The 56198-nt window shown below is 48.6% G+C and carries 60 protein-coding genes (2 of these 60 only partly in view); 16 read left to right on the forward strand and 44 right to left on the reverse strand.

Annotated elements, in window-relative coordinates; genetic code table 11:
* Together mshB and moeZ are read right to left on the reverse strand one after the other, a co-directional pair.
* On the reverse strand, positions 1–402 hold the beginning of the coding sequence (mshB, locus tag AC8GFK_RS05265; protein WP_506625790.1) for an N-acetyl-1-D-myo-inositol-2-amino-2-deoxy-alpha-D-glucopyranoside deacetylase. Its footprint begins 471 nt before the window's first position; the window shows 402 of its 873 coding nt (coding positions 1–402); it begins with the start codon at positions 400–402; its stop codon lies beyond the left edge, outside the window.
* Positions 402–1583: an adenylyltransferase/sulfurtransferase MoeZ gene (gene moeZ / locus AC8GFK_RS05270; protein ID WP_506624941.1), complete on the reverse strand. Its 1182-nt coding sequence runs from the start codon at positions 1581–1583 to the stop codon at positions 402–404. The genes mshB and moeZ overlap by 1 nt, the downstream gene beginning before the upstream one ends.
* 46 nt (positions 1584–1629) lie before the next feature.
* Here moeZ and AC8GFK_RS05275 point away from each other — a divergent pair, with 46 nt between their 5' ends.
* From AC8GFK_RS05275 to AC8GFK_RS05285, 3 genes are read left to right on the forward strand one after another with little or no spacing between them, the layout of a single operon-like run.
* Positions 1630–2274, forward strand: a complete 645-nt coding sequence (locus AC8GFK_RS05275) for a TetR/AcrR family transcriptional regulator (protein ID WP_095674193.1) — start codon at positions 1630–1632, stop codon at positions 2272–2274.
* Positions 2275–2290: 16 nt separating this feature from the next.
* Positions 2291–2542, forward strand: a complete 252-nt coding sequence (locus tag AC8GFK_RS05280; RefSeq protein WP_095673839.1) for a DUF3107 domain-containing protein — start codon at positions 2291–2293, stop codon at positions 2540–2542.
* Positions 2543–3904 (forward strand): DEAD/DEAH box helicase, encoded by a 1362-nt coding sequence (locus tag AC8GFK_RS05285; protein ID WP_506624942.1) that lies wholly within the window; start codon positions 2543–2545, stop codon positions 3902–3904. It begins immediately after the preceding gene.
* Between the two features lie 23 nt (positions 3905–3927).
* Here the strand turns inward: AC8GFK_RS05285 and AC8GFK_RS05290 are convergent, their stop codons facing one another.
* Genes AC8GFK_RS05290 through AC8GFK_RS05300 form a run of 3 tightly spaced genes read right to left on the reverse strand, consistent with a single transcriptional unit; the run spans position 3928 to position 6289 of the window.
* On the reverse strand, positions 3928–4539 hold the full coding sequence (locus AC8GFK_RS05290) for a MarC family protein (RefSeq protein ID WP_506624943.1): 612 nt from the start codon (positions 4537–4539) through the stop codon (positions 3928–3930).
* Entirely contained in the window at positions 4536–5381 is an 846-nt protein-coding gene (locus AC8GFK_RS05295) for a PHP domain-containing protein (protein WP_506624944.1), read from the reverse strand. Before AC8GFK_RS05295 ends, AC8GFK_RS05290 begins: the two co-directional genes overlap by 4 nt.
* Positions 5378–6289 (reverse strand): DMT family transporter, encoded by a 912-nt coding sequence (locus AC8GFK_RS05300; RefSeq protein ID WP_506624945.1) that lies wholly within the window; start codon positions 6287–6289, stop codon positions 5378–5380. The genes AC8GFK_RS05295 and AC8GFK_RS05300 overlap by 4 nt, the downstream gene beginning before the upstream one ends.
* Before the next feature lie 41 nt (positions 6290–6330).
* Here AC8GFK_RS05300 and AC8GFK_RS05305 point away from each other — a divergent pair, with 41 nt between their 5' ends.
* Positions 6331–7644, forward strand: a complete 1314-nt coding sequence (locus tag AC8GFK_RS05305; RefSeq protein WP_506624946.1) for a magnesium transporter MgtE N-terminal domain-containing protein — start codon at positions 6331–6333, stop codon at positions 7642–7644.
* Between the two features lie 2 nt (positions 7645–7646).
* Positions 7647–8141 carry a DUF1003 domain-containing protein gene (locus tag AC8GFK_RS05310; RefSeq protein ID WP_095673845.1) on the forward strand — a complete coding sequence of 165 codons (495 nt, stop codon included), beginning with the start codon at positions 7647–7649 and terminating at the stop codon, positions 8139–8141.
* On the opposite strand, the gene AC8GFK_RS05315 is transcribed toward AC8GFK_RS05310, so the two are convergent.
* From AC8GFK_RS05315 to AC8GFK_RS05355, 9 genes are all read right to left on the reverse strand, one after another.
* Complete coding sequence (locus tag AC8GFK_RS05315) at positions 8112–9230, reverse strand: Mrp/NBP35 family ATP-binding protein (protein WP_506624947.1); 1119 nt, start codon at positions 9228–9230, stop codon at positions 8112–8114. The genes AC8GFK_RS05310 and AC8GFK_RS05315 overlap by 30 nt on opposite strands.
* A complete protein-coding gene (locus AC8GFK_RS05320) occupies positions 9227–9532 on the reverse strand; it encodes a sec-independent translocase (protein WP_506624948.1) in 306 nt (101 codons plus the stop codon). Before AC8GFK_RS05320 ends, AC8GFK_RS05315 begins: the two co-directional genes overlap by 4 nt.
* Before the next feature lie 20 nt (positions 9533–9552).
* The gene (locus tag AC8GFK_RS05325) at positions 9553–10671 is read right to left on the reverse strand and encodes a S1C family serine protease (protein WP_506624949.1); all 1119 of its coding nucleotides are present in this window, start codon (positions 10669–10671) and stop codon (positions 9553–9555) included.
* A gap of 13 nt (positions 10672–10684) precedes the next feature.
* On the reverse strand, positions 10685–11311 hold the full coding sequence (locus AC8GFK_RS05330) for an O-methyltransferase (RefSeq protein ID WP_506624950.1): 627 nt from the start codon (positions 11309–11311) through the stop codon (positions 10685–10687).
* Positions 11308–12579 carry a leucyl aminopeptidase family protein gene (locus tag AC8GFK_RS05335; RefSeq protein ID WP_506624951.1) on the reverse strand — a complete coding sequence of 424 codons (1272 nt, stop codon included), beginning with the start codon at positions 12577–12579 and terminating at the stop codon, positions 11308–11310. Before AC8GFK_RS05335 ends, AC8GFK_RS05330 begins: the two co-directional genes overlap by 4 nt.
* A gap of 225 nt (positions 12580–12804) precedes the next feature.
* Entirely contained in the window at positions 12805–12984 is a 180-nt protein-coding gene (locus AC8GFK_RS05340) for a DUF3117 domain-containing protein (protein WP_020045748.1), read from the reverse strand.
* 112 nt (positions 12985–13096) lie between these two features.
* Positions 13097–13297: a sigma factor-like helix-turn-helix DNA-binding protein gene (locus AC8GFK_RS05345; protein ID WP_190276993.1), complete on the reverse strand. Its 201-nt coding sequence runs from the start codon at positions 13295–13297 to the stop codon at positions 13097–13099.
* A 52-nt stretch (positions 13298–13349) separates the two neighbouring features.
* Positions 13350–13799, reverse strand: coding sequence for an SRPBCC family protein (locus AC8GFK_RS05350; RefSeq protein ID WP_506624952.1), 450 nt, complete (start codon positions 13797–13799; stop codon positions 13350–13352).
* Positions 13789–14325, reverse strand: a complete 537-nt coding sequence (locus AC8GFK_RS05355; RefSeq protein ID WP_506624953.1) for an LOG family protein — start codon at positions 14323–14325, stop codon at positions 13789–13791. The genes AC8GFK_RS05350 and AC8GFK_RS05355 overlap by 11 nt, the downstream gene beginning before the upstream one ends.
* A gap of 30 nt (positions 14326–14355) precedes the next feature.
* On the opposite strand from AC8GFK_RS05355, the gene dapD reads away from it, so the two are divergent.
* A complete protein-coding gene (gene dapD, locus AC8GFK_RS05360) occupies positions 14356–15273 on the forward strand; it encodes a 2,3,4,5-tetrahydropyridine-2,6-dicarboxylate N-succinyltransferase (protein ID WP_506624954.1) in 918 nt (305 codons plus the stop codon).
* A 3-nt stretch (positions 15274–15276) separates the two neighbouring features.
* On the opposite strand, the gene AC8GFK_RS05365 is transcribed toward dapD, so the two are convergent.
* From AC8GFK_RS05365 to AC8GFK_RS05380, 4 genes are read right to left on the reverse strand one after another with little or no spacing between them, the layout of a single operon-like run.
* On the reverse strand, positions 15277–16464 hold the full coding sequence (locus AC8GFK_RS05365; protein WP_506624955.1) for a SpoIID/LytB domain-containing protein: 1188 nt from the start codon (positions 16462–16464) through the stop codon (positions 15277–15279).
* Positions 16457–17263 (reverse strand): ABC transporter ATP-binding protein, encoded by an 807-nt coding sequence (locus tag AC8GFK_RS05370; RefSeq protein WP_506624956.1) that lies wholly within the window; start codon positions 17261–17263, stop codon positions 16457–16459. Before AC8GFK_RS05370 ends, AC8GFK_RS05365 begins: the two co-directional genes overlap by 8 nt.
* A complete protein-coding gene (locus AC8GFK_RS05375; protein WP_506624957.1) occupies positions 17241–18068 on the reverse strand; it encodes an ABC transporter permease in 828 nt (275 codons plus the stop codon). Before AC8GFK_RS05375 ends, AC8GFK_RS05370 begins: the two co-directional genes overlap by 23 nt.
* 30 nt (positions 18069–18098) lie before the next feature.
* Complete coding sequence (locus tag AC8GFK_RS05380; protein WP_506624958.1) at positions 18099–19097, reverse strand: glycosyltransferase family 2 protein; 999 nt, start codon at positions 19095–19097, stop codon at positions 18099–18101.
* A gap of 36 nt (positions 19098–19133) precedes the next feature.
* On the opposite strand from AC8GFK_RS05380, the gene AC8GFK_RS05385 reads away from it, so the two are divergent.
* Together AC8GFK_RS05385 and AC8GFK_RS05390 are read left to right on the forward strand one after the other, a co-directional pair.
* Positions 19134–20246, forward strand: a complete 1113-nt coding sequence (locus AC8GFK_RS05385; RefSeq protein WP_506624959.1) for an LCP family protein — start codon at positions 19134–19136, stop codon at positions 20244–20246.
* A 47-nt stretch (positions 20247–20293) separates the two neighbouring features.
* Positions 20294–21604, forward strand: a complete 1311-nt coding sequence (locus tag AC8GFK_RS05390; protein WP_506624960.1) for a UDP-glucose dehydrogenase family protein — start codon at positions 20294–20296, stop codon at positions 21602–21604.
* Here AC8GFK_RS05390 and purE read toward each other — a convergent pair.
* From purE to AC8GFK_RS05405, 3 genes are read right to left on the reverse strand one after another with little or no spacing between them, the layout of a single operon-like run.
* A complete protein-coding gene (purE, locus tag AC8GFK_RS05395) occupies positions 21601–22116 on the reverse strand; it encodes a 5-(carboxyamino)imidazole ribonucleotide mutase (RefSeq protein WP_506624961.1) in 516 nt (171 codons plus the stop codon). The genes AC8GFK_RS05390 and purE overlap by 4 nt on opposite strands.
* On the reverse strand, positions 22109–23221 hold the full coding sequence (locus AC8GFK_RS05400) for a 5-(carboxyamino)imidazole ribonucleotide synthase (protein ID WP_506624962.1): 1113 nt from the start codon (positions 23219–23221) through the stop codon (positions 22109–22111). Before AC8GFK_RS05400 ends, purE begins: the two co-directional genes overlap by 8 nt.
* Before the next feature lie 4 nt (positions 23222–23225).
* The gene (locus AC8GFK_RS05405) at positions 23226–23993 is read right to left on the reverse strand and encodes a biotin--[acetyl-CoA-carboxylase] ligase (protein ID WP_506624963.1); all 768 of its coding nucleotides are present in this window, start codon (positions 23991–23993) and stop codon (positions 23226–23228) included.
* 12 nt (positions 23994–24005) lie between these two features.
* Between AC8GFK_RS05405 and AC8GFK_RS05410 the strand changes: the two genes are divergently transcribed.
* From AC8GFK_RS05410 to AC8GFK_RS05435, 6 genes are read left to right on the forward strand one after another with little or no spacing between them, the layout of a single operon-like run.
* Positions 24006–25583, forward strand: coding sequence for an acyl-CoA carboxylase subunit beta (locus AC8GFK_RS05410; RefSeq protein ID WP_506624964.1), 1578 nt, complete (start codon positions 24006–24008; stop codon positions 25581–25583).
* A gap of 2 nt (positions 25584–25585) precedes the next feature.
* The gene (locus AC8GFK_RS05415) at positions 25586–25768 is read left to right on the forward strand and encodes an acyl-CoA carboxylase subunit epsilon (RefSeq protein ID WP_095673862.1); all 183 of its coding nucleotides are present in this window, start codon (positions 25586–25588) and stop codon (positions 25766–25768) included.
* Positions 25769–26371, forward strand: a complete 603-nt coding sequence (locus AC8GFK_RS05420; RefSeq protein ID WP_506624965.1) for a Maf family protein — start codon at positions 25769–25771, stop codon at positions 26369–26371.
* Positions 26368–28086 (forward strand): acetyl/propionyl/methylcrotonyl-CoA carboxylase subunit alpha, encoded by a 1719-nt coding sequence (locus AC8GFK_RS05425; protein ID WP_506624966.1) that lies wholly within the window; start codon positions 26368–26370, stop codon positions 28084–28086. Before AC8GFK_RS05420 ends, AC8GFK_RS05425 begins: the two co-directional genes overlap by 4 nt.
* The gene (locus AC8GFK_RS05430) at positions 28083–28913 is read left to right on the forward strand and encodes a purine-nucleoside phosphorylase (RefSeq protein ID WP_095673865.1); all 831 of its coding nucleotides are present in this window, start codon (positions 28083–28085) and stop codon (positions 28911–28913) included. The genes AC8GFK_RS05425 and AC8GFK_RS05430 overlap by 4 nt, the downstream gene beginning before the upstream one ends.
* 18 nt (positions 28914–28931) lie before the next feature.
* Positions 28932–30551, forward strand: coding sequence for a phospho-sugar mutase (locus AC8GFK_RS05435; protein ID WP_506624967.1), 1620 nt, complete (start codon positions 28932–28934; stop codon positions 30549–30551).
* On the opposite strand, the gene deoC is transcribed toward AC8GFK_RS05435, so the two are convergent.
* From deoC to AC8GFK_RS05490, 11 genes are all read right to left on the reverse strand, one after another.
* On the reverse strand, positions 30548–31234 hold the full coding sequence (gene deoC, locus AC8GFK_RS05440; RefSeq protein WP_506624968.1) for a deoxyribose-phosphate aldolase: 687 nt from the start codon (positions 31232–31234) through the stop codon (positions 30548–30550). The two genes, AC8GFK_RS05435 and deoC, sit on opposite strands and share 4 nt — an antisense overlap.
* Before the next feature lie 3 nt (positions 31235–31237).
* The gene (locus AC8GFK_RS05445; protein WP_506624969.1) at positions 31238–32332 is read right to left on the reverse strand and encodes an adenosine deaminase; all 1095 of its coding nucleotides are present in this window, start codon (positions 32330–32332) and stop codon (positions 31238–31240) included.
* Entirely contained in the window at positions 32329–33618 is a 1290-nt protein-coding gene (locus tag AC8GFK_RS05450; RefSeq protein ID WP_506624970.1) for a thymidine phosphorylase, read from the reverse strand. The genes AC8GFK_RS05445 and AC8GFK_RS05450 overlap by 4 nt, the downstream gene beginning before the upstream one ends.
* Positions 33615–34013: a cytidine deaminase gene (locus AC8GFK_RS05455; RefSeq protein WP_506624971.1), complete on the reverse strand. Its 399-nt coding sequence runs from the start codon at positions 34011–34013 to the stop codon at positions 33615–33617. Before AC8GFK_RS05455 ends, AC8GFK_RS05450 begins: the two co-directional genes overlap by 4 nt.
* A complete protein-coding gene (locus tag AC8GFK_RS05460; protein ID WP_506624972.1) occupies positions 34013–35290 on the reverse strand; it encodes an ABC transporter permease in 1278 nt (425 codons plus the stop codon). Before AC8GFK_RS05460 ends, AC8GFK_RS05455 begins: the two co-directional genes overlap by 1 nt.
* Positions 35290–36441 carry an ABC transporter permease gene (locus AC8GFK_RS05465; RefSeq protein WP_095673872.1) on the reverse strand — a complete coding sequence of 384 codons (1152 nt, stop codon included), beginning with the start codon at positions 36439–36441 and terminating at the stop codon, positions 35290–35292. The genes AC8GFK_RS05460 and AC8GFK_RS05465 overlap by 1 nt, the downstream gene beginning before the upstream one ends.
* Positions 36438–37937, reverse strand: a complete 1500-nt coding sequence (locus AC8GFK_RS05470) for an ABC transporter ATP-binding protein (protein WP_506624973.1) — start codon at positions 37935–37937, stop codon at positions 36438–36440. The genes AC8GFK_RS05465 and AC8GFK_RS05470 overlap by 4 nt, the downstream gene beginning before the upstream one ends.
* A gap of 105 nt (positions 37938–38042) precedes the next feature.
* Positions 38043–39104 carry a BMP family lipoprotein gene (locus tag AC8GFK_RS05475; RefSeq protein WP_095673874.1) on the reverse strand — a complete coding sequence of 354 codons (1062 nt, stop codon included), beginning with the start codon at positions 39102–39104 and terminating at the stop codon, positions 38043–38045.
* Positions 39105–39241: 137 nt separating this feature from the next.
* Positions 39242–40228 carry a BMP family lipoprotein gene (locus AC8GFK_RS05480; protein ID WP_506624974.1) on the reverse strand — a complete coding sequence of 329 codons (987 nt, stop codon included), beginning with the start codon at positions 40226–40228 and terminating at the stop codon, positions 39242–39244.
* The gene (gene trpS / locus AC8GFK_RS05485; protein WP_506624975.1) at positions 40228–41220 is read right to left on the reverse strand and encodes a tryptophan--tRNA ligase; all 993 of its coding nucleotides are present in this window, start codon (positions 41218–41220) and stop codon (positions 40228–40230) included. The genes AC8GFK_RS05480 and trpS overlap by 1 nt, the downstream gene beginning before the upstream one ends.
* Before the next feature lie 20 nt (positions 41221–41240).
* Positions 41241–42536 carry a hemolysin family protein gene (locus AC8GFK_RS05490; RefSeq protein ID WP_506624976.1) on the reverse strand — a complete coding sequence of 432 codons (1296 nt, stop codon included), beginning with the start codon at positions 42534–42536 and terminating at the stop codon, positions 41241–41243.
* Positions 42537–42670: 134 nt separating this feature from the next.
* Between AC8GFK_RS05490 and AC8GFK_RS05495 the strand changes: the two genes are divergently transcribed.
* A complete protein-coding gene (locus AC8GFK_RS05495) occupies positions 42671–43753 on the forward strand; it encodes an ABC transporter ATP-binding protein (protein WP_506624977.1) in 1083 nt (360 codons plus the stop codon).
* A gap of 43 nt (positions 43754–43796) precedes the next feature.
* Here the strand turns inward: AC8GFK_RS05495 and AC8GFK_RS05500 are convergent, their stop codons facing one another.
* From AC8GFK_RS05500 to pcrA, 11 genes are read right to left on the reverse strand one after another with little or no spacing between them, the layout of a single operon-like run.
* Positions 43797–44483: a Type 1 glutamine amidotransferase-like domain-containing protein gene (locus AC8GFK_RS05500; protein ID WP_506624978.1), complete on the reverse strand. Its 687-nt coding sequence runs from the start codon at positions 44481–44483 to the stop codon at positions 43797–43799.
* Positions 44484–44504: 21 nt separating this feature from the next.
* The gene (locus tag AC8GFK_RS05505; RefSeq protein WP_506624979.1) at positions 44505–45719 is read right to left on the reverse strand and encodes an NADP-dependent isocitrate dehydrogenase; all 1215 of its coding nucleotides are present in this window, start codon (positions 45717–45719) and stop codon (positions 44505–44507) included.
* 28 nt (positions 45720–45747) lie between these two features.
* Entirely contained in the window at positions 45748–46698 is a 951-nt protein-coding gene (mdh, locus tag AC8GFK_RS05510) for a malate dehydrogenase (RefSeq protein ID WP_506624980.1), read from the reverse strand.
* Positions 46699–46749: 51 nt separating this feature from the next.
* Complete coding sequence (locus AC8GFK_RS05515) at positions 46750–46977, reverse strand: hypothetical protein (RefSeq protein WP_095673882.1); 228 nt, start codon at positions 46975–46977, stop codon at positions 46750–46752.
* On the reverse strand, positions 46965–47807 hold the full coding sequence (locus tag AC8GFK_RS05520) for a bifunctional methylenetetrahydrofolate dehydrogenase/methenyltetrahydrofolate cyclohydrolase (RefSeq protein ID WP_506624981.1): 843 nt from the start codon (positions 47805–47807) through the stop codon (positions 46965–46967). Before AC8GFK_RS05520 ends, AC8GFK_RS05515 begins: the two co-directional genes overlap by 13 nt.
* A gap of 21 nt (positions 47808–47828) precedes the next feature.
* Positions 47829–49376, reverse strand: coding sequence for a bifunctional phosphoribosylaminoimidazolecarboxamide formyltransferase/IMP cyclohydrolase (gene purH, locus AC8GFK_RS05525; RefSeq protein ID WP_506624982.1), 1548 nt, complete (start codon positions 49374–49376; stop codon positions 47829–47831).
* Positions 49369–49929 (reverse strand): phosphoribosylglycinamide formyltransferase, encoded by a 561-nt coding sequence (gene purN, locus AC8GFK_RS05530; protein ID WP_506624983.1) that lies wholly within the window; start codon positions 49927–49929, stop codon positions 49369–49371. The genes purH and purN overlap by 8 nt, the downstream gene beginning before the upstream one ends.
* Complete coding sequence (locus tag AC8GFK_RS05535; RefSeq protein WP_506624984.1) at positions 49926–50999, reverse strand: cell division protein PerM; 1074 nt, start codon at positions 50997–50999, stop codon at positions 49926–49928. The genes purN and AC8GFK_RS05535 overlap by 4 nt, the downstream gene beginning before the upstream one ends.
* Positions 51000–51006: 7 nt before the next feature.
* The gene (gene sucD / locus AC8GFK_RS05540; protein ID WP_095673887.1) at positions 51007–51888 is read right to left on the reverse strand and encodes a succinate--CoA ligase subunit alpha; all 882 of its coding nucleotides are present in this window, start codon (positions 51886–51888) and stop codon (positions 51007–51009) included.
* Entirely contained in the window at positions 51888–53054 is a 1167-nt protein-coding gene (gene sucC, locus AC8GFK_RS05545) for an ADP-forming succinate--CoA ligase subunit beta (protein WP_095673888.1), read from the reverse strand. Before sucC ends, sucD begins: the two co-directional genes overlap by 1 nt.
* 50 nt (positions 53055–53104) lie before the next feature.
* Positions 53105–55348, reverse strand: a complete 2244-nt coding sequence (pcrA, locus tag AC8GFK_RS05550) for a DNA helicase PcrA (protein ID WP_506624985.1) — start codon at positions 55346–55348, stop codon at positions 53105–53107.
* A 47-nt stretch (positions 55349–55395) separates the two neighbouring features.
* Here pcrA and AC8GFK_RS05555 point away from each other — a divergent pair, with 47 nt between their 5' ends.
* Complete coding sequence (locus AC8GFK_RS05555) at positions 55396–56121, forward strand: PIG-L deacetylase family protein (RefSeq protein WP_095673890.1); 726 nt, start codon at positions 55396–55398, stop codon at positions 56119–56121.
* Positions 56122–56126: 5 nt separating this feature from the next.
* Here AC8GFK_RS05555 and AC8GFK_RS05560 read toward each other — a convergent pair whose 3' ends face one another.
* On the reverse strand, positions 56127–56198 hold the 3' end of the coding sequence (locus AC8GFK_RS05560) for a peptidylprolyl isomerase (RefSeq protein ID WP_506624986.1). 612 nt of this gene lie beyond the right edge of the window; 72 of the gene's 684 nt are visible here — the last part of the coding sequence; its start codon lies beyond the right edge, outside the window; the stop codon is at positions 56127–56129.

The following is a 56198-nucleotide window of genomic DNA, read 5'->3' on the forward strand; positions in this document are numbered from 1 at the left end:
CTTAACCTCGTCAATGATTGCAACTAAATCATCCGAGGCTCTCTCAAGATCTGCCTGCCAGAAAACATCGGGGCGATTATTTGGTTCTGTACCCATCATTCCGCTGTCTCGATACTTTTTTGTATCGCCGCCAAGGAAACGGTGATCCGAAATTCCGAGCGCTTTCATAGCATCTGCTAATTCTTGTACGCGATGCGGGCCCAGCGAATCAGTTGCGCTAGCTGCCAGATGAGAAAGTTCAGGAACTAGAACTTCACCTTCTTCACCACGTGTACATGTAACCAGCGTGACTTCAGCGCCAAGAGCTGCATACAACGCCATAGTGCTTCCATTGTTAATAGTTTCGTCGTCGGGATGAGCATGCACGAGCAGCATGCGGTAACCCTTGTAACTATTGAGCATTAGTAGACCGGAAGAGTTGTATCGATCTGCTTTGCCCATGCGATGACGCCGCCAGATACATGTGAAGCATCAGCAAAACCAGCGCTCTTAAGAATGGCAAGGCATTCAGCTGAGCGAACACCACTCTTGCAGTGAAGAACGATTGGCTTATCTTGCGGCAAAGATGCGAGCACGCTTCCGTCGATAAATCCTTGCTTAGGAATTAAGTGAGCGGTTGGAATATTGACGATTTCGTACTCACTAGGTTCGCGCACATCGATGAGATAGAAATCTTCTTTGCTATCAATCTTTGTCTTGAGCTCTTGAACGGTAATCGTAGATCCGGTGCTTGCTTCCTGAGCAGCATCTGAAAGTGTTCCGCAGAATGCTTCATAGTCAGGAAGAAGTGCGGTTTGAGTCGCATCTTCGCTGCACAGTGGGCAGTTAGGATCTTTACGAACTTTGATCTTTCGGAATGTCATTTCAAGTGCGTCATAGACCATCAGTGAACCGATAAGTGGTTCGCCAACTCCGGTGAGAACCTTGATCGCTTCTGTTGTTTGGATTGATCCAATAGTTGCGCAGAGAACTCCAAGCACGCCACCTTCGGCGCAGCTTGGCACCATTCCTGGAGGTGGTGGTTCTGGATATAGGCAGCGGTAGCAAGGACCGTACTCAGCCCAGAAAACGCTCGCCTGTCCATCGAAGCGATAAATCGAACCCCAGACATAAGGCTTCTTCAACAGCACGCATGCATCGTTGACGAGGTAGCGAGTTGCAAAATTATCTGTTCCGTCGACGATGATGTCGTATTGAGAAAAAATCTCCATGACATTTGAATTATCGAGACGTGTTTCATGCAAAATAACATTTACAAAAGGGTTGATCTCAGCAATTTTCTCTTTCGCGCTAAGTGCCTTGCTCTTTCCAATATCTGATTGGCCGTGAATAATCTGGCGCTGGAGATTAGATTCATCGACGGTATCGAATTCAACGATTCCGAGAGTTCCAACTCCGGCTGCTGCAAGATACATAAGTGCTGGAGAGCCCAATCCACCTGCTCCGACGCAGAGAACCTTTGCATTCATTAAGCGCTGTTGGCCAGCCATTGCAACATCAGGAATGATCAAGTGGCGGCTATAGCGGCGCACTTCATCAACTGAGAGCGCTGGGCCTGGCGTGACTAGTGGAGGCGTCTTCATGCTGGCAATTCTGCCTTACTGTGCCTTTCGTGGCGAATTCAGTACGATGCGCGTAATGAGTACTGAAACAGCTTCTGCAAACAATTCGCGTTCAGATAAATCGCGCCTTCCTCGCGATGAACGTCGCGCAATTCTGCTCTCTGCCGCTCTCGAAGTTTTCACTGCTGCCGGCTATCACTCGGCCGCAATGGATGAAATCGCAGATCGAGCAAATGTCAGCAAGCCCGTTCTGTATCAGCACTTCCCTTCCAAGCTAGATCTCTATCTCGCTGTTCTCGATCTTCATATCGATTCACTTGTCTATGAAATTCAAAAGGCAATCTCTTCAACTCCTGATAACGAGCAGCGAGTACATGTCACCATCGAGGCATACTTCAACTTTATTGAGAATGAGGGCGAAGCTTTCCGCCTACTTTTTGAAAGCGATATGAGCGTCGAGCCACAAGTTCGCGAACGTCTTAATCGAATGACTTACGACTGCGCAGCAGCTGTTTCTGGAGTTATCTCAAATGACACTGGACTTCCTAAGGAAGCGGCAATGATGCTCGGAGTCGGATTGATTGGTTATGTACAAGTAACTGCTCGCCACTGGCTCGAGCGTGATAGCAAACTCACTCGTCAGCAGGCTATGGAGCTCGTTGAGAACCTCATGTGGCGTGGAATTTCTGGATTTCCCCGCACTGACTCTTAGCGAATAAGATAGGCGCATGAGTTCAAAGAAATCAGAAAAAGCATCAAAGGTTCGTATCTCCATCACCAACGTTGGAAGTGAACTCTCTTTTGATTGCCCATCAACTCCTGCTGAGATCAAGAGCGCTGTAACGGCAGCTCTCACAGCACAAACTCCACTTTCTCTTCAAGATATTCAGGGACACGAGATCATCGTCCCTGCGGACAAGATTGGTTACGTCGAAATCGGCGAGCCAGCTGAGCGCCGCGTCGGTTTCGGCGTTGTGTAAGTGAGCCTGACTTTCGCAGACCTTCCTCTTCGTAAGGAAACAATCGCAGCTCTCGCAGAGCACGGATTTACTTCACCATTTCCAATTCAAGAGATGGTTATGCCTATCGCACTCGCTGATGGCGATGTCATTGGTCAAGCTAAAACTGGAACCGGAAAGACCCTTGCCTTCGGTATTCCTGTCATTGAACGCGTTATCGCTCCCAATGATTCTGATTGGGCCGGACTTCCTAATCAAGGCAAGCCACAGGTATTAATCGTTGTTCCAACTCGCGAACTCTGCGTGCAGGTAACAAAAGATATTGAAGAACTCTCATTTAATCGCGGTATCCGCACTCTCGCTGTTTATGGTGGGCGCGCATTTGAACCTCAGATCGAAGCGCTTAATAACGGCGTTGAAATCGTTGTTGGAACTCCAGGTCGCCTACTTGATCTCTATCGCCAAGGACAGCTCACACTGAAATTTGTATCTCGCGTAGTACTTGATGAAGCAGATGAAATGCTCGATCTCGGCTTCTTGCCAGATGTAGAGAAGATCTTTACAAGCACGCCTGCACGTCAGCAGACAATGCTTTTCTCAGCAACCATGCCTGGCGACATCATTGCTCTCGCACGTCGCTTTATGAATCAGCCAGTGCATATTCGCACTCAAGATAATGAAGATGAAGGCGCTGTTGTTTCGCGTATCGAACAGCATGTAGTCCGTGCTCATGCGATGGATAAGATTGAAATGCTTGCTCGCATCTTGCAGGCAAATGGTCGTGGACCAACAATTGTTTTCTGCCGCACCAAGCGCACAGCGCAAAAGACTTCAGATGACCTCATTGAGCGCGGTTTCCGTGCAGCGACTATTCACGGTGATCTCGGTCAATCTGCTCGCGAAAAAGCGCTCAATGACTTTAAGGCAGGAAAATCAGATGTTCTGATTGCAACAGATGTTGCAGCTCGCGGTATCGATATCGATGGAATTACCCACGTTATTAATTACCAGTGCCCTGAAGATGAGAAGACTTACGTGCACCGCATTGGTCGTACAGCTCGCGCTGGCGCACACGGAATTGCAGTCACATTTGTTGACTGGGATGAACTCGCACGTTGGAAGATGATTGATACAGCGCTCGTTCTCGGACTCCCAGAACCGGTTGAAACGTATTCATCATCTGAGCACCTCTACGAAATGCTCAACATTCCAGCGGGCTCTAATGGTCGTATGGTCAAAGCGCGCGCTCCTCAGGCAGAGAAGCCACAGTCTGACCGTTCTGCATCTGATCGCCCGAAGCGCGAGAAGAGTCCAGAAGTCAAGAAGCCTGCAGCAGAACGTGTGAAGCGCGAACGCACTCGCACAAAACGTATCTCCGAGTAATTAACTCTAGAGATTAAGTTTCGTTAAGCAGCCGCAAAAGCTTTAATTGCATTTGCGAGCATCTGTACCGCAATTGCTGCCAGCAAGAGTCCGGCGATACTTGCAAGAAGTGTGACGCCTGAGTCCTTAATCAAACTAACAATCTTTGTTGATGCCATCAATACGGTGCCGATAATCAAGTGAACGGCCAAGATGGCGATTACGAGTCCGATAATCTGAGTTGTTGTATCTGCCTTCTGCACGTAAATCATTGTGGCAACAATTGCGCCGGGACCTGCAAGGAGCGGTGTGCCCAGCGGAACCATCCCAATGTTATCGCTCGAATTTTCTGTGCCGGTGTTCTTATTTCCGGTAAGCAGTTGAAGGGCAACATAGAGAAGCAAAAGCCCGCCAGCTGCTTGAAGTGCTTCGATTGAGACATTCATATACTCCAAGATCAACTGCCCAAAGAGTGCGAATGTGGCGATAACGAAGAGTGAAACACCTGCTGCCTGCCATGCAAGGCGTACTCGCTCGCGCGGAGTTTTATCTCCGACTAGCCCTAAGAAGATTGGTGTTGCACCCGGTGGATCCATAATGACAAAAAGGGTGACAAAAGCTTGAGTAGCAAAGGTAACTGCTCCTAGTGAATTCATTTCTTAACAACCCTTCGTGCATTAGCAAGTGACTCTAACTGTTCCCATTGTGCCTGATATGTGGTGTTTTCCGCTAAACCATTTAATTTTCCTGTGCCGTGGTAATCACTCGAGCCGGTTGTCACTAAGGAAAGTTCGCGTGCAATGGCAATAAGGGTTTCTTGCTCTTGCGCGTTCTGATCTCTGTGGTGAACTTCAATTCCATTAAGTCCTGCAGCAACTAAATCTGCAAATGTGGATGCAGTAATAGTTTGGCCGCGGCGAGATGCAAATGGATGAGCGATGACCGCTACTCCCCCAGCTTTACGGATGGTTCGGATTGCATCCTCTGGCGTTGGAGCAGCATGCGTTACATAGTATTTAGAGTCATTATTAAGTAAATCTAGGAACGCTTCGTCGCGGCTAGCGACAACTCCGTTAGCAACTAAAGCATCCGCTAAATGAGGACGACCAACTGTGGCGCCCTCAGGTGTTGCGCGATAGACATCATCGAGTGAAATATTGATTCCATCTGCGCTCAAGAGTTCGACCATTTTGCGCATACGAGGCAGACGGGTATCTCGTGAATCCGCAAGCATCTGTTGAATTTCGAGATCTTCGCCATCAAAGAGCAGTCCAAGCATATGAACGCTGATTCCATCTGTTGTAAGACAGGAAACTTCTGCGCCTAAGACAAGTTCAATCTGAGGTTGAATCGCAGTAACTGCTTCCGCCCACCCTGCAGTCGAATCGTGATCTGTAATAGCTAACGTTGTAACACCTGCTGCTAGCGCTTTCTTCACTAGAGAAAAAGGTGAATCTGTTCCATCGCTACAGGTGGTGTGGGTATGAAGATCAATCATTCGTCCACCATCACGCTTTCAGGGCGTGTGCGTAGGACTACCAAAATACATCCTCCAAGAATGAGAATAACTCCCGGAATAATCATGAGCGTTGGTTGCTTCCCAATATCAAAAACCATCGCAAGAATTGCAGCAACAGGAACTTCAAAGAAGACAATCATTGATACAACTGCAGGTGAGACGCGCTTCAAGGTGATGTTAAACATCGTATGTCCAAGAATTTGTGCGCCCAAGATGAGTCCAATAAGAACCCACCACTCTTTCGCAACGAAGCCGAATATTGGATAACCAGAGAGCAGCGCCATAGGAAGTGCGGTGATGGCACAAACAAAATAGCAAATCGTTGTATAAGAAGTTGTCGCTAGCGTTTGCTGTGCGCGTGAGCCAATCAACATGTACGCAGCGGCAAGAGCACCGGAAATGAGAGCTGCTAGATCTCCCATAAATGAACGCCGATCGAGTTGTAGATCAATACCTGTAACGAGAAGTACGCCGCTAAAACTGATCAACATTCCAAACCAAGCTTTTGTCGGAATATGTCCACCCGTGAGCTTTACAAAAAATGCAGCAAAGATTGGTTGAGTAGCGACTATGGCAGTTCCGGCAGTAACGCTAGTCATGCGCATTGAAAGGAAGAATCCAACAAAGTGCACAGCAAGGACGACACCAGCCAAAACCGCCCACTTCGCACCTGTGCGATCGAGTTTATGACGAAGCGCAAAGGGCAGAGTCATCAGCGATCCACCGAGATTGCGCCAGAAAATAAGGGTCGGGACAGGCATCGTGCTTAACGCAATGAGTGGCCCTGAAGATCCGATGCCAAATATTCCGATAATGAGGCGGATGAGGTCAGGCCGTGCGGGCAGTTCAGTGTGATTATGAACCGTTGCTCTCTGGACCTCAGACATAAGGCAAACCTAGTCGATACCCCAGCCGTTACTCTTATCCCATGAGCGGAAATAACATCAATCGAATATTTCTCGCCCGTCTTGCCGGAACTGCTGTTTTCGACCCTAATGGGGATCCTGTTGGCAAGGTGCGCGATGCTGTCGCGACCCTTCGTTCCAATAATCAATCTCCGCGCATCCTGGGACTTGTTGTTGAAGTACCTCTGCGTCGACGCGTTTTCGTTCCCATCACTCGAGTCACTTCGATTGAATCTGGTGGCGTAGTAATTACTGGGCTTCTCAATATGCGCCGATTTGAAACTCGCGCTGGTGAAATGCTCGTTCTTGGCGATCTGCTCGACCGCACAATTACTCTCCTTGAGAACAATGAAGATGTTCTTGTTGAAGATATGGGCATGGAGCAAAATCGCACTGGAGATTGGCTCATCACACGTGTCCACATCATGCGCAAGGGCCGCGGTCTTCGTCGCAAGGGTGCAACTTCAACTGTTGCATGGGAAGAAGTCACTGGTTTTGCTCAGCACGAATCTAACCAAGGTGTCTCTAACTTACTTTCAACTCTCTCTAACCTGCGCGCAGCCGACCTAGCAGCGGTAATTCAAGATCTCGCACCTAAGCGTCGCGTTGAAGTTGCTCGCGCACTTGATGACGAGCGTCTTGCCGATGTTCTTGAAGAGATGGATGAATCAGAACGCGTTGCCCTCCTTGCAGAACTCGAAGGCGAACGCGCAGCTGACGTTCTTGAAGAGATGGATCCTGATGATGCTGCTGACTTGCTCCGCGAAATTGGAGAAGAGCGCGCTCAAGAACTTATTGGTCTGATGGATCCGGAAGATGCTGAAGATGTATTGCGTCTTATGACTTATGAAGATTACTCAGCCGGTGGAATGATGACGACCGAACCCATCGTGATGTCTGCTGATTACACAGTTGCCGATGCTCTCGCTGCTGTGCGCCAGAGTGAAATTTCACCAGCGCTTGCTTCACAGGTATTTATCGCACGCCAACCGCTTGAAACTCCAACGGGTCGATTTATCGGAATGGTTCATTACCAGCGCTTGCTACGCGAACCGCCTTCAACTCTGCTGGGCTCGATTGTTGATACCAATACGCAAGGCGTAAATCCCGACGCATCCCTGCATGCAGTGTCGTCATACTTAGCTAGCTACAACTTACTTTCATTGCCAGTTATCGATGCCAATGACCGCCTCTTGGGTGCTGTTACTGTCGATGACGTGCTCGATCACTTGTTGCCTGAAAACTGGCGACATGACCACCGAGATTCTGCAGCGACAACTGCAGCCCTTGAAAGTATCGATACAAACTTCGCAGACAATTTCACCGAGGAGGTGTAACGATGGCCCGCAACTTTGGTTTGGATACACCGCGCGAGACTCGCCGTTCGCTCCGAGGAAATATCGACCCTGAAACTTTTGGTCGTCTCTCTGAGCGCTTCGCACGTTTCTTAGGTACTGCACGTTTCTTGGTTTATATGACAGCGTTTGTCTTCAGTTGGGTCTTGTGGAATACCTTGGCGCCAAAAGATATTCGCTTCGATACTTACCCGTTTATCTTTCTAACTTTGATTCTTTCACTCCAGGCTTCATATGCAGCGCCCCTCATCTTGCTTGCACAGAATCGTCAAGCTGACCGTGACCGCATTGCGCTCAATGAGGATCGCGCTCAGAACGCTCGAAGCATTGCAGATACTGAATATCTCACTCGTGAGTTAGCAAGCCTTCGTATTGCTTTGGGTGATGTTGCTACTCGCGATTACATGCGTAATGAATTAGGCGATCTTGCAAAAGAGATTGTTGAAGAGTTACGCAAGCCCGAGTCTGACGCCAAGTAAAGACTTCTCGCGCACAATCAACTGAGAAACAATTGCTTCAATTGCCTTGGCGCTTGAGCTATCAGGAGCTGACACAACTACTGGAGCACCAGCATCTCCACCTTCGCGAAGATCTGGGCTAAATGGGATCTTTCCAAGCAGTGGAACATCTGCGCCCACCAACTGTGAAAGGCGACGAGAAGTTTCTTCTCCCCCGCCTTCGCCAAAGAGCGATGTGAGTTCTCCGCACTTTGCGCATGGGTAGGCAGACATATTTTCGATAACGCCAATAACGCGTTGATGAATTTGGTGAGCAATGCGACCTGCACGCTCGGCAACTTCAGCTGCTGCAATTTGTGGGGTTGTTACTACAACGATTTCAGATGAAGGAACAAGCTGCCCCAATGAGATTGCAAGGTCTCCGGTACCTGGCGGAAGGTCGATGTAGAGAAGATCGAGATCTCCCCAGTACGCATCGGAGAGCAACTGCTCGAGAACGCGGTGCAGAAGTGGTCCGCGGTATGCGATTGCATCAGAACGTTCAGGCTTAAACATCTCCATAGAGACTGTCTTCACGCCGAAAGATTCGAGAGGGATAAACATTTGATCGATAGCTGTGGGTCTCTGTCCAATAAGCCCCATCAATCGAGGGATTGAGTGGCCGTAGACATCTGCATCAAGAATGCCGACACGTAAACCCTTTTGTGCAGATGCAACTGCCAAATTGGCAGTCAGTGAAGACTTTCCAACGCCGCCTTTACCGGATGCAACACCGATAACGCGAGTAAGTGAATCCTTTTGAGCGAATGAGATAAAGCTTTCGCGTCCATTGCGAAGAAGCTTTTTAATGTTGGCACGTTGCTCTTCATCCATCACGCCAAAGTTGATTTCAACGGCAGAGATTCCATCGACTGCTTTTACTGCAGCATCGATATCTTTCTGAAGTCGATCCTTCATAGGGCAGCCTGAGATCGTTAAGAGAATTTCCAGCTTTGCAGTATTTCCTGAAATTTCAACTGCCTTGACCATGCCAAGTTCAGGAAGGGCGCGATGGAGTTCAGGATCTTGGACGGTGGCAAGTGCTGCGTGAACTAATTCAAGAGTTGTCATAGAAGATCGGGATCAATTTTGGAAGATTTTTTTGAGGTCGATGACGTTGGCTCATCATCCATAACGCCAGCGAGTTGCTTCTGGATAAATTTCTTTGGACTTAAATCTGTTGGCTTGAGATCTTCAAAGCCTGGGCCAAGGTTGCCTTTGAGTTCATCGGTAGCGTTGGTCGCCATCTGACGCGCACGCTTTATAAATTTAGCTGCATCAACTGCAAAGTTAGGTAGACGCTCTGGGCCCACCAAGATCATTGCGAGAATCGCAAGGCCTACGATTTCACCGGCTCCGAAGTCAAAGAACATAGTGGCTAAACCCTACTCTGCTACTTCGATGCCGTCAGAACGAGGGTGACGGTCTTGGAAATAGCTCCACGCTTATATGTGACTTTGATGCTATCTCCGACATTTTGCGCTCTGATAGCGACAATCAGCTCTTCAGGCGAAGTGATTGCTCTGCCTTCAATTTCAGTAATGATGTCTCCGGATTTCATGCCAGCTTTGGCTGCTGGGCCACCGCGCAAAACAGCGTTTGGAGTCTTTGCAATGAGAGCACCTTCTCCTGAGTAATTCATATCTACGGAGATGCCCATCACCGGATATGTTGCCTTGCCATTCTTAATTAATTGATCTGCAGTCTTTCGCGCTTGATTAATTGGAATTGCAAAGCCAAGTCCGATGGAGCCAGTCTGAGATGAGAAATTCGAACCCAATGAAGCAATCGCTGAGTTCACACCAATTACTGCACCGGTTGCATCAACTAGTGGTCCACCTGAGTTACCGGGGTTAATTGCAGCATCTGTTTGTAGGGCATTGATAAACGAATTCTCTTCACTAGATTCTCCTGCAGTCACAGCGCGATCCTTTGCGCTAATGATTCCAAGTGTGACGGTTCCAGAAAGCCCCAATGGAGATCCGATTGCAATCACAGAATCCCCGACAGCAACTTTCTCGCTATCTCCAAATTGAAGTGCCTTGAGCGACGCGCCGATTATTTTAAGCACGGCGAGGTCGTAAGAGCTATCTCGTCCAACAACTTTGGCATCGTAGGCAGAACCGTCGTTGAGGCGAACGGTGATATTTCCGCCACTGGTCACGGAGGAAGCAATCACGTGGTTATTGGTAAGTACGTAACCGCTGCTATCGATGACAAATCCCGAACCTGTAGATCCGCCATCTGAGGAGCGCGCTTCAATAGATACAACCGATGGAAGTACGCGTTGTGCAATTTCTGCAACAGATCCTACGGGGCGCTCAATCGTTGAAGTAGATTTAACGAGATTAACTGAGTGACCGAAGAGTGAACCAGAAGATGCGGCACCAAATGTTCCGCCGATGACACCTGTTACAAGTGAAAGAACTACCGCTGATCGCAAAGTGATATTTCTGCCGAGTCCGCTCTTGCTTGGAGCTACCCACCAAGGTCCGCCGTTATTGATGCTCATTCTCTTTACTCTTCTATAACTTTGTGGCGAGGAGTAAGCCATCGCCTGTTGGAATCAGTGTTGTAACCCAAGCTTCGGTATCTAATTTGATTGATTTACCGGCTTCGCGAAGTGCAATCGTCTTTGGGTCGCGTTGTGCAGGATCTTGCACCTTTGAACTACCGAAGAAATTGTCGATGACGAAAACACCACCGCTTCGCAGAACTCGATGCGCTTCTGAGATTGCAAAGCTGAGATCTTCAGGGTTGTGGCGAAATACCACTAAGTCATATGCGCGATCAGTGAGCTTCGTCATCACGTCCATGACTGAATTAGTGATGAGTCGAAAACGCGGCTGCGCAATATCAGCTTCCGCTAGAGCCATCTTTGCAATATTTGTATGTTCCATCTCATCATCAATCGAAGTGAGGGTTCCGCTCGGCATCATTCCTTCGAGTAGCCACAATGCGCCAACACCTGAACCTGTTCCGATTTCTACAACAGATTGTGCGCTGAGTTGATGAGCAAGGTGGCGAAGATATGCGCCAGTTCCTTGGGTGACATCAATTGCACCGAGCTCGAGGCCTCGTGCTCGAGCTGCTGCCTTTATGGCATCTTCTGCAATAAAGGATTCTGCATAAGAATGCGGTGTGATGTTCATGAGAGAGACAATATCCAATCGATGAAGAATCGCACGCCGAAACCGGTGCCGCCCTTAGCGTTTTCTCCTGAATCTGTTTCGCTGCGCCCTGTTCCTGCAATATCAAGGTGCACCCATCGTGCATCGCCAACGAAATGTTCGAGATAGAGAGCTGCCGTCACAGATCCTGCCGAGTAATTTCCTTTATCTGCTGCATGGTTAAGGTCAGCTACATCACTTTCAAGTGAATCAGCATAATCATCGATAAGTGGCATCTGCCAGACGCGTTCACCAGATGCTTCACCATTTGCAACCAGCTCTTGTGCCAACTTATTGTCGCGAGAGTAAAGAGCTGCATATTGGCGGCCAAGTCCAAGTGTTGCTGACCCTGTCAAAGTTGCAATATCAAAGAGGTAATCAGGATCGAGATTAGCGACTGCATATGCCAATCCATCTGCAAGAACGAGGCGACCTTCTGCATCGGTATTGATGATTTCTACAGTTGTACCGCCGTATTGAGTAATGACATCAGATGGTCGCTGCGCTGTACCTGAAAGTGCATTCTCTGCACACATCATGAGCACAGTGACTTTTACCTGTGGTTGTAAATCAGGGAGTGCGCTAATTGTTGCAAGAGCTGCAGCCGCACCAGCCATATCGCTCTTCATCGCAGTCATAAATTCATAAGGACGCTTGAGTGAGACGCCACCGGTATCAAAGGTGATTCCTTTTCCGACAATCACAACGTGCGGAAGTGCTGCTGCGCTTCGTGCTTTTCCTTTTGGAATATAGGTCAACTCAATGAATCGTGGCCCTGGCTTTGGTGAAGAATTTCCAACTGCACGTAGCCCACCAAAAGGTGCGAGCTCTTTTCCGGAAAGAACTGAAATAGCTAAACCTTTTTCGTCGGCAATCTTCTTAGCCTCTTCAGCCATCCAGAGTGGATTCTTGATATTTGAAGGTGTGTGGATCAAGTCGCGTGCTGTGTAGAGCGCACGTGCGATGACACCTGCTTCTTTGACGGAGGCTGAATCCTTGGTTGCGATTGCGATGGTTGCAAGCTCTGTTGGTTTACCTGTCTTGAGGTTCCATGAATATGCACCGAGAAGAATTGAAACACCATGCGCGCGAATTTCGGCTCGGGATTCAGCAAGGAGTGAGACGAGTTCAATTGCTTTCCCGCGAACTTTCTTTCCCAGCGCAGCTCCCGCAGTGCGAAGAGCTGGAAGTGAACCATCACCAGCGCCAACTAAATACAAACGATCTACCTGCGCACCATCGTGAAGCACGGGGATTTCAAAGAGTTCGCCGGCTTTACCTGAAGGCTGGAAGAAAGTGACCTCATCAATAAGGCTAATTTCAAAATACTTTTCAAGCGCTGCGATTAAACGAGAGTTGCCGATGAACTCGACAGGGTTATCTCCGCTCTTTGTAAACCCAAGAGCGAGAACATCTGCACTGATTAGTGAATCTAAATCAGGTGCGACTGTGTGAAGAATTTTCTGTAATCCGCTCTACTTCTTAATGAGAGCAACAGCGGCTTCAAGAGCAGCGCTGAGGTTATTTGCTTCCTGTGGGTTGAGTTCAACCACGAGGCGTCCGCCGCCTTCGAGAGGGATTCGCATAACGAGCGAGCGAGCTTCCTTGGTGACTTCCATTGGCCCATCGCCTGTACGAGGTTTCATAGCTGCCATGGTGGGGACTCCTTGTTTGCTCTTACTTCGGGTGGGGAAACCTTCTTAAGGAAAGTTACAGGGAGAAGTATCTCGCAGATTGAGCCATGGGTGAAATCGGTGAAATAGGGGGTTAAAGACCTAAAGCCCCTGTGAGGCGAGCCTTTCCAGACTCAATTACCGCGATTACTGACCGCTCAGGGACAGATAAGAGGGCGGCAATTTCAGAACTACTTTGTGACCGCAGATAGTGAAGGGTCAAGATGAATCGTTCTTCATCGGGCAGAGCAGCGAGGAGTTCAGCCAAAGATTGTGGATTGCTGGCGCCGCTCATAGGTATAGAGGTTACTCGCTTGATTCTTAAAGAAAGCGAGGAAAAGGGTGACTTATGTAAAAGATCGTGCGAAACGCGCTAGAGATATGCGAACACCTATGTAGAGAAAGGGTGCCATAAGGGCAAATATCACCTTGGGCGCTTGGATGGTTTCAGACCAGTCAAAACGTGTTGTGCTCGAATTCATTTGCGTTAATTGGAAAGTTCCGGTTCCTTTCAGAATTTTTCCGACATGTTCGACATCGCAACGATGTGGAGGTTGCCACTTCGTAACAACCATGAGATCAAGTAACCCTAAGAATCCGAAGCGTGGATAGATTCGATGCAATGGACCTGTAAAGGCTGCAATTGAAGTTCCAACTCCTTCGGTTTCTTTCGAAGTTACCCAGACCTTTGTCTGCAACATCCATTCACCTTGTGATTGCCAGTCCGCAATCTTCTTCCAGACAGAATCAACAGGCGCAGGAATTGTGAGACTGATTGAAAGAGTGTTACTTGCCATGAGCAACCGCTACAGCTTCTTCAACAGAAGTTGCCCAGTGCAAGAGATCGCGCATTCCGGGCTTAACAAAATTCTCATTTTCAAGATGTTCAACAAGCGCGTGTAGTGGCTGATAAATCCCATATGGATCAAGAATAATTACTGGCTTATCGTGGAAATTAAGGTAGCGGCCAACCCAAATTTCAAAGAGTTCTTCGAGAGTTCCGAGCCCACCCGGCAAAGTAATAAAGGCGTCAGAGAGATCTTCAATCTTTGCCTTTCGTGTACGCATTGAATCGACCACAATAAGTTCATCGCTCTCGTGGTCAGCAAATTCAATATCAACCAACTTCTGAGGAATGATTCCGATTGTCCGGCCGCCCACACTTCTTGCACCGCGGGAGATTGCACCCATGGCAGAAATATGGCCTCCGCCAGAAACTAATTCAGCTCCACTGCGTGCAATTCCTGAGCCAAGTTCGAATGCGAGGTCGATAAATTTAGAGTCGATAGTCGGTGAGGAAGAACAGAACACTGCAATGCGCATGAGGCACAGGATAGGGGTTAGGCTTAGAACATGTCTTCTTTAGCTCACGGTCACGGAATAGTAACAATTGCAGGATCAACAGTTCTCGATGTCTGGTTTCCAGCACCAGCTTTAGGTGCACTCACTGGAACTCCTGATGCATCACTTACTGCAATGGTTGGAAGCGATGATGCTCGAGGTGTAACTCGTGAATTGGTCTCACTCGAAATTGATCTCGCACAAGCTCCAAAAGATGCACGCGATGCATACCTTCGCCTTCATCTTCTTTCGCATCGACTTGTAAAACCTCACGGCCAATCACTCGATGGAATTTTTGGACTTCTTGCAAACGTGGTCTGGACTTCTGCGGGTCCTTGCGCAGTAGATGGATTTGAAGCTACACGTGCACGACTTAAAGCGAAGTATGGCCATCTCACAGTATTTGCAGTCGATAAATTCCCGCGCATGGTCGATTACGTCATTCCATCAGGTGTACGAATCGCAGATGCTGATCGCGTTCGCCTCGGTGCTCACCTTGCATCAGGTACAACTGTGATGCATGAAGGATTTATCAACTTTAATGCCGGCACTCTGGGCGCATCTATGGTTGAGGGTCGTATCTCTGCAGGCGTTGTTGTCGGAGATGGCACTGATGTCGGTGGCGGAGCTTCCATCATGGGAACGCTCAGCGGCGGCGGTAAAGAAGTTATTTCAATTGGTGAAAAGTGCCTACTTGGTGCCAACTCAGGTCTTGGTATCTCGCTTGGCGATAACTGCGTCATTGAAGCTGGTACTTACATCACCGCAGCAGCGAAGGTGAAGTTGCCTGATGGTGAAATCGTGAAGGCTGCATCGCTTTCTGGAGCAAACAATCTTCTCTTCCGTAGAAATTCACTGACTGGTGGGCTTGAAGCTGTTATGCGCACAGGTACTTGGGGCGGATTAAATTCTGTCCTTCACGCTAATTAAGTACTACGGCAAAGCAAGCTGAAAATACGGAGAAGGAATCTTCACTCGACTTCTGAAGGTATCGCCTCTTAGTAATTTCGTTGAACCTGAAGTCGAAGTTCCCTTTATGTAAGTAACCGCTCCTGCAGAATTTCGAGAGACAATTTCCAGAGTGACTACATCGGGAAGCAGAAATGCTTTCTTCACCAGCTCTTGAGTTGCAGATGCCTTCCACTGTGCAAATCTCGGATTGAGTTTGGGATCTAAGCCAGCTGGATCTGGAACCGATTGTGTGTAGGAAGTTGCTTGGCCCCATGCATCCAACGTTGTCTGAGTCGCTCCCCCTGAAGATGATGAGTAATAAGCCTGAATAGGCTTTCCTGAAGCGAGGATGGCAAGGCTTGTTGCTGAGTCGATATGCGTGCGATTAACGGCAGCTTTCCAGAGTTGGCCAATCTTTGGCTCGCTCTCTTTCGAATACCCGACAAAGTTCTGGTCCGCGATATGTGAATACACATGGCAGTCGCATGATGGCTTAATGGTAGAAATCTTAGAAAGTGCATACGAACGAGCAGCAATGACTTGGGCTTCCAGGGCTGCAGCTGGCCATGCCGAAGAAATTTCACTGATTCCCCAGAGATATTCATCGTGAAGACTGAGCGAATTTGTTACTTCGATTGCGCCTTTCACCACTTTCATCTGCATCTGCCCATAGCGATACTTCGCAGAACTTCCGGGTTGTGAAAAAGTCATTACTGCATTGGGTCCGGTCCAGCGAATAGTGAAGGCTTTTCCAGTTACTGGGCCAACTATGTTCTGCGCAGCATCTAACCTAAATGATGCTTTCTGTCGTGTTCCGAGTACTGCGATAGGTGCAATATCAGTGACGTCAGTGACTTCTCCAGCATAAATCTGAATAGAAGATTCGGGAGTTGCGGTAACAAAAGAAACTGAGCGAAGTAAGTGCCCGATATTTACTCGTATCGTGTGGCTATCTACAAATGGAGCAACCACAACATCCTTGTAATAGTAATTAAGGATTCCTGTTGCAGATTCGCCAGCGAGTGCGAGAGCGCGAGCCCCCATCTGGCTCATTCCTACTCCATGGCCATAACCGGATCCAGTAAAGGAAAATGTTGCAGGAGTTTCAGCACGAGAAACAGGTATGACTATAAAAGTTGCAGCTAGGAGTAAAACCCCGGCTTTAAACATCCTCATCTGATGATGCGCTCTTTCTTGCATTTACGAATTCACGATAAGAAGCGATAACTTCTGTTGGATTGCCTCGCGCCATTAACTTACCTTTATCAAGCCAGATGACTTCGTTGCAGATATCTTCGATGGTCGCTAACGCGTGGCTAACTAAAATGAGTGCGCGATCTGCGGTGCGAAGCTCCTTGATTCGATTAAGGCTCTTCTCTTTAAACTTCGCATCTCCGGTACTGAGTGCTTCATCAATAATCAAAATATCTGGTTCGACAACAGCTGCTACCGAGAAGGCAAGGCGTGCATACATTCCTGATGAATAAGTGCGCATAGGGGCATCGATTGCCTCGCCGAGCTCTGAGAATGCAGCGATGGCATCAAAATTCTTATCAATATCTTCACGCGACATTCCAGCTGCAAGGCCACCTAGATAGACGTTATCTCGTCCTGTCATCGATGGATTAAAGCCAACGCCCAACGCTAAGAGAGTGCTGACGCTTCCATAGACTTCAACACGACCTTGAGTTGGAGGAACGATGCCGGAAATCACGCGCATAAGTGAAGATTTACCAGCACCATTTGAACCGATGATGCCAAGAACTGTTCCGTAATGAACATCTACAGAGACATCGTTAAGCGCTTTCACAATGCGAGTGTGTTTTTTCCCGCGACCAAGAGATTTTATGCGCGCCTTAAGAGTTGGCTTCTTATCAATCGATGTTGTGTACGTAAGCCCTAGATCCTTTACAGATACTGCAAGGCTTTGAGGAGTATGTGTATTGCTATAGGCGGACAGCGAAATCACGCTCCCTCGATAGGAAGAAGTATGTGCCAACGGTGAAGAGGCTAAGTGCCCACACAGATGCGTGAACCATTCCAAAGACAGTTGGCGCCTGAGCATGTACCAAGACGCGTGACCATGAATCGAGAAGATAAAAGATCGGATTGGCAATCTCAAAAGTCTTAATTCGATCAGAGATGCTTGATGCAACATAAAGAATTGGCGATAAGTAGAGAAGGCTTCGAGTCAGATAAGGAAGCATGCTTGAGATATCTCGGAAGTACACATTGATGCAAGAGATAAGAATTGCCATACCTAGAGCCATGACAAGTGCAATTGCCAAAATCGGGATTGCCCACAACATTTGCCATGAGTATGGAAGTCCGATTAGTACGTGAATGAATCCGAAGACAATGAGCGTCGGAATAAATTTGAAGAGGGCAATAACCGTTGCAGAAATTGGCAACATCACTCTGGGAAATGAAGTATTCATAATCAAACGCTGACCAGAGGTAATTGCTTTGACTCCACCTGTGAGGCTATTTGCTACCAAATAGAAGAGAAAGAGACTTGCCGTGAGGTGTCCAAAACGAGTGGCATCGCTACTTCCGCCAATGACATAAATGAGAAGGAAGTAGACAGCTGAGAGAAGAAGCGGGTTTAGAACTAGCCACAATTGGCCGAAGACAGATCCGTAATTCTGCTCGCGCAGTTCTGACCGCGAGAACTCGGAGATAAAGGTTCGGCGAGACCAGAGTGAGCGCATGTACTCGCGCATAGGCGGCAAGCCTGCGCGAAATGGCTCGTATACAACTACTGGCTTCTCCACGTGCGAAAGGCTACCGCAGCGAGGCTCACCTTATTCAGATACGGGGACGAGAGTCTTTGGTGAGGAGACAAAACCGGCGCCCCACGCGAAGTGCATGGTCGGAATAACAGCCAAGAGCAAGAAATATTCACGGATGTTTGATGCGATTTTGATTGAAGCAAGTAGAACAAAGAGTGTGTAAATCGCGGCTGGGGTGAAGAGTATTGGTGCGATAAATCCAGCCAATAGCGAAACGGTGAAACCGACAAGAGCAAACGGTGGAGCGAGGTAGCGATAATTAATTGTTCCGCTATGTTTTCTTGAAACTACTCGGCGCCAGCGACCATATTCAAAATATTGTTTCGCAAGAGCTTTTACAGTCGATCGCGGACGATATGTGACATGGAGTCTTGGATCGAAGTAAACAACTCCGCCATTTTCGCGTAGGCGGAAATTAAGTTCCCAATCTTGGGCACGAGTAAAGCGTTCATCGAAGCCACCAATTGCAAGGAGGGCTTCTCGTCTGAAAGCACCTAGGTACACAGTGTCGACTACACCGGCTTCTCCCCCGGTGTGGAAACGTGATGCACCAACTCCGAGTGGACTGCGCATTGCACCTGCAACGGCATTTTCAAAAGCGGTTGTACCAACGGCTGCCATTACGCCGCCCACATTTACCGCACCGGTCTTGTTGAGAATTTCAACGACAAGTGAAAGGTAATTACTAGGAATCTGCGCATGCCCATCAACGCGAACAATGACGGGGCTCTGTGATTTCTTTAGTGCAAGATTTAATCCAGCTGCTGTTCGCCCTGTTGGATTTTCAACGATTACTACACGGGAATTTTGCTGAGATATTTGCTGCGCAATTTCAAGGGTGCGATCATGCGAAGGGCCGACTGCGAGAATTACTTCTGTCTTTCCTTGATAATCCTGAGAAAGGATTGAGTCGATAGCACCTTTGAGGTGTGCTTCTTCATTGAGAATTGGAAGTATGACGCTGATAGATGGATGCGGTGAGCCAATTAACTCGTGAGTTGGTGTCGCCATAACCCCTCCACGCTATCGTCCAAGTACCCTACGGATGTGAAATCTTCTCGTGCAATTCGGATAATTACATCACTCTCTCTGGGTGTTGTCCTTGTTGCATCGCTATCGTGGCTCGGATTAGGTCAGGTAAGCGGACAAATTTCTCGAATAGATGTCTTTGGCTCTATTAAAGATCGCCCTGAAAAGACTTCCTCGGCCCTGAACTATCTTGTTGTTGGTTCTGACACTCGTGAAGGTCTAACGAAAGAACAGATTAAAGCGCTCCGCGTTGGAAGCACTGCAGTAGCAGCTGGTGGTCGCTCAGACACAATGTTGCTCGTCCATATTTCAAAGTCTCGCGATGCGGCGTACATCGTCTCAATTCCGCGAGATACGTTGGTGACGATTCCTGCGCATAGAAGCCAAGATGGGACCAAGGATATTCCCGCGCGTCCCGGAAAGATCAACGCTTCATTTGCATTTGGTGGGGCACCGCTTCTTATCCAAACTCTTGAAGAGAAGACAAATTTAAAGATTGATCATTACGTCGAAGTCAGCTTCGCTGGCTTTACTGGCGTGGTCGATGCGCTCGGTGGAATTCAAGTTTGTTCCAAGGTTGCGATCAATGATCCAAAGAGCCACTTGGTGATGAGCGCAGGCACACACGTGCTTGATGGAATTGAAGCGCTCAAATATGTGCGTACCCGTGACTTTGATGGTCGTGGAGATATCGGTCGCATGGAACGCCAACAGCAATTCGTGAGCGCTGTTCTGCGCAAAGCTACGAGTAGCGGAGTGCTTCTGAATCCAATCAAGTTAACAAAGTTCTACAACGCAACTATTTCAACTGTGAAGATGGATTCTGGTGTGAATAAGAATGACCTTCTTACTCTCGCTAAGCAGATGCGAAATCTCTCTTCTGGAAATATTCGCACACTGACTGTTCCACTTTCAGATCCAAATGGCCGCCACCCAACCGTTGGCTCTGTTGTGATTTGGGATGATGTATTGGCAACAGATCTCTGGACCAAGATTCGCAACGATGAAGCCTTGCTTGAGACTGTGAAGCCAACTGCGAAAGCATCTGCAAAGGCGACTGCTAAAGCTGTGACAATCGACAAATTTAAGACGAAAACAGCTGCAGATAATCCTTGCGCGCCCGCAAAATAGCCCTGAATTTTCCAGTTTTTAATTGAGCCTGCAATAGACTCTCGCGTATGACTCTGAAGCTTTCAGTAATTGGTTGCGGCTACCTAGGCGCTACCCACGCAGCATGTATGTCCTCACTCGGTTTTGAAGTAGTCGGTATCGATACCGACCAGGGCAAAGTTGATCTCCTCTCTAAAGGCGAACTCCCCTTCTACGAACCTGGTCTCGACACTCTCCTTGCTGCTGAGATGAAGACCGGCCGTCTCTCATTTACAACTGACTTCTCAGCAGTTGCTGACGCAGATGTTCACTTCATCTGCGTCGGTACACCTCAGAGCAAAGATGGACTTGCTGCAGATCTGACATTTGTAAAGTCATCAGTTGCAGCAATCGCTCCACACCTCAAAGAAGGTTCACTCGTTGTCGGAAAGTCGACGGTTCCAGTAGGAACTGCTCAGTTACTTCGCGATCAGCTTGCCACATCCGCTCCACAGGCAGACCTCGCTTGGAACCCTGAGTTCCTCCGCGAAGGTTTCGCAGTCGAAGATACTTTGACTCCAAACCGTCTTGTGGTTGGCGTTGCAAATGATCGCGCAGAAGAAATCCTTAAAGAGGTCTACAAGCCTGTTATTGATCTTGGAACTCCATGGATTCGCGCAGATCTACCAACTGCAGAGCTAGTAAAGGTTGCAGCAAACTCATTCCTTGCAACAAAGATTTCATTTATCAACGCAATGGCTGAAGTATGCGAAGCAGCGGGTGGAGATGTAACCGTCCTTGCCAAGGCAATCGGTTACGACCCACGAATCGGAAGCCGCTTCCTGCAGGCGGGTATTGGATTCGGCGGAGGCTGTCTTCCAAAAGATATTCGCGCATTTATGGCACGCGCACAAGAACTTGGCGCAGACCAAGCTCTTGAATTCCTTCGCGAGATTGATGCAATCAACCTTCGTGCTCGTCAACGCGTTATTGATGTTGTGCGCGCAGACCTTTCAGAAGATCTCACTCAGTACAAAATCGCTGTTCTCGGTGCAACATTTAAGCCCGACAGCGACGACGTGCGCGACTCCCCAGCGCTAGATATTGCGGCTCAACTTCAAGCTGCTGGTGCACAAGTTGTTGTTCACGACCCTAAGGGCATTGAACCTGCACGTAAGCGATTCCCAAATCTTGATTACCAAGAGAAGGTCGTCGATGCAGTGAAGGGTGCAGATGCGATCTTGCACTTAACTGAGTGGAAGGAATATCGCGAACTCGATCCATCAGTGATTGGTCAGCTCGTGAAGTCAAAGTTCCTTATTGACGGTCGCAATATGTTAGATCGCAATATGTGGCGCGCAGCTGGATGGCGCGTTCATGCTCTAGGACGTACTGACTAAAAACCAGTCTTTGCATTGCGACGGGCGCTCAATTGGGCGCCCTTTGCTTTTGCTTCATCAGCTAGTTCAGATAGCTGAGCTTCAACCTTCTTAGCAACTGTTGCGTCCGCTGATCCAATAATGCGCGCAGCAAGGATTCCTGCATTCTTAGCGTTATCAATACCAACAGTTGCAACAGGAACTCCCCCTGGCATCTGAACGATAGATAGCAATGAATCCATTCCATCAAGGTTCTTGAGCGAGACTGGAACGCCAATAACCGGCAGTGTTGTAAGGGATGCAACCATTCCCGGAAGGTGCGCCGCTCCCCCTGCACCAGCAATGATTACCTTGTAACCCTTTGATGCAGCTGTCTTTGCAAAGTCGACCATCTCTTCAGGCATACGGTGTGCTGACACAACATCTGCGCTGTAGCTAATTCCAAATGAATCAAGTGCTTTCGCAGCTTCTTCCATGACAGGCCAATCAGAATCTGAGCCCATGATGATTGCTACATCTTTACGATCACTCATCGATAGCTCCACTCATATAGTCACGTGCATGCTGAACATCTGTGGTTAATTGTAGAAGGTCAGAGCCAACCGCGGTGACATGGCCAATCTTGCGCCCCACGCGGACTTCCTTCTTATATTGATGGAACTTAAGCTCTGGATTGCGCGCCATCAGGTGAAGATATGGGCGATACATATCTGTCTTATCGCCGCCCAAGATATTTCCCATCACGGCGATATCGGCAGTCATTGAAGGATCTCCAAGTGGAAGATCGAGAATTGCGCGCAAGTGTTGTTCGAACTGACTTGTGACCGCTCCGTCAATTGTCCAGTGCCCCGAATTATGTGGGCGCATCGCTAACTCGTTGATGAAGAGCTGATCTCCCTTCACAAACATTTCAACTGCCATAACACCGACCACGCCAACTTCTTGTGCAATATCGAGTGCGAGCTTCTGTGCTTTTTCAGCAAGATCAGAGGAAATATTTTGAGCAGGTGAAATCGTTAAAGTACAGATTCCATCTTCTTGCACAGTTTCAGTTGGTGTCCACGAAGTTGCTTGTCCATGTGGTGAACGAGCCACCATCACGGCAATTTCAGTGTCGAAGGAGATAAGTTCTTCAATCAAGAGCTGTGGAGTGGTCTTGAAAACTTCAGCAAGCTCATCTTGCGAATTAATCTTCCACACACCACGACCGTCGTAGCCACCCGAGATTGCTTTTGCAATCAATGGATATCGCTCGATCTCGGCTGTTGATGTTGCAATCTTCCACCTCGGTGCAGGGAAGGCGCTCAGTTTCTTGCGCATCTCAGCTTTATCTTGAGAATAGATAAATGCAGATGATGGCGGATAAACCTTTACACCTGTGGCTTCCAGCCCCTTAATAACCGAGAGCGGAACGAGCTCATGTTCAAATGTGATGACATCGCAGTTCGATGCAAATACTTTGAGCGCTTCGAGGTCTGCGTAATCGCCAACGATGTGATGTGTGATTTGAGCACCTGAATCATCAGGGCTTTGTGCGAAGAGAAGGAGATCGATTCCGAGGGCTGTTGCTGGCGCAACCATCATGCGCGCTAATTGCCCTGCGCCTATAACGCCTACGCGAGGGAATCGTTCATTCACAGCCCTATCGTAGATGAACGATGTCTCCGACTGTTACTCGAGAACCGTCTTCGAGAATGAGTTCGCCTGCAGGCGTCACATCTACAGCTTTTCCATTCTTATGGCTGCCATCTGGATGTTCAATTCGTATGTCGTGGCCGATCGTTGCAGACCTCTCTTTATACAGATGGCGTAGATCTTCACCGTTCTGCCATCTTTCGAAGAGCTCTTCAAAGGTTGCTAGGAATGTCGAGAGAATGAGATTGCGGTCCAGTGTTGAGAAGTTGTGGAGGGCTAGTGAAGTAGCAGTGACAACAGGAAGTTCCTCTTGAGACATTCCAACGTTGATGCCAACACCGATAACAACTCCCTCACCACTTGCTTGCGCGATGATTCCTCCAACTTTTCCATCTCCTATAAGAATGTCATTGGGCCATTTAAGAGCAGGTGAAAACTCGGGATCCAATGTGGTGAGCGAAAAGATTGCAGATAGCCCAGTAAGAAGAGGAAGAAATGACCAATCAGATTTATCTCGAATTGGTTCAACAAAAAATGAAAACATCAGAGCAGAAGATGCAGGTGCATCAAATTTTCTATCGAGTCGACCTCGTCCAGCACTTTGATATTCCGTAGTGATGACTTCACCGCTTTTTGCTTTTTTATCTGCAACTAATTGCGTTAAGTCATCTTGCGTCGATCCCGTGACTTCAACCACGCTTACTCGCCAGTACTGCGAGATTTTTTCTGAGATGACCGAACTATCTAGCGGTGGTCTTGGCGCAACGGTGCTCACGACTAGTACCTTATGTTCATGAGCCCAGATCTGCACACTACTGCGGGAAAAATCGAAGACCTCCGCGAAAGAATTGATGAAGCTGTCCACGCTGGTTCTGCACGCGCAGAAGAGAGGCAGCATGCCAAGGGCAAGGGCACCGCTCGTGAACGCATTGAAATGCTCGTTGATGCAGATTCTTTTACTGAAATTGATGAGTTTGCTCGTCACCGCGCCCAGAACTTTGGCATGGAGAAGAACCGCCCTTATGGCGATGGAGTTGTAATTGGAACTGCAACAGTAGATGGACGACCAATCGCGCTTTACTCACAGGACTTCACTGTTTTCGGCGGATCCCTTGGCGAAGTGCATGCAGAAAAAATTGTAAAGATTGCCGAGTTTGCTCTGAAGTCAGGAATTCCACTGATTGGAATTAATGACTCAGGTGGAGCGCGTATTCAAGAAGGTGTGGCTTCACTCAATGGTTACGGCCGAATCTTCCGCCTCAACACCCGTTCATCAGGTGTGATTCCCCAGATTTCTTTGATCCTCGGGCCATGTGCCGGCGGCTCAGCATATTCACCAGCGTTAACCGACTTCACCGTCATGGTGAAGGAGACTTCTAATATGTTTATTACTGGTCCAGATGTAATCAAAACTGTTACTGGTGAAGACGTAGGTATGGAAGAACTTGGTGGTGCATTTACACATAACACCAAATCTGGAAATGCTCATTACATGGCAGATTCAGAGGCAGATGCGATTGATTACGTGAAAGCACTTCTGTCATACCTTCCATCTAACAATATGGATGGTTCACCTGTCCTTCCTCCAACAGAGACTCTCGATAAGAGCGCATCAGATACAGCGCTCAACACTTTGATTCCAGATAGCCCTAACCAGCCATACGATATGAAGAACTTGATTCAAGCTCTTGTTGATGAAGGCGAGTTCCTCGAAGTTCATGCTCTCTATGCACCGAATATCGTTGTGGGATTTGCGCGCATCGAAGGCCAATCAGTTGGAATTATTGCCAACCAACCTTCACAGCTTGCTGGCACGCTCGATATCAACTCATCTGAAAAAGCAGCGCGATTCCTACGCTTCTGCGATGCATTTAATATTCCAATCCTGACACTCGTTGACGTTCCAGGATTTATGCCCGGTACAGAACAAGAGTGGAACGGCATTATTCGACGTGGTGCAAAGCTTCTTTACGCATATGCTGAAGCATCTGTCCCACTAGTCACCCTTATTACCCGTAAGGCTTACGGTGGAGCATTTATCGTGATGGGCTCTAAGTACCTTGGTAGCGATATCAACTTCGCTTGGCCTAGCGCTGAAATTGCAGTGATGGGCGCACAAGGTGCAGTCAATATTCTCTATCGCAAGGATTTAGCTGAGGCTAAAGATCAGGATGCGAAGCGCGCAGAATTGATTACTGAGTACACCGAAAAGTTCTCAAATCCTTATCTCGCTGCAGAGCGCGGAACAATCGATAGCGTGATTGAACCTGAAGATTCACGCCAATACATCACAAAGGCATTCCGCACGCTAAAGACAAAGCGCGATACTTTGCCGGCACGTAAGCACGGAAATATTCCTCTATAACGATGAAATTCTCTGTTACAGCAGGCCATCCAACTCCTGAAGAGCTCGTTGCACTTCAAGCTGTTTTGGCCAACCACAAAGCCGTTGATATCAAGCCAGTAATTAAGCGAAGCGTCTTTGCGCTGCCACAACTGCGCCAACCGCTTCCGCACCAAATTACCTTCGGCGCTCGAAAGCATCAGTAAATGCCACGTATCGTCTTAGCATCGCAATCAACTTCTCGTCGTCGCTTACTGACCGATGCTGGTCTCAAGCCAACAATAATCGTAAGCAATGTGGATGAAGAGACTGATTTCTTCAACGCAATGACTCCCGAAGATATGGTGATTGCTCTGGCGATTTCAAAGGCACACACAGTTCGCGAAATGATTGATTACCCAGCAATCATCATCGGCTGCGATTCAACATTTGATGTGGATGGGGTCTCATTCGGTAAACCAGGTACCCCAGAAGTCGCCGTTGAACGCGCAAAGAAAATTAGTGGCCGTACGGGTTTACTTCATACCGGACATTGCATTATCGATACTGAGCGTGGAATTGAGATTGCAGATCGCGTCACCACGAAAGTCACCTTTACAGATATGACCGATGAAGAGATTGCAGATTACGTAGCATCTGAAGAGCCACTTCACGTAGCTGGCGGTTTCACTCTCGATGGCTTTGGAAGCCCTTTTATTCCAGTAATCGAGGGCGATTACACCAATGTTGTGGGAATTTCGATGCCATTTCTTCGTAACGCAATGAAGCAACTTGGATATTCTTGGCCTCAAGTGAAGGAGATGTCATGAAGCGCGTTCTGATTGCTAACCGAGGAGAGATTGCTCTTCGCGTTATTCGCGCCTGTAAAGACCATGGCCTCGAATCTGTTGCGATGTATTCAGAAGAAGATCGCGATGCACTTCACGCAAAGAGCGCAGATTTTTCTTACTCACTTAATGGGACTGTCGCTAAAGATACCTATCTCAACATTCCAAAGATCATCGCACTCGCTAAAGAATCTGGCGCGGATGCAGTTCACCCTGGTTATGGATTCCTTTCTGAGAACGCAGACTTTGCTCAAGCAGTAGTTGATGCCGGGCTCATCTGGATCGGTCCCCCACCAGCCGCGATTAGTGCGCTCGGCGATAAAGTTTCAGCTCGTCGTATTGCATCGGCTGCAGGCGCGCCTCTTGTTGCAGGAACTAAAGACCCAGTTACAGGGCATGAAGAAGTTCTCGCTTTTGCGAAAGAACATGGATTGCCTGTTGCAATCAAGGCTGCATTCGGGGGTGGAGGTCGCGGCCTTAAAGTTGCGCGCACCATGGAAGAGATTCCGGAACTTTATGCATCAGCTGTCCGTGAAGCGATTGCAGGTTTTGGGCGCGGTGAATGTTTCGTCGAACGTTATCTCGATAAGCCACGCCACGTAGAGACTCAGGTCTTGGTCGACAAGCACGGCCATGCAGTTGTTGTTTCAACACGTGATTGTTCGCTACAGCGTCGCCATCAGAAGCTTGTCGAAGAGGCGCCTGCACCATTCTTAACTGATGCCCAGAACGAAGAGCTTTATCGCTCAAGTAAGGCAATCATGAAGGAAGCTGGCTATGTTGGCGCCGGCACATGTGAATTTCTTGTCGGCCTAGACGGAACAATTTCTTTCCTTGAAGTAAATACCCGTCTTCAAGTAGAGCACCCTGTCTCTGAAGAGGTAACAGGCATTGACCTTGTGCGCGAACAATTCCGCATCGCAATGGGTGAAAGCCTCGGTTTTGATGATCCTGTTGTGCGTGGCCACTCAATTGAATTCCGTATCAACGGTGAAGATCCTGGACGTTCATTCCTGCCTGCACCAGGTCGCATTACTTCGTGGAATATTCCAACTGGACCTGGAGTCCGCGTAGATGCAGGTTTCCGTAATGGTGATGTGATCGGCGGAAACTTCGACTCACTTCTTGCAAAGTTAATCGTTACCGGTGCAACTCGCGAACAAGCTATCCAACGCGCACGTCGCGCTCTCGCTGAATTTGAAGTAGGTGGACTCGCTACTGCACTCCCCTTCCACCGCGCCATCCTGGAAGATCCTGCTTACACAGATGTGTTCAAGGTCTATACAAGTTATATTGAAAATGAATTTAAGAACGAAATACCTGCCTTTGAATCTGCGACCGCTGAGATTCAGACTCGCGTCGCTGCTGAAAAGCTTGTCGCTGAAGTCAATGGAAAGCGCTTTGAAATTCTCGTTCATGCACCAGAACCAGTTGTAAAGCGCCACCGCGCAAAGCAATCATCAGGTGGTGGCTCATCAGGAACTGGCCTTGCCAGCCCGATGCAAGGAACTGTTGTAAAGATTGCTGTCGAAGAAGGACAGAGCGTTGAAGCAGGAGATCTCATCATCGTTCTTGAAGCGATGAAGATGGAGCAACCACTCAATGCTCATAAATCAGGTGTGATTAAGAACCTAAAAGCTGTAATCGGTGAGACCGTGGCCAGCGGAACAGTTCTCTGTGACATTATTGAGGCATGACCTCAACTGAACTTCTCTACTCAGATCCATTAGCTGCCGCTACTAAGGCAGCTGCAGAAATCGCAGAACGTACAGGCGTCGCATCTCACGATGTTGCACTTGTTATGGGTTCAGGATGGGTAACAGCCGCTGATGCGCTCGGCGCACCTGCCTATGAATGCGATGCACATGAGATCACCGGCTTCTTTGCGCCAGCAGTCGAAGGCCACTCAGGAAAAGTTCGCTCTTACGAAATCGTCGAAAATGGCAAAACCATTCGCGCACTCGTCTTCCTAGGTCGCACCCACCTTTATGAAGGCAAGGGTATGGAACCTGTAGTGCACGGAGTCCGTACAGCAGTGAAGGCAGGCTGCAAGGTCGTCATCCTCACCAATGCATGCGGTGGCATCAATACTTCATACAAGGTTGGTCAGCCCGTCATTATTCGTGATCACATCTCACTTACGGCAGCGTCACCTCTATCGGGTGCAACATTTATCGATCTGACTGATCTTTATAGCAAGCGCATCCGCGAGATAGTGAAGAAGGAAGATTCATCTCTTGCCGAAGGCGTTTACGTCCACTGGCGCGGGCCAACCTATGAAACTCCAGCTGAAATTCTGATGATGCGCACCATGGGTGCTGATCTCGTTGGCATGTCAACAGTTCCTGAAGCAATTGCCGCGCATGCTCTTGGCGCAGAAGTTCTCGGTATCTCACTTGTTACTAATGCTGCTGCAGGCGTTACAGGAGAAAAGTTAAACCATGAAGAAGTCATTGCTGCCGGCAAGGCTGCTGCTGATCGCATGGGCACTTTGCTCAAGAACACTATTCCTAAACTCGTCTAACGAGATTAGCCTTAAGCCATGAACAGCACTCTGCGCGCCGAAGTTGAAGCTTGGATTGCTGACGACCCAGATCCAAAGACCGCAGCCGAGCTACAAACCCTGCTCGATGCAGGCGATGAAGTAACACTTAAGAAATACTTCAATGGCTTTCTCCAATTTGGAACTGCTGGCCTACGTGGGCCGATAGGACCTGGTCCTTCATGTATGAATCGCGCTGTTGTCGGACGCGCAGCAGCGGGTATCGCTTCTTATATGCAAAAGCGCGGAATGACCAAGGTTGTTATTGGTCGAGATGCTCGTTACGGCTCTGAAGATTACACATTTGAAACTGCTGAAATCATGAGCGGTGCAGGAATGGATGTGTACATACTTCCGCGCCCGCTACCAACTCCAGTTCTTGCCTTTGCAACTTCTTATCTTGCTTGCGATATCGGAATCATGGTGACTGCAAGCCATAATCCACCGCAAGATAATGGTTACAAGGTTTATGTAGGACCTGAAGCTGATGGAGTTAAGTACGCATCATCACAGATCATCAATCCGACAGATGGCTTTATTGCAGCTGATATAGATGCGGTGACATCGCTGAAGTCACTCCCCCGCGACAGCAAGTGGACTATCTTGGATGAAGAAGTATTAAATGAATATGTAAAGCGCACCAGCGCACTTGCTCCACGTCCTGGCGATCTCAAAGTTGTTTATACCGCGATGCACGGAGTTGGTACTGAGACAGCGCAACTTGTCTTTAATAAGGCCGGCTTCTCATCACTGATAACTGTCGACGAACAGTGCACGCCAGATCCTGATTTTCCTACCGTTGCATTTCCTAACCCCGAAGAACCTGGCGCCATTGACCTTGCTCTCAAAAAGGCTCGCGACTTCAACGCCGAACTAGTGATTGCCAATGACCCTGATGCTGATCGATGTGCAGCAGCCATTAACGACCCTGCAGTTGGCTGGCGCATGCTGCGTGGAGATGAGCTTGGCGTTGTGCTGGGTGAATGGATTGCTCGCTCAAAACCTTCTGGAACATTTGGAAACTCAATCGTTTCCTCATCTGCTCTTCGCAAAATCAGCGGCCATTATGGAATCGATTTCCAGGAAGTTCTCACTGGCTTTAAATGGTTGGCCAAGATTGAAGATTTGGCATTCGGATATGAAGAAGCGATTGGATACGCCGTTGATTCAGATACCGTCAATGATAAAGATGGAATCTCCGCGGCAATCTTCTTAGCGCAAGTTGCTATGGACCTGAAGCGAGATGGCTTAACAATTAGCGACTTACTCAATCAAGTGTGGGAACGCCATGGTTTCCACGGCACTGAGCAGATCTCCATTCGAGTCTCAGATATGTCTGCCATTACTCGATTGCTGGCAGATCTTCGCCAAACTCCGCCTAAAGAAATTGCAGGGCGTGCAGTGGAATCAATCGATGACCTAGCCGCACCGAAGGATGGTTTGCCACCCACAGATGGATTGCGTATCTGGCTCGCTGGCGGCATTCGCATCATCGTTCGCCCATCAGGGACGGAAGCGAAGATGAAGTGTTATATCGAAGTGATTACTAAGACTTCAGGCGATTCAGAGGTGCTCCTGAGTGAACTGCGCGAACCTTTAAAGAAGTTCTTGGCAGGTTAAGCGCCGAAGCGCTCAACAAATTCATCAAGCATTGCAGCTGTTCCGCTTGCTCCACTGCGCTTTACGCCGGCATCCATAAAAGAAAGCAACATATCCAGTGACTTCACGCCGCCCGCACTCTTTACTTCAACCTTAGAAGAAACTGAAGCGCGCATCAGTTCTACATCTTCAAGGATCGCACCTGTGGGAGCAAAACCTGTAGATGTCTTCACATAGTCAGCACCGGCAGCTTCGCAGAGCTGGCAGGCCTTAACGATCTCTTCCTTGGTCAGGTATGCATTCTCGAGAATTACCTTTACCTGGTTGCCGCTTGCCGCAGCAACGACCGCAGCAATCTCTTCGCGGACTTCGTCATACATCCCTGACTTCATCCAACCAATATTGATTACGACATCGATTTCAGTGGCTCCATCGGCAACTACCTGCTTGGTTTCAAATACCTTGGTAGCGGTTGCTGAATTGCCGTGTGGAAATCCAACGACAGTTCCAACATGGACATCGCTACCGCGCAAAATGTCAGCGCAGAAAGCAACATCGGCTGGCTTACAGCAGACAGAGGCAACGTCGTACTTGATTGCGACCTCGCACCCCGCCTTTACTTCATCGCGTGACATATCTGGACGCAAGAGCGCGTGATCAATTGTCTTAGCGACTTGGCGAAGGGTGTACCTAGGATGTGCCATTACTTACTCCTCTGAAATCTTTGCATAGGCAGGTTTTACAACGCTTTCAATGATTGCAAGACGCTCTTCAAATGGGATGAAGGCGCTCTTAAGAGCATTAATCGTTACGCGCTGAAGATCTTGGAAGGTCCAATCGCATTGGTTGACCATCTCGGTCATCTCGCGCGACATCGATGTTGCAGACATCAAACGGTTATCGGTATTGATGGTGACGCGGAAACGAAGCTTGGCCAGGCGAGCAAGAGGGTGATGGGCAAATGAATCTGCTACACCTGTCTGAATATTTGATGATGGGCACATTTCAAGTGGAACGCGGCGATCGCGTACATAGGAAGCAAGGCGTCCTAAACGCGGTGGTGTGTGGTTGAAATCGATATCGTCAGTGATGCGAACGCCATGTCCCAAGCGTTCTGCTCCGCAGAGTTGAATTGCTTCCCAGATTGAAGGCAGGCCATAAGCCTCACCAGCATGGATGGTGAAATGAGCATTTTCGCGGCGTAGATATTCAAAGGTATCGAGCTGATCGCTTGGTGGGAAACCATCTTCAGGGCCTGCGATATCAAAACCGACTACACCTTGGTCGCGATACTTCACTGCAAGCTCTGCAACTTCTTGCGAAAGGTTGTTCTGGCGCATTCCACAGAGAAGTGACATCACGCGAATTGTGTTGCCCTCTGCCTTTGCTTCCGCTTCACCTGCACGGAAACCTTCGAGGATTGCTTCAATCGCCTGAGAGAGCGACAAACCTTTTTCAGTGATGAGTTCTGGCGCCATACGTACTTCGGCATAGACCACGCCATCACGAGCAAGATCTACTGCACATTCACGCGCTACACGTACTACATCTTCTTTACGCTGCATGACTGCAACTGTGTGCGCAAATGTTTCAAGATAGAGAACGAGTGAACCTGAATCACATGAACTACGGAACCATTCAGCGAGTTCAGCTGCGTCATACGTTGGAAGTTCGTGGCCAATCTCTTTGGCGATATCGATAATTGTTTGCGGGCGAAGTCCACCGTCAAGGTGATCATGCAGAAGCGCCTTTGGAAGTCGCTTTACTTGATCCGCTGTTGGCTTCTTTGTTAAGTCGCTCATCCTTCAATTCTCTCTAACACTAGAGGTAGACGATTGACCGTTCCACCTTCAACTATTGTGACAGCGCCTTCAAGAATTTCGAGAGCGCGTTCAAATCGTGGGGCTTCATCTGTATGCAATGTCATCAATGGTGACCCTGCAGTGATGTAATCGCCTGGCTTTGCGTGGAGTTCGATACCGGCGCCTGCTTGAACCTTTTCGCCCTGCTTTGAGCGACCTGCACCTAAACGCCATGCGCTGACGCCGACCTTCATCGCATCCATAGTTGTGATGATTCCGCTATTTGCTGCTTTCACTACATGCTGTTCGCGAGCAACAGGAAGCACAGCATCGGGATCTCCACCTTGAGCGCTAATCATGCGGCGCCAATGGTCCATTGCGCTGCCATCTTTAAGCGCATCTGCTGGATCTTTTCCAACAATGCCGGCTGCATCAATCATTTCGCGAGCAAGAAGAATGGTTAACTCAACAACATCAGAAGGTCCGCCACCTGCAAGGACTTCAACAGATTCACGCACTTCTAGAGCATTACCTGCAGTAAGTCCGAGCGGAACATCCATGGCGGTAACGAGAGCACGAGTCTTGACGCCTGCATCTTTACCAAGTTGCACCATAGTGCGAGCAAGTTCTGATGCCTTTGCCGGATCTGACATAAATGCACCAGAACCTGTCTTCACATCAAGAACAAGCGCTGAAGTTCCCTCGGCAATCTTCTTGCTCATGATTGAAGATGCAATCAGTGGAATCGCTTCTACAGTTGCAGTGACATCGCGAAGCGCGTAGAGCTTCTTATCTGCAGGCGCTAGCCCTGCTCCCGCTGCACAAATAACTGCACCAGTGTCTTGCAACACTTTGAGCATCTCATCGTTAGTGAGCGATGCGCGCCAACCAGGGATGGATTCAAGTTTGTCTAAAGTTCCACCAGTATGTCCAAGCCCGCGACCTGAAAGTTGAGGAACTGCTCCCCCGCATGCTGCAACAAGTGGAGCAAGTGGAAGAGTGATCTTGTCGCCAACGCCGCCCGTTGAGTGCTTATCTGCTGTTTTACGATCGAGCTTCGACCAATCCATGCGTTCGCCGCTATTGATCATGGCGTTGGTCCAGCGAGAAATTTCTCGAGAATTCATTCCATTAAGAAGAATTGCCATGAGAAGCGCTGACATCTGTTCGTCAGCAACGACGCCACGTGTATAGGCGTCAATAATCCAATCAATTTGCGGATCTGTTAACTCATTGCGATCACGCTTTGCTGCAATGATCTCTACAGCTGCAAATGGTTCAATCATGAAAGGCGTTCGTTCATCTCTTCAGGACCGAATGCCCATGGAAGAAGGTCGCCAAGAGTTTTAACACCCTCATTGGTATCCATCTGAAGCTTTGATCCACCGTGCTCTTGTAGCAGCTGGCGACAACGTCCGCATGGCATCAAGGGATTTCCGGCAATATCTACGCAAGCAAAGGCGATTAAACGCCCGCCTCCTGTGGCAATGAGATTGGAAACTAAACCGCATTCGGCGCAGAGCGTAAGTCCGTAGCTAGCGTTTTCAACGTTGCACCCTGTGATGATGCGACCATCATCAACGAGCGCTGCAACGCCAACAGGGAACTTTGAATATGGCGCATACGCCTTCTTCATTGCACCTAGCGCTTCACTACGAAGCAAATCCCAATTGATCTCCATTAGTGCGAACCGCCTCCGCGTTTATAAGCGATGCCATCGGCGGCGGGCGCTCGTACTTTTCCTACGAAGCCCGATACAGCGATGATGGTTGCAATATATGGAGCCATCAACATAAATTCTGATGGAATTGGCGTTCCGGTAATTGTGAGAAGTCCCTGCAAGTTATCTGCAAAACCAAAGATGAGAGCAGCAGCTACAGCACCTAGTGGGCTCCAGCGACCGAAGATAAGGGCAGCAAGTGCGATGAAGCCCTTGCCCGCAGTCATCTCCTTGCTAAATGAACCAACTGCGCCCAATGTAAAGAATGCTCCACCAAGCCCAGCAACTGCACCTGCAATAAGAACATTGCGGAATCGAATCTTATTGACGTCGATTCCGACAGATTCAGCAGCCGTTGGGTGCTCGCCCACAGCGCGGGTACGTAGACCCCACTTAGATTTAAAGAGTGCAATATGAATAAGAATGACAGCCGCATACATCAGATACACAATGATGTTCTGACTAAAGAAGATTGGTCCTATGACCGGAATCTTGGCAAGGATCGGAATCTCGATAGGTGCAAAAGTTCCGCCAGAGTTCCATGTTGACTGGTATGGAATCAGAAGCTTCTTATAGAGGAAGCCGGTGAGCCCAATGACAAGAACGTTGAGTACGAAACCAAGAACCACTTGATCGATTCCATACTTGATAGCAAAGACAGCCAGAAGCCAAGCGATAGCAGCGCCTGCAAATGGTGCAACTAATAGCCCTGCGATCTTGTTCTGAGTCAGTGATGCGATAACGCCTGACATGAAAGCACCTGCAAGCAGTTGTCCTTCAATTGCAATATTGATAACACCAGAACGCTCAGAGAGGACGCCGGCCATCGCACCGAAGATGAGAGGTACAGAAAGGAAGAGTGCGCCTTGAAGTAGTCCGGTAAATGGAATGAACTTGCCGGCCGCTGCCCAACATAGGAATGACATCAGGAATGATGCCCCGAAGAGACCGCTTGCAAAGCGAATGGTTTTACGCGCTCTAAATTGAAGAACAGAGAGAAGTACTGCAAGGAGTGCAATTACTGCAAATACAAGAGCGCCTGACTTTGAATCGACGATGCGTTCGCGAGTAAGTACCCACTCATTGCCTAAAACAAAGTTAAATGTCACAGGAGCGCTGGTCTTAGGAAGAAGGCCGAAGAGAATCAGTGCAAAGGCACCGAGTGATCCCATGGTGATAATTCCACGCTTGCGGCGACGTTCTGGAGCAGAGAGAGCTCGTACTTCTGTAGTGCTCATTAGCCGTTCCATCCTTTCGAAGCGACTGTTTCGCCAGCGTCAACGTTCTTCAAGCGGAAGAGAGATTTAATGAGCGCTGGCGCTGCAATGAAGAGAACGACAAGTGCTTGAATCACAAGAACGAGATCAAGTGGAGTTTCAGTGCTTGCCTGCATGGTGAGGCCACCAGCGCGGAGCGCTCCAAAGAGCAATGCAGCAAAGACTGTTCCGATTGGTGTTGCGCGACCAAGGAGAGCAACCGTGATGGCATCGAAGCCAAAGCTTCCGCCAACGCCAGCAGTCATTGCAGGTTCTGAACCAAGAATCTGAACAGCGCCACCGAGTCCAGCAAGTGCTCCCGCGATAAACATCACAGATGTTGTTACGCGAGCAACTGAAATTCCTGCAGTGCGAGATGCCGCTGCATTTGCACCGACTGCTCGGAATCGGAAGCCCCAAGTGCTTCGATTGAGAAGCCACCAGATAGCCGCTGCTGCAATAAGTGCGACGATAAATCCAAAGTTTGCGCGCAGATCTGAACCGAAGAGAAGTGGCAAACGTGCGTTGGGGCCGACTTCAGGAGCAAGTGGATCCTGACGGCCAGGACGTAAGAAAGCTGTAGTGCTGAGCAACCAGAGCAAGAAATAACCTGCAACGTAGTTGAGCATGATTGTCACGATTACTTCATGCGCTCCAGTGCGTGCCTTAAGAAGCCCCACAAAGCCGCCATAGAGACCAGAGAAGAGCATTGCTGCAGCGATTGCTGCAACTACGTGAATTCCAACTGGAAGATCGAATGTGAAACCAACCCAGCTAGCACCGATTGCACCGGCTATGAATTGACCTTGCGCACCGATATTAAATAGCCCGGCACGAAATGCCAGAGCTACAGAGAGTCCAGTAAGAATAAGAGGAGAAGCAGCTACAAGCGTTTCAGAAAATGGGTAGAAACCTTGAATGAAACTATCTTGCGCAAGTTGTGGATCAAAGATTGAACCGCGAAAGAGCGCCCAGTATGCAGCGCCAGCTGTTGCGAATGCCTTTGAAATCATTTCAAGCGGTTGACCCTTAAGGGCTAGGACGTTGGAATCTGAGAATGCAACCAACAAGCCGCTGACAAAGAGTGCCATGGCAAATGAGAGCGCAGGAAGAATTAACTTCTTTAGATTCATGGTTTTACACCTGCCATTAATAGACCTAGATCTTCACGTGAAGTTGTTGCTGGAACAATGGCGATAAATTCACCGCGATACATCACAGCAATTCGATCAGCTAGTGCTGAAACTTCATCGAGTTCAGTACTGAAAAGAAGTACGGCGCGACCAGAATCGCGCTCAGCGATGATGCGCTCATGTACAAACTCAATGGAACCTACATCGAGGCCGCGAGTAGGTTGTGAAGCAACGACAAGTTTGACGGGACGAGATAACTCGCGCGCAAGTACTACCTTCTGCTTATTTCCACCTGATAATGAAGATGCAGGATCTTTTGCAGATTGAGCGCGGATATCGAATTCAGCAACGCGCTTCTGCGCTTCCTGAGAAACAACGCTTGGCGAGATAACTGGCCCTTTTGCATACGGTGGCAGATCATGGAGATCGAGAATTAAATTCTCTTCGATGCTAAACGAGGCAATAAGTCCGTCTTCTTCGCGAGATTCAGGTACAAAAGCAATTCCAGAATGAAGCGCCTCGCGCACAGAAGATTTGGTGATATCTACTCCATCGAGAGAAATTGTTCCGTGAACATGTTCTTGCAGACCAACAATTGCTTCTGCAAGTTCTGATTGGCCATTGCCTTGCACGCCTGCAACTGCAAGAACTTCGCCGGTACGTAGTTCGAAGGAGACATTCTTTACAAGATTGCGACCCGTGTGATCGGAGATATTGAGGTTCTTCACATCGAGCATCACCTTGCCGAGTTCAGGTGCTTTCTTATCAACATCGAGTGAGACTGGGCGCCCCACCATGAGAGAGGCCAACTCTTCTTGAGAGGCTGAAGGGGATGCAGTTCCTACAACCTTGCCACGACGAATAATCGTAATCTTGTCCGCGGCCTCTTTTACTTCACGTAATTTATGGGTGATAAAGACGATTGATGTACCGCCTTCTTTAAGCTTCTTCATATTGCGCAGAAGTTCATCTGTTTCCTGAGGAGTAAGCACTGCAGTTGGTTCGTCGAGGATAAGTACCTTTGCATCGTAAATGAGCGCACGAATGATTTCTACGCGCTGTTGAAGTCCGACCGGCAGGTCTTCTACAAGAGCATCAGGATCGATATCGAAGTTAAATTCAGCCGATACTCGAAGAATTTCTTCACGAGCTGTCGCGAGATCAAGAAGTCCTGGGCCTTTGGTCTTCTCATGGCCCAAGACAATATTTTCTGCAACGGTAAAGACTGGAATCAGCATGAAGTGCTGATGAACCATTCCGATACCTGCAGCAAGTGCATCAAGTGGTGATTGGATATCAACAATTTTTCCGTCAACACTGATAGTTCCTTCATCAGGTGAGAGAAGTCCGTAAACGATATTCATCAGCGTTGATTTTCCGGCACCGTTCTCGCCGAGAATTGCATGGATCTCGCCATCAGCTACAGCAAGGTCGATGGATTCATTTGCAACGAGGGCACCAAAGCGCTTTGTTATTCCGCGCAATTCCAGTGACATGTGCATAAATCTACTAGTTTTATTGCACTTTAGAAAGTTAAAAGAAAAGAAAGATGGGCTAGCACCGAAGTGCTAGCCCATCTTTGTAAAACTAGTTTTAGCTAATTACTTAGCTGAAACCTTTCCGCTGCGAATATCGTTACCAAGCTTTGTAACTTCAGTACGAAGCTTTGTTGGAACCATACGGATCAAGTCATGGTAAGGAGCAAGGAATGTTCCTGCATTCTTGAGGTTACCGTTGTAGCCAGTTGCTGAGAACTTTCCAGCAGCCTGGTCCTTGATAACAGCCTGTACAGAAGTTCCGACACCCTTAACTACAGATGTAAGAAGAACCTTCTTGTACTGTGGAGCTGCGACGTATCCATCAGTATCAACCCAGATAACAACTGACTTCTTTGAAGTGAGTGAGTTACCTGCTGTTGCTCCACCAAGTCCACCAGCAACTGGGAAGATTACATCTGCACCCTGCTGCTCGAAGTTCTTAGAGATCTGAAGTGCCTTAGCTGAATCAGAGAAGCCACCGACGAATGTTCCGTCCTTCTTAGCTGTATCCCAACCAAGAACTGTTACTGACTTGCCCTTGACCTTGTTGTAGTGAGCTACACCCTTAGCAAAGCCATCCATGAAGATTGTGACTGGTGGAATATTAAGTCCGCCGTATGTTGCAACCTTTGCTGTCTTTGAAACTCCAGCTGCAACGTAACCAGCCTGGAATGCTGATTCATTTGTTGAGAATTCGATTGGCTTAAGGTTTGCAAACTTTGTACCTGGGTAGACAGAACCGTCTGCACCGTGGTCTTCGCCGTCCTGATCAACAATTGCGAAGTTAACTGTTGGGTTTGCCTTAGCTCCTGCAACGATTGCGCTGTTGATAAGGAAGCCAACGCCAATGATGAGGTTGCACTTCTCGTCTACAAGCTTCTTAATGTTTGGTGCGTAATCTGCATCAGTTGTTGCTGAGAGATACTTAACTGTTACGTTCTTATCTGCCTTTGCTGCAGCCTGTGCGCCTGCCCAAGCAGATGCGTTAAATGACTTGTCGTCAACGCCACCTGTATCGAGTGCAAGACATGCCTTTGTTGCGTTAGCTGCTGTTGCTGCTGGTGCTGCACCGAAAGCAAGTGCCGCAGCAGCGAAAACTGCTACAAACTTAATTGTCTTCTTCAAGGTTTTCCTCCAAGGAATATTGGTTGTTCTGTATGAGTGAGCCTAGTCTTCCGCGCTGAGATTCAACAAAATACGAGGTCCTAAAATGCGGTGTGGCTTGTAACAGTTGTGAAAACTCTCAACTTGAACTTTATGTTCTAAGCGGGAATCTTCTCAGCAGTGGCCGCCGCCACATTGATTAAATCGCTGACATTGGCCAATTCTTTAGAACGGACTGTGAATTCAATTCCGCCGCCTGTAATGCCATAACTGCGTCCATATATGCCCGCATCGGCATCGAGAATATCTAGGTACTGCTTCTTCGCAACAGAGAGTGCGATCACATCGTAGATCGCTTTATCTACGCGCTTCACAACGGAAGCAATCAGCAATTTCTTAGTTGCGCTGGTGACGGTTATGTATTGATCTGGTTCGATATTGATGAGCCCGAGAACGGAACCTTTTTTCTTGGCATTGCGAGCAACGATTGATTTAAATATTTCAGCATCCGAACCAAAAGTTGTGGCAAAGACTACGTCTGCCCCTGCATCGAGTACTTGAGTTGTTGCAACAGAGTAAGAACCTGATACGTATTTAACGATGGGAACTACCTTCTTCTTAGAAGCAAATACGCCTGCAGAGAATCCATCTTTAAAGAGATCCGCTTGGTTCGGATTGGCAATCATCGCAACTTTGCCAGTCTTTGAAATCAAGGCTGCGCTATATCCGGCAAGGTAGGCGCCTTGTACATTCGCAAAGACAACAGAGGTCACATTAAGCGCTGCAACGCTGGCATCGTTAATGATAGCAAATTGCGTATTGGGGAACTCAACTGCCAGGGCTTGCAGAGTTGGTGCATACCCACTGCCAATAACGATGATGGGGTTGCAGTTCTTTGAAATCAGCGAGCGAATTCGCTTTTCGCGATCGGCGCTACTGCCATCAGTAACAACTGCATCAAGCTTGAAATCAAATTGGCGCTGCGCCTTTTCTAGCCCTGCCGCTGCGGCGTCGTTAAAGGACTTATCTCCACGTCCCCCTATGTCATAAGCAACGCCCACGCCGAGATTTGTTGCGGCTTGTGCCGGTGCGGATAGCAAGGATGCGCCAACCAAAAGGGCAACGAAGGCGGCGCGAATTTTCATTAGAGAACCACACCTAGATTCTTGTAGGTCGCATCGATCGTCTGCTGAGCGACAGTGCGCGCTTTTTCAGAACCTTGGTGCAAGATATCGAGAAGATGCTTTTCATCTTCCAAAAGCTCAACAGCCTTCGCGCGAATTGGGCGAAGGTATTCGACTACGACTTCAGCAACTGCTGATTTAAAGTCTCCGTATCCCTTGCCCTCAAATTCATTCTCGAGGTCTGCGATGCTCTTGCCTGAAAGTGCTGAGTGAATAGTAAGAAGGTTGCTAATGCCTGGCTTTTCAGCGACGTCATATTTCACTTCGCGACCCGCATCAGTCATTGCACTCTTAATTTTCTTGAGGTTTGCCTCTGGGGTATCCATAATTTCAATAACACCAGCGACTGCTCCTGATGATTTACTCATCTTCGCAGTTGGCTCTTGAATATCGTTGATCTTCGCCGCAGTCTTAAGGATGTATGCCTCAGGAAGTTGGAAGGTATTTCCGTAGCGTGAATTGAAACGTCCGGCTAAGTCGCGAGTGAGCTCGATGTGCTGGCGTTGATCCTCGCCGACAGGTACGTAATGAGCTTGGTAGAGCAAGATATCTGCAGCCTGCAACATCGGATATGTAAAGAGACCTACGCGGGCAGAATCAGCGCCAGCCTTTGAAGATTTATCTTTAAATTGCGTCATGCGACTTGCTTCGCCGAATCCGGTCATGCACTCCATAATCCAGCCCAATTGGTTGTGCTGTGGAACTTGGGACTGAACAAAGAGAGTTGATTTCTCTGGAGAAATGCCGAGCGCTAGCAACTGAGCCGCAGATGCCAATGTGCGCTTACGTAATAGTGCTGGATCGGTTTCAACTGTTAACGCGTGGAGATCAACGATGCAGTAAAAAGCATCGTGTCCATCTTGGAGTTCAACCCACTGCTTTACCGCGCCCAGATAATTGCCCAGGTGGAAAGAGTCACTAGTTGGCTGAATGCCAGAGAGAACGCGCTTCATGGTTGTAATTCTCGCACGCCCTAGTAGTTACGCGAGATCAATAATCGTCCAGCGCGCTTACCTTCCATAGAGAGCACTGTGATTCGGACGCCGTTAACCCCAACAATGTCGCTAGCGACAGGGATTCGTCCCAAATAGTGCATCACAAAACCACTTGCAGTCTCGTATGGGCCATCAGGTAATTCGATGCCAGTTTCTTCGAGTAAATCCTCGAGAGAGATGAGTCCATCAACCTCAAAATCACCTGTGCGGGATTCGAGAGAAACTTCAGTCTCATCGCCATCGTATTCATCACGAATATCGCCAATGAGGGTTTCAACAAGATCCTCAAGCGTGACAATGCCATCGGTGCCACCGTACTCATCGAGAACGATTGCCAGATGCTGGCGCTGACTTCTCATCTCGGTGAGGGCAGGCAGAATTCCCTTTGTTCCAGGCAGGTACATAATGTTGCGTGAGAGCTCTTGAATCTTTGCATTTGAATTTGCAAGTGATGTATCAAGTAAGTCGCGAACATGGATAAATCCAATGACTTCATCCGATGAGCCGCGTACAACGGGGTAACGTGAATGTGCCTTCTCGATTGCGAGCGCAATAGCTTTGCCCACAGTTAAGGATGCATCCATGAAATCAACTTCGGTGCGCGGCACCATTACTTCATGCACTTGTCGCTCTGATGCATTGAAAACTTCTTCAACAATGTCTCGTTCTTCATCTGTGAGTGCAGCATGTCCTGCAACAAGGTCGAGAAGTTCTTCTTCAGAGATCTGACTGCGCTGCTCTTTAGGGTCGATACCAAAGAGGCGCACGACAATATTTGTTGAGTGCGAGAGGATCCAGATGATGGGGCGGAAGAGATGTGCAACGAGATCGATAAATCCTGCAGATGCGAGCGCAATCTGTTCAGTGCGAAATAGGGCAAGGCGCTTTGGCACTAGCTCGCCGAAGACCAATGAGAAGTAAGCAATGATGAGAGTGACGCCAATTAGAGATGTGGTGTTGGCTGTGTCTGTAGAGATTCCTAAATCTTCAAGCCAAGGGATGACATAGACGCCTAATTTTTCAGCACCCAGGGCAGCTGAAAGGAATCCTGTTACGGTGACGCCAACCTGTAGGGCAGCTAAGAGCCTGTTGGGATTACTTGCAACGTGAGCAACTTTGGCGCCTCGCTTGCCACGCGTTGCCATCTGCTTGATCTGGCTTTCGCGCAGAGAGATAAGTGCGATTTCAGCAGCAACAAAGAGGGCTCCAAGAAGGATGAGCCCAAGGACAAGTCCAATCGAAGGGAGGATTGATCCCGGGGGGTGGCTTTCCATGATGTGAGAAGTCTAGCGACTGCCCTTCCTAAACGCTCCCCTGTGCCATAGCCTTTCCCACGCTGGTCAACCGGCCAGCACCTTCATCCTCGGACCGTCGGGCACGTACCTGCCCGGATAAGGAAATGTAAAAAATGGCATCAGTTGTATTCGAAAATGCATCACGCATCTACCCAGGCACAACAGCTCCTGCAGTAGACAAGCTCAACCTCACCGTCGCAGATGGCGAGTTCCTTGTTCTTGTTGGACCATCAGGTTGCGGTAAGTCAACATCACTTCGTATGTTGGCAGGCCTTGAAGAGATCGACGGTGGTCGAGTTCTTATCGGAGATCGTGACGTTACAAACGTTGCACCAAAAGATCGCGATATCGCGATGGTCTTCCAGTCATATGCGCTTTACCCACACATGACTGTTGCAGAGAACATGGGCTTCGCTCTTAAGATCGCAGGCATTGATAAAGCAGAACGCGAAAAGCGTGTCCGCGAAGCAGCAAAGTTGCTCGACCTCGAGCCATACCTAGAGCGCAAGCCAAAGGCACTTTCAGGTGGTCAGCGTCAGCGCGTTGCAATGGGTCGTGCGATTGTTCGCGAACCACAGGTGTTCTTGATGGACGAACCTCTTTCAAACCTTGATGCGAAGTTGCGCGTTGCAACTCGTACACAGATTGCTGCATTGCAGCGTCGCCTCGGAATTACAACTGTCTACGTAACACACGACCAGGTTGAAGCTATGACCATGGGTGATCGCGTTGCAGTTCTTAAGGATGGCTTGCTTCAGCAAGTTGATACACCTCGTAATCTTTACGATAAGCCAGCGAACGCGTTCGTTGCAGGCTTTATCGGATCTCCTGCAATGAACCTCCTTACCGCTCCTGTTTCAGGCGGAAAGGCTCAGCTTGGAGACCTCAATATCGATGTTCCAGCATCAGCTGGCACATCTGTCACAGTTGGTATCCGTCCAGAAGGTTGGACAGCTGCTTCAACTGGTTTCCACGTACTCGTAGAAGTTGTTGAAGAACTCGGTTCTGATGCATTCGTATACGGAAAGCCTGCAGATAACAATGTGAAGTTTGCTAACTCTGTCGATGAAGGCGCACAAGTAATTGTTCGCTGGGATCCAAAGAATCCACCAAAGCCAGGCGAGACAATCACAGTTGCTAACGTTCCAGGTGCAGTACACCTATTCGATGCAACAACAGGTGCTCGTATTAACTAAGAAATTAACTAGAAAAACCCCGTCGATTATTCGGCGGGGTTTTTTATTGGGCAATATCTAATGTGCCGCGGAGAACATGCACATTACCGCGACCGAACTTTCTCCAAGCATCGGTATGAACGAGTGCGGTATTTTCATCAATCCCCAGCAGAGTTGCATCAGAAAAAGTATGAGCGATAAATGCTGTGACGCGATCTGGTAGCCAGCCCAACATCTTGTCGTAATGGGGAATCACTTCAATGCCGGTAAGTAGACCAAGACCTTCTGAGTGATGAGACTTTCGAATTCCCATGATGGTCCCGCCAAATGCCATTGCTCCAGCTGAACATCCAGCTAACGAAGTTCCTGTCTTCCACTGGGCAACAATTTCATTCCAGAGCGGTGAACCATTGAAGATTTCAGCAACGCGATGAGGGTCTCCCCCAGAAAAGTAAATGAGTCCAGCACCTTCGATTGCATCAACAAAGTCTGGATTGAAAGCATCTTCGCGTTCGTGGATTGGCAAGTAAATGCATTCGCTACCAATGCGATCTGATTGCTCTTGTCCTAAACGCTTCCACTTTTCACGACTGAAGTCGCCTTCATGAGAAGAGGCAGTTGGAATCTGAACAAAGGTATTTCGTTTACCTCTAGAAATAGCACGATGCAGGAGCTCGGTTTCAAGCTCCTGCATCTGTACTGAATATTCACCAGAACCAACGAGTGCGATCGCACCAGCGCTCTGGTCCATAGCTTTCGTTAAGCCGAAGCCTTACGCCATTGCCTTCTTGAGGTTTTCATCGATTGAATCGAGGAACTGCTGAGTTGTTTGATAAGGCGCATCCTTAGAGATAAGAAGTGCAAGATCCTTTGTCATCTTTCCTTCTTCAACTGTCTGAATACATACCTGCTCGAGAGTCTTTGTGAACTTAGCAAGCTCAGCATTGTTATCAAGTTTTGCGCGGTGAGCAAGGCCCTGTGTCCACGCGAAGATAGATGCGATTGGGTTTGTTGAAGTCTCTTTACCTGCCTGGTGATCGCGGTAGTGACGTGTCACAGTTCCGTGAGCAGCCTCTGATTCGCAGACCTTTCCATCTGGTGTCATCAAGACAGATGTCATCAAACCAAGTGAGCCGTAACCCTGTGCGACGGTATCTGACTGAACGTCTCCGTCGTAGTTCTTGCATGCCCAGACGTAGCCACCTTCCATTCGAAGTGACATAGCGACCATGTCATCAATGAGGCGGTGCTCGTACCAGATACCTGCAGCTTCGAACTGAGTCTTAAATTCTGCCTGGTAGATCTCTTCGAAAATATCTTTAAAGCGACCGTCATATGCCTTAAGGATTGTGTTCTTTGTTGAGAGGTAGACAGGGAACTTGCGAAGAAGTCCGTAGTTCAATGATGCACGAGCAAAGTCGCGGATTGAATCATCGACGTTGTACATAGCCATCGCTACACCTGAAGATTTGAAATCGTAGACTTCAAATTCCTGCGGCGCTGAACCGTCTTCAGGAACGTAAGAGAGCGTGAGCTTTCCTGGACCTGGAACCTTGAAATCTGTTGCGCGGTACTGATCGCCAAATGCGTGGCGACCGATAACGATTGGCTTAGTCCAGTGTGGAACAAGGCGTGGCACGTTGCTGATGATGATTGGTTCGCGGAAGATTACGCCGCCAAGGATGTTGCGGATTGTTCCGTTAGGAGACTTCCACATCTTCTTAAGACCGAACTCTTCAACGCGAGCTTCATCAGGAGTAATAGTTGCGCACTTGATACCGACGCCATGCTTCTGGATTGCCTTAGCTGAGTCGATAGTGACCTGATCATCAGTTGCATCGCGGTGTTCCATACCGAGGTCGTAGTACTCGAGGTTGACGTCGAGGTAAGGCAGGATCAACTTATCCTTGATGAACTGCCACATGATGCGGGTCATTTCATCGCCGTCGAGCTCTACAACTGTTCCTTCTACTTTGATCTTTGCCATTATCTTCTCCGGTTTTTGTTGTGATTAATTAAAGAGTCTGTACATCTGCTTGCTTAGCGCGGACTGCTTCAGCAGCTTCTTTGAGTGATGCAACTTCTGCATCAGTGAGCTTGCTTTCGACAACCTTGCGAATACCGGTCTTGCCGATTTCTGCTTCAACACCAAGGTAAACGCCAGAGATTCCATATTCGCCATCGACCCATGCGCACACTGGCATGACTTCGCCTGAATCTTCGATAACTGCTTTAGCCATACGAGCAGCAGCTGCAGATGGTGCGTAGTAAGCAGAACCTGTCTTAAGGAGCGCCACAACTTCTGCGCCACCATTACGTGTGCGATCAACGAGTTCGTCGATTTCAGCTTGTGACAACTTATCTGAAAGTGGAACGCCGGCAACTGTGCAACGACTTGGAACTGGAACCATGGTGTCACCGTGTGAACCAAGGGTTAGAGTCTTTACTGAACCAACTTCAACGCCAAGCTTTTCAGCAACGAAGTTGGTAAAGCGTGCTGTATCGAGCATTCCTGCCTGACCCATCACGCGGTTCTTAGGAAAGTTTGTTGCAATCTGTGCAAGTGCTGTCATTTCATCAAGTGGGTTTGAGACCACGATGATGACGGCATTCGGTGAGTGCTTTGCAGTATTTTCAGCAACGCCACGGACGATGCCAGCATTGACGCCGATCAAATCCATGCGGCTCATGCCAGGCTTACGTGGAAGTCCTGCTGTAATGACAACGACATCAGAGTTAGCTGTCTTCTCGTAACCAGCGCCTTCAGGAGTTGTTGTTGCGCCAGTGATCTTTGTTTCGAATCCTTCGATAGAACGAGATTGGTTCATATCGAGAGCAAGGCCTTCAGGCTTTCCTTCGAGAATATCTGTCAGTACAACCTCATCGAAGATGTTGTATTCAGCTAAACGAAGAGCTGTAGTTGAACCATAGAAACCTGCACCTACAACGGTGACTTTCTTTGCCATGAACGTATCCTTTTTAAGTAGCTATATAAGTATCTTGACGTCGAGAGAACTCTACAACCCCTTCGGAAGGGCGATAGCCAGACCAAAGAGCACAATCGCAATGGCGAGCGGGAGGTAGCGCTCAATTCTGCGCTTATTCCATTGCGAAAGCGAGATCACGCCGGTGCCCGCTGAAATCAGAAGGGCGCCGGTGCGGACAAATCCTGCGATACCGAGAATAACGCCGAGTGAAATCGCGATGTATGCAGCGCGAAGTTGAAGGGCTGTTATCGCTCGCATGCATCAACCACATTCATCAAAAGCATCGCGCGAGTCATTGGTCCAACCCCGCCAGGCATCGGCGCCACGAAAGATGCAACGTTCATAACACCAGGATCAACATCGCCCAATAAACCAGCTTCGGTACGAGAGATTCCAACATCGAGAACTGCAGCCCCTGGCTTAATCATCTCGGCCTTGAGGAAATGCGCCTGACCGATTGCAGCAACAACAATATCTGCGCGCTGTGTGTGAGCAACTAAATCTTTTGTGCCTGTATGCGTCAGTGTCACGGTTGCATTCTCTTGTTTGCGAGTTAACAACAAACCAAGTGGGCGACCAACAGTGAGGCCGCGACCGATAACAACTACTTCTGCTCCGGCCAAAGGAATTTTGTAATGGTTAATCAATTCAACGATTCCGCGAGGAGTGCAAGGAAGTGGTGCTTCATATCCTGCAACCAGGCGACCTAGATTCATTGGATGCAATCCATCTGCATCTTTATCTGGATCGATTGCTTCAAGAATAACTTGGGTATCAATGCCCTTTGGAAGTGGAAGCTGCACGATATATCCGGTGCACTCTTTTGCTGCATTGAGATCTTTAATTGCAGCAAGAACATCAGCTTGGGTAGCCGATGCCGGAAGATCAATACGGATTGAATTGATTCCGACTTCATGGCAATCACGATGCTTTCCGCCAACGTAGGAATGCGAACCAGGATCATCGCCAACCAGAACGGTGCCAAGACCTGGAGTAATTCCCTTTGCCTTAAGGGCTGCAGTGCGAACAGCAAGATCTTTTTTGATTGAGGCAGCCAGTGCCTTTCCATCAAGTATCTGTGCGCTCATGTGGCAATCCTATTCTCTGGCTTAAGCGTGTGAGAAATGTCGAGTGCCAGTAAAGAACATCGCTACGCCTGCTTTGGTGGCTGCGGCAATAATTTCTTCATCGCGGACGCTTCCACCAGGCTGAACAATCGCTGTGACACCCGCTGCTGTCAGGATTTCAAGGCCATCGGCAAATGGGAAGAATGCATCAGAGGCTGCAACGCTTCCAGCGACGCGATTACCTGCGCGATCAACTGCCAGTTTTGCTGAATCAACACGATTGACCTGGCCCATACCAATTCCAACTGCAGCGCCATCTTTAGCGAGCAGAATCGCATTGCTCTTTACTGCGCGCACTGAGCGCCATGCAAAAGCCAGATCTTTAAGGACATCGGAAGAAACAGGAGCACCAGTTACTTGCTTCCAATTCTTTGGATCATCACCATCGGCATTAATTAAATCTGTCTGCTGCACAAGAACTCCACCAGATACAGGGCGAAGTTCAAGCGGTGAGATAGAAGTTGTCGCGCAAGTAAGAATTCGAATGGATGGCTTCTTCATCAGAATTTCAAGCGCTGCAGCTTCATACTCTGGAGCGATGATGACTTCTGTAAAGATTTGCGAAAGAGGTTCAGCCATTGCAACGGTGACTTTGCGGTTTGCTGCGACAACGCCACCGAATGCTGAAACTGGGTCGCATGCATGTGCCTTTGCATAGGCATCTGCGATATCTACACCCACTGCTACGCCACATGGATTAGCGTGCTTGATAATGGCAACGCATGGTTCGGAGTGATCGAGCGCGGTACGCCATGCAGCATCGGCATCTGTGTAATTGTTAAATGACATCTCTTTACCGTGCGACTGAACAGCGTTAACGATTCCTGCCGGTCCTCCGCGATAGATGGCCGCCTGCTGATGAGGGTTCTCGCCGTAGCGCAAGGAGTTTTCGCGCTTCCAGATGAGACCGAGCCAATCCATATCTTCCATCTTCGCGCTCACTGTAGAACCAAGCCAACTTGCGATGGTGAGGTCGTATTCAGCAGTAGTGCGGAAAACTTCAAGAGCTAAGCGCTTACGGTCTTCATCGGTAAATCCACCAGCTTTGATGGATGCGATGACATGGTCATATTGGTCTTCATTGCAGACAACTGCAACAGAGCCATGGTTCTTTGCCGCACCGCGAAGCATTGAAGGACCACCGATATCGATCTGTTCAATGCACTCTTCAAATGAAGCGCCAGACATAAGGGTTTTATAGAAGGGATAAAGATTGATTACAACAAGGTCAAAAGGTGCGATATCGAGATCGGCGATTGCCTTGAGGTGTTCCGGGTTGTTCTGATCGGCCAAAATTCCTGAGTGAATCTTTGGGTGCAAAGTCTTAACGCGACCGCCCATAATTTCTGGGAAACCTGTGTAGCTACTCACTTCTGTGACAGCAAAGCCAGCATCTTGAAGAGTCTTTGCAGTTGAGCCAGTGGAAAGGATCTCAACGCCGGCGTCAGATAGGCACTGCCCGAGTTCGAGGAGGCGATCTTTGTCGTAGACGCTTACTAGTGCACGTCGAATGGGTTTGCGATTAGCCATTGATCTTCTCCAGGGTTGGTAAGAGTTCTGCAATGGTCGCAACTATGAGACCCCGTTCGACAATCTTAATGCGTTCATGAAGTGACTCTTCGGTATCTTCTGGCAAGATTTCTACGCGTTCTTGCGCAATGACCTTACCTGTATCAACGCCTGCATCGACCCAGTGAATCGTGGTGCCGGTCTCGGTTGCACCTGCAGCTAGAGCATCACGCACTGCATGTGCCCCTGGATAAAGCGGAAGAAGCGCTGGATGGCTATTGATGATCTTGAATTTATTGGTGATTCGCTCAGAGAGGATTCGCATAAATCCTGCGCTGACGACGAGATCTGGTTTGAGCGCAGCGATAAGGGTTTCTAGTTCGCGGTCCCACTCAGCGCGATCAGGCAACATGGGAATCGTAAAAGTTTCGATGCGCGCCTTATGTGCGCGATCAAGAACTGCAGCATCTCTTTGATCTGAAATTACCGCGACGATATCTACATCCAGTTGGGCATCGAAGATGGCTTGAGCCAAAGTTCCGCTCCCTGATGCCAGGATGACGATGCGCTTCATCGATTACTGCGATTCATGACAACAGTTGTTGCCGCTGCACCTATTCCGATTTCAAGCGCAGTTGAGAGTGCAAACTTCCAGATTGAGACTCCCATTGCCCCCATTTCAACAGTGATGAGCGAGCCGCTGGCGAGATAGCCGAGCCCAATAAGGCTAACAATTGTGAATACATAGCTTTGAATAAGAGTTGTTATTCCATGCGTTAAAGACCAGCGCGCTAGTAATACACCAAGAGCAATAAAGAGAAGTACTCCCAGCAGTGCCCATGGATGTTTCTGAGTTGGAAGCACGCCCAGAAGTGGAAGCGCTGGGATTTGTCCTAGGTCATAAGACAGCGGAGAAACGATTGTTCCTGCACCCACTGCCAGACCAGTTCCTGAGAAATAGGCAGCGAGAGCAACTGCTGCATTAGGTAGATAGAGAATATTCAAGAAAAGTAGAAGAGCTCCGCCAAATATTCCTGGTTCGAGAGAGATTGAAATAGTCTTCACTAACGAGAAGTTGGCAAAGATCAGAATTGAAAGTGCGATAAGTGATGCGCCAAGAATGAGTGCAGTAATACGAGCTGCGATGCGCAATGGTCTTGATGGGTTTACACGATAACCAGCAGTGAGAGTTGCAATCAGCGCAATCAGAAAGGTAATGACAGGAGCCAAATACCACTGCGGCGTTACCGCAGTTGATTTACTCAAGAAAGCTAGTGCAGTAGCAAGTGCCATGTAGAGGCTAGCGAAAATAATGCGCACTGCATTGATGTCGTGGAAGTCGCCTTGAAGTCGATCAACGGCGCGATTAAATGCTGAGCGGATTGCAATAAATGGAAGTACTACTCCCCCGATAGGTAAGTAGGTGAGATATCCAGCTAACCCTGTTGGTGGGAGTGAGAGCTGAAATGGAATGTGGTGTGCGCCAAGCCAAATCCAGACTGCGCCACGAATGGGATCGGTTGTGCTGCCACTTGCACTTCCAGCTGTCGCCCAAGCAATCAGCGCAATAAATGAAAATGGGAGCAGAAGAAAAGCGACGCTACGAAGTACATGAGACAACGAGACCGAGAGGACGCGTTGCATCGGAGAATTAACGACCTAGGATGTCGCGCATCAACTGCGCTGTTTCACTTGGGGTCTGACCGACCTTAACTCCAGCTGCTTCAAGCGCATCTTTCTTAGCCTGCGCTGTTCCTGATGAGCCAGAAACGATTGCGCCAGCGTGGCCCATCGTCTTGCCTTCAGGTGCTGTAAATCCTGCAACGTAACCAACAACTGGCTTGGTTACATATTCAGAGATAAATGCAGCTGCGCGCTCTTCAGCATCTCCGCCGATTTCACCGATCATGACAATTGCAGTTGTCTCGGGATCATCCTGGAATGCGCGAAGACAATCGATATGAGTTGTTCCGATAACGGGGTCTCCACCGATACCTACTGCAGTTGAGAATCCGATATCGCGGAGCTCGTACATCATTTGGTAAGTAAGAGTTCCTGACTTTGAAACAAGTCCGATTGGTCCGCGCTTAGTGATATCTGCAGGAATGATTCCAACATTTGACTGTTCAGGGCTGATAAGTCCTGGGCAGTTAGGTCCGATGATCTGTGTTGTTCCCTTTTGTAGTGAGTATGCATAGAAGTATGCAGAGTCATGTACAGGAATTCCTTCAGTGATGACTACAACGAGTGGCATCTTGGCATCGATTGCATCAATAACAGCTGCCTTTGCAAACTTAGGTGGAACGAATACAACAGAGACATTGGCACCCGTTGCGGCCATGGCTTCAGCGACTGTGTTGAAGACAGGAAGTGTTGTGCCATCGATATCAACGCTCTGGCCACCCTTGCCTGGTGTTACTCCACCAACAACCTTGGTGCCTGATGCCAACATACGACGGGTGTGCTTAGTTCCTTCAGAACCAGTCATTCCCTGAACAATTACCTTGCTTGATTCATTGATAAAGATAGACATTACTTTGCCGCCAATTCTGCAGCGCGTGATGCTGCTCCATCCATAGTTTCTGCTTGCTCAACCAATGGGTGGTTTGCAGCGTTAAGAATTGCGCGTCCTTCGAGGACATTGTTTCCATCGAGACGAACCACGATTGGCTTAGTCGCCTTTGGTCCGAGCAGTTCGAGGGCTTGAACGATTCCGTTTGCAACAGCGTCACATGCGGTGATTCCACCGAATACGTTAACAAATACGCTCTTTACGTCAGGATCGCCGAGAATGATTGAAAGTCCATCAGCCATAACCTGTGCAGATGCACCGCCTCCGATATCGAGGAAGTTAGCTGGACGCATTCCGCCGAACTTTTCTCCAGCGTATGCAACAACATCGAGAGTCGACATCACAAGTCCTGCACCGTTTCCGATGATTCCGACCTGACCGTTATCGAGTTTTACGTAGTTAAGGCCCTTCTCTTTTGCAGCTGCTTCGAGAGCATTGGCAGTGTCATGATCAACAAGTGCTTCGTGATCTGGCTGACGGAAATCCGCGTTCTCATCGAGGGTGACCTTGCCGTCGAGTGCGACGACGCGACCATCTTCTGTCTTAACGAGTGGGTTTACTTCGACAAGAGTTGCATCTTCAGATTGGAAAGTTTCCCAGAGCTTGACCAATACATCAGCAACTTGATCTGCAACATCTGCAGGGAATTGAGCTTGAGCAACAATCTCTTTCGCCTTAGCGAGTGAGATTCCATCAACGGCACTTACTGGAACCTTTGCAAGTTTTTCTGGAGCTGTATGTGCAACTTCTTCGATATCCATTCCGCCGGCAACAGATGCCATGACAAGGAATGTGCGGTTTGAGCGATCGAGAAGAATTGAAACGTAATATTCATCGACGATTGGTGCTGCTTGAGCAATCATCACTTTGTGAACTGTGTGGCCCTTGATGTCCATTCCGAGAATGGCGCTTGCCTTTTCAAATGTATCTGCTGGATCTACTGCAAGCTTTACTCCACCTGCCTTTCCACGGCCACCAACTTTTACCTGCGCCTTAACAACAACTTTGCTACCCATCTTCGCAGCAGCATCACGTGCCTGCTCGGGAGTAGTAGCAACTGCACCCTGAAGAACAGGTACGGCGTGCTTTTCAAAAAGATCGCGGGCTTGGTATTCGTAGAGATCCACGTAGGCTCCTTAAGAGAGGGGGCGAATAGAGCCCAATCCTAAGTGTTTATTTACAGAGCTGTGACAGGGGCATAGCGGAGCAAGAGGCGCTTATCGCCGTACTGGCCGAAGTTGATGGTCGCCTCAGACTTATCGCCTTCGCCCCCAAGGGCTACGACGGTACCTAATCCGAATGTGTCATGTGACACACGCTGTCCGACCTCGAGAACCATCGCAGATGATTTCTTGCCGGTGGCACGAGGTGGTGGACCTGATGGAAGTCGAGATTTACGAACTGCAGATGATGTTGTGAAAGTGCTGCGACCTTCATTCTTCCATTCGATGAGATCGGTTGGAATTTCATCGAGGAAGCGAGAACCTGGGTTGTACTTCGGTGTTCCAAAAGTTAAGCGATATTCAGCGCGCGAAATGTAGAGACGTTTTTCTGCGCGAGTTAAACCAACGTATGCAAGGCGACGTTCTTCTTCAATCTCTTTTGGATCATCAAGGGTTCGTGCATGCGGAAAGATTCCGTCTTCCATGCCGGTGAGAAATACCGTTGGAAATTCAAGTCCCTTAGCGGTGTGCAAAGTCATCAGAGTTACGACTCCCCCGTGGTCTTCACCATCAGGAATTTCGTCGGCATCGGCCACAAGTGAAACTTTCTCAAGGAAGCCAGATAGAGAAATAACTTCATCTTCACCAAGTTCTTCAAATGGACGCTCTTCATATTCCATTGACGCTGAGACAAGTTCCTTAAGGTTTTCTACGCGAACTTCATCTTGCGGATCTTTACTGGTTTCAAGCTCTGCCAGTAAACCTGATTGTTCGAGAACTGCTTCGATGATGACTGATGGCTTGGTCTTTGCTTCTACAAGAGTTTGAAGTGCTACCAACATGGAAGTGAAGTTCATGATGGATTGGGCGGCCTTGTTGGGTACCGAGGTTGCCTCGGATACTCGCAAGAGCGCATTCCAGAATGAGATGCCTTGGGCTTGCGCAAAGATTTCAACTTCTTCTAGCGCGCGGTCGCCGATGCCGCGCTTTGGCAAGTTAATGATGCGACGAATAGAGACTTCATCATCAGGGTTTGCCAGCACGCGAAGGTAGGCAAGTAAATCCTTTACCTCTTTACGTTCGTAGAATCGAAGGCCACCAACGACTTTGTAAGGAATGGCAGCGCGCATAAAGATTTCTTCGAAGATACGAGACTGGGCGTTGGTGCGATAGAAGACTGCTGTATCGCCTGGATTGGAGTGGCCCATATCTTGAAGCGAGCGGATTTCAGATTTAATGAATTCGGCTTCGTCATATTCAGATTCGGCTACATATCCAACAAGTGGCGCACCAGAACCAGCATCTGACCAGAGGTTCTTCTCTTTACGAGATTCGTTCTTGGTAATCACTGCGTTAGCTGCGTTAAGGATGTTCTGGGTAGAGCGGTAATTTTGCTCGAGCAAGACTGTTGCAGCATTGGGGTAATCAACCTCAAATTGCAAAATATTGCGAATGGTCGCGCCGCGGAAACCATAAATGGATTGATCCGCATCTCCCACAACACAGAGTTCAGCGAGCGGGAAACCGTCGCCTTCAACTCCGGTGAGCTCTTTAACTAATTGATACTGAGCATGGTTGGTGTCCTGATATTCATCGACCAAGATGTGGCGGAATCGGGAGCGAAAGCGCGCCTTTGCTTCAGGAAACTTCTGCAAGACCTGAACGGTCTTCATAATCAAATCATCGAAATCCATGGCGTTGGCTTGCTGTAATCGCTTCTCGTACATGGTGTAAACATCGGCGACAATGGTTTCAAATTGATTGGTGGCGTGGCTTAAATACTCGTACGGAGTCTGTAACTCGTTCTTTGCATTTGAAATCAAATTTTGAAATTGGCGAGCTGGATAACGCTTTGGATCGATATTGAGAGTTTCCATCACGCGTGAAATGAGCTTCTGTGAATCAGCTGAATCGTAAATACTAAATGTGCTGCTGTAACCCAGGCGTTCGACTTCTTGGCGAAGCATGCGCACGCATGATGAGTGAAATGTTGAGACCCACATCGATTTGGCAATCGGCCCTACTAATTCGGTAACACGTTCTTTCATCTCGCCCGCAGCTTTATTGGTAAAGGTGATTGCCAAGATTTCGTAGGGGCGAACTTCGCGACGAGCCATGATGTAGGCGATGCGACGCGTGAGAACTCGAGTCTTTCCAGAACCAGCGCCAGCTACGACGAGAAGTGGAGAACCAGCATGAGAAACCGCCTTCTGTTGCTGCGGATTGAGTCCGTCGAGCAATGGATCGGTCGTGGTCATGGCGGGGAGTCTATTAGGCTTGTGCCACACGGGGAGAAAGCGAATTGATGGAGCCTTTAGCAGATTCAGAGATCAAGCGCGTTTTAGTTGTGAATGCACATCCCGATGATTCGGATTTTGGCGCTTCAGGAACTATCGCTCAGTGGGTCCAGCAAGGTATTCAGGTCTCATATGTGCTCTGCACCAATGGAGACCAAGGCGGCGAAGAATCTGGATTTACCAAGGAAGAGATGCCGGCAGTTCGTCAGCGTGAACAACGTGCAGCATGTGCAGCCCTTGGAATCAGCGATGTCACATTCCTAAATTACGTTGATGGACATCTCGAGCCAACTATCGCTCTTCGTAAAGATATTGTCAGGCAGATTCGTCGAGTACAACCAGATCGCATTATTTGCCAATCACCAGAGCGCAACTGGGAACGAATTGGTGCAAGTCACCCAGATCACTTAGCTGCAGGTGAAGCGACAATTCAAGCGGTCTACCCAGACGCGCGAAATCCATTTGCATTTACAGATTTGCTCGAGCAAGAAAACCTTCAGCCATGGAAGGTGAAGGAAGTCTGGATGCAAGGCCATGCACATCCTGATCACTTCGTAGATATCACTGACACTTTCCACTTCAAGATTGCAGCGCTAAAGGAACATGCATCACAGACTGGCCATATGGAAAATCTCGAAGAGATGCTCCGCGAATGGGGTCAGCGCAATGCAGGAGTTGGACAGCTACCTGAAGGTCGTATTGCTGAAGCTTTTAAGATCGTAAATACAAACTAATAATTTTATTTTGCTGAAGCTTTTACAATCTCAACCATCTGAATTGGGAAACCATCTGGGGCGTACATCGCCTGTTC

Origin of the sequence: Planktophila turicensis (SeqCode) (assembly GCF_965234405.1) — a bacterium.
Taxonomy (GTDB): domain Bacteria; phylum Actinomycetota; class Actinomycetes; order Nanopelagicales; family Nanopelagicaceae; genus Planktophila; species Planktophila turicensis.

Excerpts from the sequence above, each read along its gene's own strand:
- purH (WP_506624982.1), bottom strand. The coding sequence starts at position 49,376 with ATGGCTAATCGCAAACCCATTCGACGTGCACTAGTAAGCGTCTACGAC.
- AC8GFK_RS05430 (WP_095673865.1), top strand. The coding sequence starts at position 28,083 with ATGACCTCAACTGAACTTCTCTACTCAGATCCATTAGCTGCCGCTACT.
- AC8GFK_RS05420 (WP_506624965.1), top strand. The coding sequence starts at position 25,769 with ATGCCACGTATCGTCTTAGCATCGCAATCAACTTCTCGTCGTCGCTTA.
- AC8GFK_RS05365 (WP_506624955.1), bottom strand. The coding sequence starts at position 16,464 with ATGTTTAAAGCCGGGGTTTTACTCCTAGCTGCAACTTTTATAGTCATA.
- moeZ (WP_506624941.1), bottom strand. The coding sequence starts at position 1,583 with ATGAAGACGCCTCCACTAGTCACGCCAGGCCCAGCGCTCTCAGTTGAT.
- AC8GFK_RS05555 (WP_095673890.1), top strand. The coding sequence starts at position 55,396 with ATGGAGCCTTTAGCAGATTCAGAGATCAAGCGCGTTTTAGTTGTGAAT.
- AC8GFK_RS05515 (WP_095673882.1), bottom strand. The coding sequence starts at position 46,977 with ATGCGAGCGATAACAGCCCTTCAACTTCGCGCTGCATACATCGCGATT.
- sucD (WP_095673887.1), bottom strand. The coding sequence starts at position 51,888 with ATGTCTATCTTTATCAATGAATCAAGCAAGGTAATTGTTCAGGGAATG.
- AC8GFK_RS05490 (WP_506624976.1), bottom strand. The coding sequence starts at position 42,536 with ATGGAAAGCCACCCCCCGGGATCAATCCTCCCTTCGATTGGACTTGTC.
- AC8GFK_RS05390 (WP_506624960.1), top strand. The coding sequence starts at position 20,294 with ATGACTCTGAAGCTTTCAGTAATTGGTTGCGGCTACCTAGGCGCTACC.
- AC8GFK_RS05290 (WP_506624943.1), bottom strand. The coding sequence starts at position 4,539 with ATGAATTCACTAGGAGCAGTTACCTTTGCTACTCAAGCTTTTGTCACC.
- AC8GFK_RS05340 (WP_020045748.1), bottom strand. The coding sequence starts at position 12,984 with ATGGCAGCTATGAAACCTCGTACAGGCGATGGGCCAATGGAAGTCACC.
- trpS (WP_506624975.1), bottom strand. The coding sequence starts at position 41,220 with ATGAAGCGCGTTCTCTCTGGCATTCAGCCAACTAGTGACTCTTTCCAC.
- AC8GFK_RS05305 (WP_506624946.1), top strand. The coding sequence starts at position 6,331 with ATGAGCGGAAATAACATCAATCGAATATTTCTCGCCCGTCTTGCCGGA.
- AC8GFK_RS05295 (WP_506624944.1), bottom strand. The coding sequence starts at position 5,381 with ATGATTGATCTTCATACCCACACCACCTGTAGCGATGGAACAGATTCA.
- AC8GFK_RS05320 (WP_506624948.1), bottom strand. The coding sequence starts at position 9,532 with ATGTTCTTTGACTTCGGAGCCGGTGAAATCGTAGGCCTTGCGATTCTC.
- AC8GFK_RS05330 (WP_506624950.1), bottom strand. The coding sequence starts at position 11,311 with ATGAACATCACACCGCATTCTTATGCAGAATCCTTTATTGCAGAAGAT.
- purE (WP_506624961.1), bottom strand. The coding sequence starts at position 22,116 with ATGAGTGATCGTAAAGATGTAGCAATCATCATGGGCTCAGATTCTGAT.
- purN (WP_506624983.1), bottom strand. The coding sequence starts at position 49,929 with ATGAAGCGCATCGTCATCCTGGCATCAGGGAGCGGAACTTTGGCTCAA.
- AC8GFK_RS05465 (WP_095673872.1), bottom strand. The coding sequence starts at position 36,441 with ATGAATCTAAAGAAGTTAATTCTTCCTGCGCTCTCATTTGCCATGGCA.
- AC8GFK_RS05470 (WP_506624973.1), bottom strand. The coding sequence starts at position 37,937 with ATGTCACTGGAATTGCGCGGAATAACAAAGCGCTTTGGTGCCCTCGTT.
- AC8GFK_RS05460 (WP_506624972.1), bottom strand. The coding sequence starts at position 35,290 with ATGAGCACTACAGAAGTACGAGCTCTCTCTGCTCCAGAACGTCGCCGC.
- AC8GFK_RS05455 (WP_506624971.1), bottom strand. The coding sequence starts at position 34,013 with ATGGAGATCAATTGGGATTTGCTTCGTAGTGAAGCGCTAGGTGCAATG.
- AC8GFK_RS05520 (WP_506624981.1), bottom strand. The coding sequence starts at position 47,807 with ATGAGCGCACAGATACTTGATGGAAAGGCACTGGCTGCCTCAATCAAA.
- AC8GFK_RS05345 (WP_190276993.1), bottom strand. The coding sequence starts at position 13,297 with ATGAGCGGCGCCAGCAATCCACAATCTTTGGCTGAACTCCTCGCTGCT.
- AC8GFK_RS05425 (WP_506624966.1), top strand. The coding sequence starts at position 26,368 with ATGAAGCGCGTTCTGATTGCTAACCGAGGAGAGATTGCTCTTCGCGTT.
- AC8GFK_RS05355 (WP_506624953.1), bottom strand. The coding sequence starts at position 14,325 with ATGCGCATTGCAGTGTTCTGTTCTTCCTCACCGACTATCGACTCTAAA.
- AC8GFK_RS05500 (WP_506624978.1), bottom strand. The coding sequence starts at position 44,483 with ATGGACCAGAGCGCTGGTGCGATCGCACTCGTTGGTTCTGGTGAATAT.
- AC8GFK_RS05535 (WP_506624984.1), bottom strand. The coding sequence starts at position 50,999 with ATGCAACGCGTCCTCTCGGTCTCGTTGTCTCATGTACTTCGTAGCGTC.
- AC8GFK_RS05445 (WP_506624969.1), bottom strand. The coding sequence starts at position 32,332 with ATGAGCGACTTAACAAAGAAGCCAACAGCGGATCAAGTAAAGCGACTT.
- AC8GFK_RS05435 (WP_506624967.1), top strand. The coding sequence starts at position 28,932 with ATGAACAGCACTCTGCGCGCCGAAGTTGAAGCTTGGATTGCTGACGAC.
- AC8GFK_RS05300 (WP_506624945.1), bottom strand. The coding sequence starts at position 6,289 with ATGTCTGAGGTCCAGAGAGCAACGGTTCATAATCACACTGAACTGCCC.
- AC8GFK_RS05495 (WP_506624977.1), top strand. The coding sequence starts at position 42,671 with ATGGCATCAGTTGTATTCGAAAATGCATCACGCATCTACCCAGGCACA.
- AC8GFK_RS05325 (WP_506624949.1), bottom strand. The coding sequence starts at position 10,671 with ATGAGCATCAATAACGGCGGACCTTGGTGGGTAGCTCCAAGCAAGAGC.
- AC8GFK_RS05480 (WP_506624974.1), bottom strand. The coding sequence starts at position 40,228 with ATGAAAATTCGCGCCGCCTTCGTTGCCCTTTTGGTTGGCGCATCCTTG.
- AC8GFK_RS05280 (WP_095673839.1), top strand. The coding sequence starts at position 2,291 with ATGAGTTCAAAGAAATCAGAAAAAGCATCAAAGGTTCGTATCTCCATC.
- AC8GFK_RS05350 (WP_506624952.1), bottom strand. The coding sequence starts at position 13,799 with ATGGCAAGTAACACTCTTTCAATCAGTCTCACAATTCCTGCGCCTGTT.
- pcrA (WP_506624985.1), bottom strand. The coding sequence starts at position 55,348 with ATGACCACGACCGATCCATTGCTCGACGGACTCAATCCGCAGCAACAG.
- AC8GFK_RS05505 (WP_506624979.1), bottom strand. The coding sequence starts at position 45,719 with ATGGCAAAGATCAAAGTAGAAGGAACAGTTGTAGAGCTCGACGGCGAT.
- AC8GFK_RS05315 (WP_506624947.1), bottom strand. The coding sequence starts at position 9,230 with ATGACAACTCTTGAATTAGTTCACGCAGCACTTGCCACCGTCCAAGAT.
- mdh (WP_506624980.1), bottom strand. The coding sequence starts at position 46,698 with ATGGCAAAGAAAGTCACCGTTGTAGGTGCAGGTTTCTATGGTTCAACT.
- AC8GFK_RS05275 (WP_095674193.1), top strand. The coding sequence starts at position 1,630 with ATGCGCGTAATGAGTACTGAAACAGCTTCTGCAAACAATTCGCGTTCA.
- AC8GFK_RS05380 (WP_506624958.1), bottom strand. The coding sequence starts at position 19,097 with ATGGCGACACCAACTCACGAGTTAATTGGCTCACCGCATCCATCTATC.
- deoC (WP_506624968.1), bottom strand. The coding sequence starts at position 31,234 with ATGGCACATCCTAGGTACACCCTTCGCCAAGTCGCTAAGACAATTGAT.
- AC8GFK_RS05410 (WP_506624964.1), top strand. The coding sequence starts at position 24,006 with ATGTTCATGAGCCCAGATCTGCACACTACTGCGGGAAAAATCGAAGAC.
- AC8GFK_RS05415 (WP_095673862.1), top strand. The coding sequence starts at position 25,586 with ATGAAATTCTCTGTTACAGCAGGCCATCCAACTCCTGAAGAGCTCGTT.
- dapD (WP_506624954.1), top strand. The coding sequence starts at position 14,356 with ATGTCTTCTTTAGCTCACGGTCACGGAATAGTAACAATTGCAGGATCA.
- AC8GFK_RS05450 (WP_506624970.1), bottom strand. The coding sequence starts at position 33,618 with ATGATTGAACCATTTGCAGCTGTAGAGATCATTGCAGCAAAGCGTGAT.
- AC8GFK_RS05310 (WP_095673845.1), top strand. The coding sequence starts at position 7,647 with ATGGCCCGCAACTTTGGTTTGGATACACCGCGCGAGACTCGCCGTTCG.